This is a genomic window from Arthrobacter sp. NPDC055138 (assembly GCF_053607305.1).
This window is the reverse complement of sequence record NZ_JBSGTH010000007.1, coordinates 1-57,524: the sequence shown is the minus strand read 5'-3', so window position 1 is coordinate 57,524 and position 57,524 is coordinate 1. Positions and strand designations below refer to the sequence as shown.

At 66.8% G+C, this 57,524-nt stretch carries 48 protein-coding genes and 1 tRNA gene (1 of these 49 running past the window's edge); 19 read left to right on the top strand and 30 right to left on the bottom strand.

All coding sequences use genetic code 11. The annotated features are described in order from the left end of the window. The 10 genes from ACWF5H_RS16540 to rpoB form a co-directional block, all read right to left on the bottom strand. A protein-coding gene (locus tag ACWF5H_RS16540; RefSeq protein ID WP_452038192.1) for a thiolase family protein crosses the window boundary here: on the bottom strand, positions 1-1,084 show its 5' portion. It extends 128 nt beyond the left edge of the window; 1,084 of the gene's 1,212 nt are visible here — the first part of the coding sequence; it begins with the start codon at positions 1,082-1,084; the stop codon falls past the left edge of the window. Positions 1,085-1,300: 216 nt separating this feature from the next. Then, entirely contained in the window at positions 1,301-1,729 is a 429-nt protein-coding gene (pcaC, locus tag ACWF5H_RS16535) for a 4-carboxymuconolactone decarboxylase (RefSeq protein WP_277883599.1), read from the bottom strand. 44 nt (positions 1,730-1,773) lie between these two features. Continuing rightward, positions 1,774-2,568: an alpha/beta fold hydrolase gene (locus ACWF5H_RS16530; protein ID WP_452038190.1), complete on the bottom strand. Its 795-nt coding sequence runs from the start codon at positions 2,566-2,568 to the stop codon at positions 1,774-1,776. Continuing rightward, positions 2,565-4,046 (bottom strand): lyase family protein, encoded by a 1,482-nt coding sequence (locus ACWF5H_RS16525; protein WP_452038188.1) that lies wholly within the window; start codon positions 4,044-4,046, stop codon positions 2,565-2,567. The genes ACWF5H_RS16530 and ACWF5H_RS16525 overlap by 4 nt, the downstream gene beginning before the upstream one ends. 6 nt (positions 4,047-4,052) lie before the next feature. Then, positions 4,053-4,625, bottom strand: a complete 573-nt coding sequence (pcaG, locus tag ACWF5H_RS16520; RefSeq protein WP_452038187.1) for a protocatechuate 3,4-dioxygenase subunit alpha — start codon at positions 4,623-4,625, stop codon at positions 4,053-4,055. After that, the gene (gene pcaH / locus ACWF5H_RS16515; RefSeq protein WP_452038186.1) at positions 4,625-5,470 is read right to left on the bottom strand and encodes a protocatechuate 3,4-dioxygenase subunit beta; all 846 of its coding nucleotides are present in this window, start codon (positions 5,468-5,470) and stop codon (positions 4,625-4,627) included. The genes pcaG and pcaH overlap by 1 nt, the downstream gene beginning before the upstream one ends. Positions 5,471-5,548: 78 nt before the next feature. Beyond that, positions 5,549-6,736: a 4-hydroxybenzoate 3-monooxygenase gene (locus ACWF5H_RS16510; protein WP_452038184.1), complete on the bottom strand. Its 1,188-nt coding sequence runs from the start codon at positions 6,734-6,736 to the stop codon at positions 5,549-5,551. Between the two features lie 196 nt (positions 6,737-6,932). Next, on the bottom strand, positions 6,933-7,688 hold the full coding sequence (locus tag ACWF5H_RS16505; RefSeq protein ID WP_452038183.1) for an IclR family transcriptional regulator: 756 nt from the start codon (positions 7,686-7,688) through the stop codon (positions 6,933-6,935). A gap of 359 nt (positions 7,689-8,047) precedes the next feature. After that, positions 8,048-11,938 carry a DNA-directed RNA polymerase subunit beta' gene (locus tag ACWF5H_RS16500; protein WP_364644208.1) on the bottom strand — a complete coding sequence of 1,297 codons (3,891 nt, stop codon included), beginning with the start codon at positions 11,936-11,938 and terminating at the stop codon, positions 8,048-8,050. 116 nt (positions 11,939-12,054) lie between these two features. After that, the gene (gene rpoB / locus ACWF5H_RS16495) at positions 12,055-15,573 is read right to left on the bottom strand and encodes a DNA-directed RNA polymerase subunit beta (protein WP_452038181.1); all 3,519 of its coding nucleotides are present in this window, start codon (positions 15,571-15,573) and stop codon (positions 12,055-12,057) included. 539 nt (positions 15,574-16,112) lie between these two features. Here rpoB and ACWF5H_RS16490 point away from each other — a divergent pair. Then, on the top strand, positions 16,113-17,315 hold the full coding sequence (locus ACWF5H_RS16490) for an acetyl-CoA C-acetyltransferase (RefSeq protein WP_452038180.1): 1,203 nt from the start codon (positions 16,113-16,115) through the stop codon (positions 17,313-17,315). 87 nt (positions 17,316-17,402) lie between these two features. Then, a complete protein-coding gene (locus ACWF5H_RS16485; protein ID WP_452038178.1) occupies positions 17,403-17,900 on the top strand; it encodes an aminoacyl-tRNA deacylase in 498 nt (165 codons plus the stop codon). 174 nt (positions 17,901-18,074) lie between these two features. Here ACWF5H_RS16485 and rplL read toward each other — a convergent pair whose 3' ends face one another. The 9 genes from rplL to ACWF5H_RS16440 form a co-directional block, all read right to left on the bottom strand. After that, positions 18,075-18,455, bottom strand: coding sequence for a 50S ribosomal protein L7/L12 (gene rplL, locus ACWF5H_RS16480; protein ID WP_452038176.1), 381 nt, complete (start codon positions 18,453-18,455; stop codon positions 18,075-18,077). A gap of 70 nt (positions 18,456-18,525) precedes the next feature. Further along, positions 18,526-19,110: a 50S ribosomal protein L10 gene (rplJ, locus tag ACWF5H_RS16475; RefSeq protein ID WP_364644194.1), complete on the bottom strand. Its 585-nt coding sequence runs from the start codon at positions 19,108-19,110 to the stop codon at positions 18,526-18,528. A gap of 316 nt (positions 19,111-19,426) precedes the next feature. Continuing rightward, the gene (locus ACWF5H_RS16470) at positions 19,427-20,185 is read right to left on the bottom strand and encodes a FadR/GntR family transcriptional regulator (protein WP_452038174.1); all 759 of its coding nucleotides are present in this window, start codon (positions 20,183-20,185) and stop codon (positions 19,427-19,429) included. Positions 20,186-20,427: 242 nt separating this feature from the next. After that, positions 20,428-21,645 (bottom strand): MFS transporter, encoded by a 1,218-nt coding sequence (locus tag ACWF5H_RS16465; RefSeq protein ID WP_452038173.1) that lies wholly within the window; start codon positions 21,643-21,645, stop codon positions 20,428-20,430. A gap of 48 nt (positions 21,646-21,693) precedes the next feature. Further along, on the bottom strand, positions 21,694-22,446 hold the full coding sequence (gene narI / locus ACWF5H_RS16460) for a respiratory nitrate reductase subunit gamma (protein WP_452038172.1): 753 nt from the start codon (positions 22,444-22,446) through the stop codon (positions 21,694-21,696). Further along, positions 22,443-23,069 (bottom strand): nitrate reductase molybdenum cofactor assembly chaperone, encoded by a 627-nt coding sequence (gene narJ, locus ACWF5H_RS16455; RefSeq protein ID WP_452038170.1) that lies wholly within the window; start codon positions 23,067-23,069, stop codon positions 22,443-22,445. Before narJ ends, narI begins: the two co-directional genes overlap by 4 nt. Then, positions 23,066-24,841: a nitrate reductase subunit beta gene (gene narH, locus ACWF5H_RS16450; protein ID WP_452038168.1), complete on the bottom strand. Its 1,776-nt coding sequence runs from the start codon at positions 24,839-24,841 to the stop codon at positions 23,066-23,068. Before narH ends, narJ begins: the two co-directional genes overlap by 4 nt. Then, complete coding sequence (locus ACWF5H_RS16445; protein WP_452038166.1) at positions 24,838-28,560, bottom strand: nitrate reductase subunit alpha; 3,723 nt, start codon at positions 28,558-28,560, stop codon at positions 24,838-24,840. Before ACWF5H_RS16445 ends, narH begins: the two co-directional genes overlap by 4 nt. A gap of 83 nt (positions 28,561-28,643) precedes the next feature. Beyond that, complete coding sequence (locus ACWF5H_RS16440) at positions 28,644-29,750, bottom strand: N-acetyltransferase family protein (protein ID WP_452038165.1); 1,107 nt, start codon at positions 29,748-29,750, stop codon at positions 28,644-28,646. Between the two features lie 251 nt (positions 29,751-30,001). Here ACWF5H_RS16440 and ACWF5H_RS16435 point away from each other — a divergent pair, with 251 nt between their 5' ends. Further along, positions 30,002-30,448 (top strand): universal stress protein, encoded by a 447-nt coding sequence (locus tag ACWF5H_RS16435; protein ID WP_452038163.1) that lies wholly within the window; start codon positions 30,002-30,004, stop codon positions 30,446-30,448. Positions 30,449-30,573: 125 nt separating this feature from the next. On the opposite strand, the gene rplA is transcribed toward ACWF5H_RS16435, so the two are convergent. The 5 genes from rplA to ACWF5H_RS16410 form a co-directional block, all read right to left on the bottom strand. Then, positions 30,574-31,281 (bottom strand): 50S ribosomal protein L1, encoded by a 708-nt coding sequence (gene rplA, locus ACWF5H_RS16430; RefSeq protein ID WP_127511029.1) that lies wholly within the window; start codon positions 31,279-31,281, stop codon positions 30,574-30,576. A gap of 261 nt (positions 31,282-31,542) precedes the next feature. Next, entirely contained in the window at positions 31,543-31,971 is a 429-nt protein-coding gene (gene rplK, locus ACWF5H_RS16425) for a 50S ribosomal protein L11 (RefSeq protein WP_127511028.1), read from the bottom strand. Positions 31,972-32,098: 127 nt separating this feature from the next. Further along, positions 32,099-32,980, bottom strand: a complete 882-nt coding sequence (gene nusG / locus ACWF5H_RS16420; protein ID WP_364644167.1) for a transcription termination/antitermination protein NusG — start codon at positions 32,978-32,980, stop codon at positions 32,099-32,101. 93 nt (positions 32,981-33,073) lie between these two features. Beyond that, positions 33,074-33,358 carry a preprotein translocase subunit SecE gene (gene secE, locus ACWF5H_RS16415; protein WP_364644164.1) on the bottom strand — a complete coding sequence of 95 codons (285 nt, stop codon included), beginning with the start codon at positions 33,356-33,358 and terminating at the stop codon, positions 33,074-33,076. Positions 33,359-33,457: 99 nt separating this feature from the next. Further along, positions 33,458-33,530, bottom strand: a tRNA-Trp gene (locus tag ACWF5H_RS16410). Positions 33,531-33,830: 300 nt separating this feature from the next. Here ACWF5H_RS16410 and ACWF5H_RS16405 point away from each other — a divergent pair. After that, the gene (locus tag ACWF5H_RS16405; protein ID WP_452038160.1) at positions 33,831-35,051 is read left to right on the top strand and encodes a pyridoxal phosphate-dependent aminotransferase; all 1,221 of its coding nucleotides are present in this window, start codon (positions 33,831-33,833) and stop codon (positions 35,049-35,051) included. 53 nt (positions 35,052-35,104) lie between these two features. Here the strand turns inward: ACWF5H_RS16405 and ACWF5H_RS16400 are convergent, their stop codons facing one another. The 3 genes from ACWF5H_RS16400 to ACWF5H_RS16390 form a co-directional block, all read right to left on the bottom strand. After that, the gene (locus ACWF5H_RS16400) at positions 35,105-35,539 is read right to left on the bottom strand and encodes an endonuclease domain-containing protein (RefSeq protein ID WP_452038158.1); all 435 of its coding nucleotides are present in this window, start codon (positions 35,537-35,539) and stop codon (positions 35,105-35,107) included. Between the two features lie 750 nt (positions 35,540-36,289). After that, the gene (locus ACWF5H_RS16395; protein WP_364644152.1) at positions 36,290-36,940 is read right to left on the bottom strand and encodes a response regulator transcription factor; all 651 of its coding nucleotides are present in this window, start codon (positions 36,938-36,940) and stop codon (positions 36,290-36,292) included. Next, positions 36,937-38,286 carry a PspC domain-containing protein gene (locus ACWF5H_RS16390; protein ID WP_452038157.1) on the bottom strand — a complete coding sequence of 450 codons (1,350 nt, stop codon included), beginning with the start codon at positions 38,284-38,286 and terminating at the stop codon, positions 36,937-36,939. The genes ACWF5H_RS16395 and ACWF5H_RS16390 overlap by 4 nt, the downstream gene beginning before the upstream one ends. A 136-nt stretch (positions 38,287-38,422) precedes the next feature. On the opposite strand from ACWF5H_RS16390, the gene ACWF5H_RS16385 reads away from it, so the two are divergent. The 5 genes from ACWF5H_RS16385 to ACWF5H_RS16365 all read left to right on the top strand — a co-directional run bounded on the left by ACWF5H_RS16385 (position 38,423) and on the right by ACWF5H_RS16365 (position 42,951). After that, positions 38,423-40,327, top strand: coding sequence for a PspC domain-containing protein (locus tag ACWF5H_RS16385; protein WP_452038156.1), 1,905 nt, complete (start codon positions 38,423-38,425; stop codon positions 40,325-40,327). Continuing rightward, the gene (locus ACWF5H_RS16380; protein ID WP_452038154.1) at positions 40,324-40,542 is read left to right on the top strand and encodes a hypothetical protein; all 219 of its coding nucleotides are present in this window, start codon (positions 40,324-40,326) and stop codon (positions 40,540-40,542) included. Before ACWF5H_RS16385 ends, ACWF5H_RS16380 begins: the two co-directional genes overlap by 4 nt. A 114-nt stretch (positions 40,543-40,656) precedes the next feature. Beyond that, positions 40,657-40,899: a PspC domain-containing protein gene (locus tag ACWF5H_RS16375; RefSeq protein WP_452038153.1), complete on the top strand. Its 243-nt coding sequence runs from the start codon at positions 40,657-40,659 to the stop codon at positions 40,897-40,899. A gap of 300 nt (positions 40,900-41,199) precedes the next feature. Further along, a complete protein-coding gene (locus ACWF5H_RS16370) occupies positions 41,200-42,228 on the top strand; it encodes a 6-phosphofructokinase (protein ID WP_364644140.1) in 1,029 nt (342 codons plus the stop codon). A 21-nt stretch (positions 42,229-42,249) separates the two neighbouring features. Beyond that, positions 42,250-42,951 carry a GNAT family N-acetyltransferase gene (locus ACWF5H_RS16365; RefSeq protein WP_452038152.1) on the top strand — a complete coding sequence of 234 codons (702 nt, stop codon included), beginning with the start codon at positions 42,250-42,252 and terminating at the stop codon, positions 42,949-42,951. A gap of 81 nt (positions 42,952-43,032) precedes the next feature. On the opposite strand, the gene ygfZ is transcribed toward ACWF5H_RS16365, so the two are convergent. The 3 genes from ygfZ to ACWF5H_RS16350 form a co-directional block, all read right to left on the bottom strand. Then, entirely contained in the window at positions 43,033-44,115 is a 1,083-nt protein-coding gene (gene ygfZ / locus ACWF5H_RS16360) for a CAF17-like 4Fe-4S cluster assembly/insertion protein YgfZ (RefSeq protein ID WP_452038151.1), read from the bottom strand. Between the two features lie 101 nt (positions 44,116-44,216). Further along, complete coding sequence (locus tag ACWF5H_RS16355; RefSeq protein WP_364644131.1) at positions 44,217-44,819, bottom strand: nitrobindin family protein; 603 nt, start codon at positions 44,817-44,819, stop codon at positions 44,217-44,219. A 281-nt stretch (positions 44,820-45,100) separates the two neighbouring features. Further along, complete coding sequence (locus ACWF5H_RS16350; protein ID WP_452038150.1) at positions 45,101-45,844, bottom strand: hypothetical protein; 744 nt, start codon at positions 45,842-45,844, stop codon at positions 45,101-45,103. Between the two features lie 161 nt (positions 45,845-46,005). Here ACWF5H_RS16350 and ACWF5H_RS16345 point away from each other — a divergent pair, with 161 nt between their 5' ends. From ACWF5H_RS16345 to ACWF5H_RS16300, 10 genes are all read left to right on the top strand, one after another. After that, on the top strand, positions 46,006-46,710 hold the full coding sequence (locus tag ACWF5H_RS16345) for a winged helix-turn-helix transcriptional regulator (RefSeq protein ID WP_364644125.1): 705 nt from the start codon (positions 46,006-46,008) through the stop codon (positions 46,708-46,710). A gap of 111 nt (positions 46,711-46,821) precedes the next feature. After that, the gene (mshD, locus tag ACWF5H_RS16340) at positions 46,822-47,817 is read left to right on the top strand and encodes a mycothiol synthase (RefSeq protein WP_452038148.1); all 996 of its coding nucleotides are present in this window, start codon (positions 46,822-46,824) and stop codon (positions 47,815-47,817) included. A gap of 58 nt (positions 47,818-47,875) precedes the next feature. Beyond that, positions 47,876-50,098, top strand: a complete 2,223-nt coding sequence (locus tag ACWF5H_RS16335) for an RNA degradosome polyphosphate kinase (protein WP_452038147.1) — start codon at positions 47,876-47,878, stop codon at positions 50,096-50,098. Further along, complete coding sequence (locus tag ACWF5H_RS16330) at positions 50,098-51,057, top strand: NUDIX hydrolase (protein WP_364644116.1); 960 nt, start codon at positions 50,098-50,100, stop codon at positions 51,055-51,057. Before ACWF5H_RS16335 ends, ACWF5H_RS16330 begins: the two co-directional genes overlap by 1 nt. A 131-nt stretch (positions 51,058-51,188) precedes the next feature. Continuing rightward, positions 51,189-53,033 (top strand): hypothetical protein, encoded by a 1,845-nt coding sequence (locus ACWF5H_RS16325; RefSeq protein ID WP_452038145.1) that lies wholly within the window; start codon positions 51,189-51,191, stop codon positions 53,031-53,033. Further along, positions 53,030-53,437: a GntR family transcriptional regulator gene (locus tag ACWF5H_RS16320; RefSeq protein WP_452038143.1), complete on the top strand. Its 408-nt coding sequence runs from the start codon at positions 53,030-53,032 to the stop codon at positions 53,435-53,437. Before ACWF5H_RS16325 ends, ACWF5H_RS16320 begins: the two co-directional genes overlap by 4 nt. Positions 53,438-53,534: 97 nt before the next feature. Beyond that, entirely contained in the window at positions 53,535-54,296 is a 762-nt protein-coding gene (locus tag ACWF5H_RS16315) for a thymidylate synthase (protein ID WP_452038405.1), read from the top strand. A 161-nt stretch (positions 54,297-54,457) separates the two neighbouring features. Then, positions 54,458-54,982 (top strand): dihydrofolate reductase, encoded by a 525-nt coding sequence (locus ACWF5H_RS16310; protein WP_452038403.1) that lies wholly within the window; start codon positions 54,458-54,460, stop codon positions 54,980-54,982. 200 nt (positions 54,983-55,182) lie between these two features. Further along, positions 55,183-56,340 carry an aspartate-semialdehyde dehydrogenase gene (gene asd, locus ACWF5H_RS16305; protein WP_452038142.1) on the top strand — a complete coding sequence of 386 codons (1,158 nt, stop codon included), beginning with the start codon at positions 55,183-55,185 and terminating at the stop codon, positions 56,338-56,340. A 672-nt stretch (positions 56,341-57,012) separates the two neighbouring features. Then, positions 57,013-57,524: hypothetical protein (locus ACWF5H_RS16300; protein WP_452038140.1), on the top strand; the 512-nt coding region annotated here is incomplete at its 3' end.

Below are 57,524 nucleotides of genomic sequence, written 5' to 3'. Positions count from 1 at the left end.
GGATGCCCGAGGCCCCCAGCGGGTGGCCGATGGCCACGGCGCCGCCCCAGGCGTTCACGATGGCGGGATCGATGTCCCAGTTGTCGATGCAGGCCAGCGACTGCGCGGCAAAGGCTTCATTGAGCTCGACGGCGGAGACATCCGACCAGCTGATGCCCGCCCGGCGGACGGCCTGATTCGCAGCCTCGACCGGAGCGAAGCCGAAGAACTGCGGCTCCAGGGCGGAGGCGCCGCGGCCGGCAATCCGGGCCAGCGGCTCGGTTCCCAGCAGCCCGGCGGCAGCCTCGCTGCCCAACCAGGCCGCGGACGCGCCGTCGTTCAGCGGCGACGCGTTGCCCGCCGTCACCGTGCCGCCTTCGGGGCCGTCGGCAACGGGCCGGAAGACGGTCTTCAGCCCGGCCAGCACCTCGGCGGTGCTGGTGGGGCGAATGGACTCGTCGCGGGTCAGGTCGGTGCCCGGAACCTGCACCACCATCGAGTCGTATTTGCCTTCGTTCCAGGCCTCGGCGGCCAGGCGGTGCGACGCCGCGGCAAACTCGTCCTGCCGCTCGCGGCTAATCCCGTGGCGCTCGCGCAGCTGCTCGGTGGCCTCGCCCAAGGATACGGCCCATTCCTGCGGCATCTTCTTGTTCACCAGCCGCCAGCCCAGCGTGGTGGACGCCAAGGTCATGTTGCCCGCCGGGTAGGGCTTCTCGGTCTTCGGCAGCACCCACGGCGCGCGGCTCATCGACTCGACGCCGCCGATCAGCACCAGGTCGCCTTCGCCGGCGTTGATCTGGCGGGAGCCGATGATCGCGGCATCCAGGCTGGAACCGCACAGCCGGTTGACCGTGGTGCCAGGGATGGAGGTGGGCAGGCCGGCCAGCAGCGTGGCCATCCGCGCGACGTTGCGGTTCTCTTCGCCGGCACCGTTGGCGTTGCCGAAGATCACCTCGTCGATGCGCTCCGGGTCCAGTCCCGGCGCGCGGGCAACTTCCGCCTTGACCACTTCCGCGGCCAGGTCGTCCGGCCGGACACCGGCCAGCGCTCCGCCGAACTTACCGAACGGGGTGCGGACGGCGTCATACAAATATGCCTGGTTCATTCAAGGCTCCTTTGTGGCGCACTTCTGGCGTGCGCCGTGGGTTACAGCAAACGGCCCGGTCCAGCGCTGTGGCTGGACCGGACCGCTCCATAGACATGATGGGGATCCGCGCAGGAACCCTCCGCGGCGGCTCCAGCGGTCCCCGGAACAGGGAGCCGTGGACAGCCGCTAAACCTCGGAAGTGTTCGCTTCACGAACGCATGTACGTTATATGAACTATATCGAGGCGCTGTGATCCTCGTCAAGACTGGCGAAAACGCCCTTGGCCACCTTGAACGCCACGTTGGCATCCGGCACGCCGCAGTAGATCGCGGACTGCAGCACCACTTCCTTGATCTCGTCCCGGGTCATGCCGTTGGTCAGCGCCGCGCGCACGTGCATGGCGAATTCCTCCCAATGGCCCTTGGCGATCATGGCGGTGAGCGTGATGGCGCTGCGCGTGGTGCGCGGCAGCCCCTCCCGGGTCCAGATGGTCCCCCACGCGTAGCGCGTGATCAGTTCCTGGAAATCCTGCGTGAACTCATCGATCGAGCTGTTCGCGCGGTCCACGTGCGCGTTGCCCAGGACCTGCCGGCGCACGGCCATGCCGTCGTCGTAGACCTCCTGCTGGGTCTTGGCGGGATCGAAGGTGCGGTTGTCGCTCACGGCGGGTACTCCTTGGGTAGTGTCAGTCAAGAATCGGGCCGCGCTCAGGCAGCCAGGAAGAAATCGCGCAGCAGCGCCGCGGTTTCTTCGGGCGCCTCGGCGGGCGCCTGGTGGGCGGCGGAATCGACCACTGCGGAGCTGCCCTGGCGCACGCCGTCGGCCACTGCCTTGGCGAACTCGGGCGGGCAGACCTCGTCCACTCCGCCGGCAATAGCGATCACCGGGGTGGTGATTTCGCCGAGCCGTTCGCGGACGTCGAAGCCGGCCAAGGCCTCACAGCAATGCGCGTAGGCGAAGCGGTCCGCGTTCTGCAGGGTGTGCAGCAGCCGGGTGGTGCGTTCGGAATGCTTCTCGATGAAGCCCGGTGCGAACCAGCGCTGCGCCGAACCGACCACCATGGTGGGCGTGCCCGCATTGCGGACGGTCTCGGCACGCTCCAGCCAGCCGGTCGGCTCGCCGATTTTGGCGCCGGAGCACACCACGCCCAGCCCGGCGAAGCGTTCCGGGTAGTCCAGACCCAGCTGCAGTGCCAGCTGGCCGGCCATCGAGACGCCGGCGAAGTAGACCTTGGCCTCGGCGTCGATGTCACCGGCCGCGGCGAGCTTGTCCAGCATGGCCACCACGCCCTTCGCGAGTTCGGCCATGGTAAACGGCTCGGTCGAGGCCGGGCTGGCCCCGTGGCCGGGCAGATCCACGCCGACCACCTGGAAGTCCGCCAGATGCGGCACGGTGTCGATCCAGAGCGCCTTGGCTCCGGTGCCCAGGCCGGCGCCGGCCAGCAGCACAGGCTTGCCCTTGCCCTCGGACAGCAAGGTGGGGGTGATGTCGGGAACGCTCACGAATTGCTCCATTCTGCATAGTGGGAAGTGATCCGATCGATCAGTTCGTTGCTCTGGCCGATGTAGCCGGACGGATCCAGCAGCTCGGCCAGCGCCGCGTCGGTCAGCATGTCGGCCGGCACCGCGCCGCGCAGCAGCTGTGCCAGCGTGCCCTGGCTGGCCAGCGACCGGTTGACCAGGCTCTGGACCTTGGACTTGCCGGCGCCCGGGGAACCGCCGTCCAGCAGCGGCGCCACGGTGGCCATGATGCGTTCGCTGACCACCAGCTCACCGGTGATCGCCAGATTGCTGCGCATCCGTTCCGGATGGACCACCAGGCCTTCGGAGAGTTCGGCCAGCTTGGCGGCTGCCCCGCCGGCCAGCCGGAGCAGCTGGCGCAGCGCTTGCCACTCCACGTGCCAGGATCCGTCCGGCCGCTCGTCAATGGCGCCGGCGGCCGCGGCCTGGATCTGGGCCAGATGCCCGGGACCGGCCAGTGCGGCGCTGCGGATCAGCACGGACAGCACCGGGTTCTGCTTCTGCGGCATGGCCGAGGAACCGCCGCGGCCTTCGGCGGCCGGCTCGGAGACTTCGCCGAACTCGGGCCGGCTCAGCAGCAGCACGTCGTTGGCGACCTTCCCGGCGGCGGCCAGCACGTCGGCCAGCGCCGCGGCCAGCGCGGTGACCGGCAGCCGGTTGGTTTGCCACGGCGCTACCGGATCGGCCAGCCCCAGCCGTTCGGCGAGACGGGCCGCCAAAGCCAGCGCACCGCCGTCGTTGTTGTTCTGCGCAGCGCTGCCTGCCGCGGTGCCGGCGGCTCCATCACGTGCAGCGGCGGCCGTGGCCGCAGCGTTGGCGGGCCGGTTGGCCAACTCCGTCAGCGCGGCCATGGTGCCGGCCGCACCGCCCCATTGGAGCGGCAGTTCGCCGGCCACCTGCTCCAGCCGGACGCCGGCCTGGGCCACGCCGGAGAGCCAGTTGGCGGCCTTGAGCCCGAACGTGGACGGCAGCGAATGCTGGGTCAGCGTCCGGGCCACGGTGATGGTGCCGCGGTGCTCGTCCGCCTGCCGCGCCAGAGCGGCGGCGGCGGACTTCAGATCGGTGACGATGCCGGCCAGTGTGCGGCGCGCCATCAGCATCAGGGCGCTGTCCAGGATGTCCTGGCTGGTGGCACCCTGGTGGATCGCCGAAGCGGCGGCCGGGTTGTGCTTCTTGGTCTCCGCGCGCAGGTCGGCGAGCAGCGGGATGACCGGGTTGCCGCCGCCCTGGGCACGCTCGGCCAAGGCCGCGGCGTCGTAGAGATCTGCCCGTGAGGCCTGCTCGACGGCGGGAACGGCGTCCGCCGGCACCCGGCCGACCTCGGCCAGCACACGCGTCCATTCGAGTTCCACGTCGAGCATGGCTTGGATGAATTGGTAGTCGCTGGTTAAACGGGATGCTGCTGTCCCGGCCGAAGCCGGAGACAGCAGCCCGAAATCAGCGTGGTCCGCTGGATTCATGGATCCCTAGATTCCCGGGTAGGTCAGGAAGACAGTTTCGCCTTCGCCCTGCAGCCGGATGTCGAAGCGCAGGTCGCCGTTCGGCTCGCGTTCGGCGATCAGCGTCTTCCGCCGCTCTTCCGGCAGCGAGGACAGCAGCGGGTCGTTCGCCAGCGCCTCGGTGTCCTCCGGCAGGTAGATCCGGGTGAACAGCCGGTTCAGCAGGCCGCGGGCAAAGACCACCATGGAGATGAACGGGGCCTTGCCCTGCTCGGTGGCGCCCGGGTTCACCGTGGTGAAGGTGTAGTGGCCGACGTTGTCCACGGCGACCCGGCCGAAGCCGGTGAAGGTGTGGTCGTCGCGGACCAGCGAACCGGTCTCCCGGGAGATTTCGCCGTGCTCGTCGGCCTGCCAGATCTCCAGCATGGAGTCGGGGATCGGGCTGCCGTTGCCGTCCGTCACCACGCCGTGCAGCCGGATGGATCCGGTGTGTGCGCGGTGGACCAGCTGGCTGTCCTTTTCATAAGGCAGCGCGAAGCCGTAGAACGGGCCGATGGTCTGGCCCGGGGTAGCTACCAGTTTGGTGGTGGATTCGCTCATCAGTGCTCCTCGCCTTCTTCCATCCAGGTGCGGTTGCTGCCGGAGAGGACGATGTCCCAGCGGTAGCCGGTGTTCCATTCGTGGCTGGTCACCGAATGGTCGTAGGTGGCGACCAGGCGGTCGCGCGCGTCCTGGTCGGTGATCGCCTGGTAGATCGGATCCAGCGGGAACAGCGGGTCGCCCGGGAAGTACATCTGGGTGATCATCCGCTGGGTGAAGTCGGTGCCGAACAGCGAGAAGTGGATGTGCGCCGGACGCCAGGCGTTGTGGTGGTTCTTCCACGGGTACGGGGCCGGCTTGATGGTGGTGAACTTGTATTCGCCGTTGGGTCCGGTGATGCAGCGGCCCACGCCGGTGAAGTTGGGGTCGATCGGCGCCGGGTGCTGGTCGCGCTTGTGCACGTAGCGGCCGGCAGCGTTGGCCTGCCAGACTTCCACCAACTGGTTGCGCACCGGGCGCCCGTCGCCGTCCAGAACCCGGCCCTGCACAACAATCCGCTCGCCGAGTGGTTCGCCGTTGTGCTGGATGGTCAGGTCCGACTCGAGGATGTGCACGTCCCGCTCGCCGAACGCCGGGCTCCACAGCTCGATCGTCTCCGGATCCGTGTGGTGCAGGTCCTTGGTGGGATGGCGCAGCAGCGAGGAACGGTAGGGCGCAAAGTCGATGCGCGGCTGCGTTTCCTGGGCTTCTCCGGCTTCCACGCCCTTGCGGTAGGCCTCGTGGATGTCGGTGATTTCCTGGCTAATCGTCTCCTGCGAATCCGCGGTGGCGGCAGGATCCAGCAGGTGGCTGTCGCCAAATGTCTCGGCGTCGAAAGCCTCGTCCTGAGCAGTAGCGTCGCTCATCGAGAACTCCTTTCTGTTTTTCGGGTCTGGCGGTTCTGGGTGGGTGTGCCGCGTTGGTTCGCGCGGCAGGCGGGTGGGTTACTTGTGCGGCCAGCCGGTGTAGGACTCGGCCAGGTACTGCTGACCGAAGCGGGACCCGGTCACCGTGGCCAGTTCACCCAAAGCACGCTTGGTTTCGAACGGCGAGGCGTCCTTACGGGTGTGCAACATGCTGGTCATCCAGTAGGAGAAGTTCTGCGCCTTCCAGACCCGCTGCAAGGCCAGGTCCGAGTAGCCCTCCAGCAGCGCGTCGCTGCCGGTGGCGTAGAACGAATCGATGGCCTCGAACAGCACCTTGACGTCCGCGAAGGCCAGGTTCAGTCCCTTGGCGCCGGTCGGCGGCACGGTGTGTCCGGCGTCGCCGGCCAGGAACATGCGGCCGTGGGACAGCGGCTCGCGGACGAAGGATCGGAAGGCCAGCACGGTCTTGTCGAAAATCGGGCCCTGCTTGAGCTGGAAGCCGTCCGGTCCGTCCACCCGCTTCTGCAGTTCGGCCCAGATCCGGTCGTCGCTCCAGTCGTCCACGTTCTCGGCCGGATCACACTGGAAGTACATCCGCTGGACGGTCTCGCTGCGCTGGGAGATCAGCGCGAAGCCGTGCGGGGAGTTGGCATAGATCAGTTCCGGGGCACTCTTCGGGGCCTCGGTCAAAATGCCGAACCACGCGAACGGGTACTCGATCTTGTAGTCCTGCTCCCCCTTCACCGCACGGCGGCAGAAACTGCGGGAGCCGTCGGCACCGACCAGGATGTCGCAGTGCACCTCAAACGCGGTGCCGTCCTTGTCTGTGAAGCGGAATTTCGGCGTAGTGGTCTCCAGGTCCAGCACCTCGGTAACCTCGGCCTCGTAGCGCACGTCGCCGCCGTCGCGTTTGCGGGCAGCGGCCAGGTCCACGAAGACCTCGTTCTGCGCATACAGCGTCACCGTGGCGTCCACCAGGTCTTTGAAGTCCAGCGGGTGCGACTCACCGTTGAAGCGCAGGTCGATGCCCTCATGCTCGTCGCCGTCGGTGAGCACCCGGCCGTCCACGCCGGTGTCGGTAAGCATCTGGACCGAGCCCGCTTCCAGGATGCCGGCGCGGTGCGTGTTGCGGATGGTCTCGTGATCGCGGGATTCCACCACAAGGTTGTCAATGCCCTGCTTGGCCAGCAGATGGCTGAGCATGAGACCGGCAGGTCCTCCGCCGACAATGCCGACCTTGGTTTTGATGATTTGCGCCTGCGCCATAAGTAAGTCTCCTGAAGCAATGATGGTCACGTCTTGATCCAGTGTGACCCGGCCGACAAGCCGAATGCGCCCGCGTTCTCATTCATTGAGAATTGCGACGGCGGTGTCCTGTCTCGGTGCGGTTGTCCCGCCTCAGTGCCGCTGTCCCGTCTCGGTGCGGCACGACCACTCCAATCCGCGTCATTCATTTAGCCCGCTAGGGCAGCGCCACGCCCATCGCCCGGGAGATGCCACGCGCCGCCGTCATCAGCGCCGGGACCACGGCGTTGAAGTTTTCAAAGCCCAGCGGCACCACCACGCCGAGGGCTGCCACCGGCCAGCCGGCCGGGCCCGCTACCGGAACGGCCACGCCGGTGGTGTCCGCATCGATGCGCCCGTCGAACGCGGCATAGCCGCGCTTGCGGATATCGGCCAAGTGCCGGCGCAAGTCGAAGGAGACCGTGTCCGCCGAGGTGACGGCTTCCGGGTGGCGGGAGAGGTAGGACTCCTGGACATGGTTCGGCGAATTGGCCAGCAGCACCATTCCCATGGAGGTCCGGTGAACCGGCATGCGGCCGGCAATCTGAGCCTGGTTGACCACCGAGCCGCGGCTGGACAACCGCTCGATGACCAGGACCTCGTCATCGCGCAGCACCGCCAGCTGAGTGTGCTGGCGGACCACAGACTGGATGTCCTCCATGAACGGCATCGCGGCCTGCCGGAGGTCCACGGTGGGCGAACTCCGGTTGGCCAGTTCCCACAGCCGAAGCCCCAACCGGATCTCCCCGGGTCCATCCTTGGTCAGCAGCCCGTGCCGCGAGAGCTCGTCCACCAACCGGTAGGTGGTTGCCAACGGCACATCCGCGCGGCGGGATAACGTGGCAACGTTCATGGCCGGCTTGTCCGGCTCGAACGCAGACAGGATGCGTACCAGCCGGTCCAGCATCGAGTCTCCGGACGGGGAATTGGCCATGCTCCTAGGTTCTCACGCCGGAAGGGACGGCAAGCAGGCCGGGGGCCCTTCCGACCTGCTTGCACATCCAGGCAGGCCGAGCGCGGCGCATCCGGGGCTGCCGGGCTATCACTCCCCCGTTCCCATCCGGTGGAGAGAAATGGCCTAAAACCGGTCCATATTATGGCCACTTCTCTCCAGTGGAAGGTATACGTTCCGACTCCCACGACGCTTCGGCCGTTAAACGCCGAACCGCCTCCCGCTGCCCCGGTATCGGGGAGCGGGAGGCGTTTCAGATCAGGCGCGAAGCGCCCTACAAGAGTGGGGCGCGGGGGCCCCGCCGTGGCGACGAAGTCGACACCGCGGGAGCGCCCCACTCGTTAGCGGTAGTCGTTGCCCAGATCGTAGTCATCCAGCGGGATGGCATGGAACTCGGGCGTCATCGAACCGTCGCCGCCGGCGTAGTCGAAGTCGCCGAAGGCACTGGGGCCGGTGAAGAGGTTGGCCTTGGCTTCCTCCGTCGGCTCCACCGACACCTGGGTGTAGCGGTCCAGGCCGGTACCGGCCGGGATCAGCTTACCGATGATGACGTTCTCCTTCAGGCCGAGCAGCGGGTCGGACTTGCCTTCCATAGCCGCCTGCGTCAGAACGCGGGTGGTCTCCTGGAAGGACGCGGCCGACAGCCACGACTCGGTGGCGAGCGATGCCTTGGTAATGCCCATCATCTCGTCACGGCCGTTGGCAGGCTGCTTGCCCTCGGAAACCGCCTTGCGGTTCTCCGCCTGGAAGCGGCTCCGTTCGGCGAGCTCGCCCGGCAGCAAGTCGGTTTCGCCCGACTCGATGACGGTGATGCGGCGCAGCATCTGCCGAACGATGACTTCCACGTGCTTGTCGTGGATGCCAACGCCCTGGCTGCGGTACACGCTCTGGACCTCGTCCACCAGGAACTTCTGGGCCTGGCGCGGGCCGAGGATACGCAGCACCTGCTTCGGGTCCTTCGCACCGGTGACCAGCTGCTGGCCGACCTCCACGTGCTGGCCGTCTTCAACCAGCAGTCGGGCACGGCGCAGTACCGGGTAGGCGATCTCTTCCGAGCCGTCATCGGGGGTGACGATGACGCGCATCTGGCGCTCGCCGTCCTCGATGGACACGCGTCCGGCCACTTCGGCCATCGGCGCGACGCCCTTCGGGGTACGGGCCTCGAAGAGCTCCTGGATACGGGGCAGACCCTGGGTGATGTCTTCCGCGGAGGCAACACCACCGGTGTGGAAGGTACGCATGGTCAGCTGCGTGCCGGGCTCACCGATGGACTGTGCGGCGATGATGCCGACGGCCTCGCCGATGTCCACGGTCTTGCCGGTGGCCAGCGAACGGCCGTAGCAGAACGCACACGTACCGACGGCGGACTCACAGGTGAGCACGGAGCGCACCTTGATCTCGGTGATGCCGGCGTCGATCAGTTCCTGGATCAGCACATCGCCGACGTCGGAGCCTGCCGCGGCCACCACGGTGCCCTCGGAGTTCACCACATCGGTGGCCAGCGTCCGGGCGTAAGCGGAGTTCTCCACTTCTTCGTGCCGGCGCAGTTCACCGTTGTGGTCGGGCTCGGCGATGACCGTGTTCAGGCCGCGCTCGGTACCGCAATCCAGTTCGCGGACAATCACGTCCTGCGAGACGTCCACCAGACGACGGGTCAGGTAACCCGAGTTGGCGGTACGCAGCGCGGTATCGGCCAGACCCTTACGGGCACCGTGCGTAGCGATGAAGTACTCCAGCACCGACAGGCCCTCACGGTAGGAGGACTTGATCGGGCGGGGGATGATCTCGCCCTTCGGGTTGGCCACCAGACCACGGATACCGGCGATCTGGCGGACCTGCAGCCAGTTACCACGGGCACCGGAGGACACCATGCGGTTGATGGTGTTTTCCTTGGTCAGGTTCTTCCGCATCGCGTCGGCAACCTCGTTGGTTGCCTTGTTCCAGATGTCGATCAGTTCCTGGCGCCGTTCGTCGTCGGCAATCAGGCCCTTGCTGTACTGGGACTCGACGCGTGCTGCCTGGGTCTCGTAGCCCTCCATGATGGAGGCCTTCTCGGCCGGGGCGGCGATGTCGGAGATCGCGACGGTCACACCGGAGCGGGTCGCCCAGTAGAAACCGGCGTCCTTGAGGTTGTCCAGCGTTGCCGCGGTGACGACCTTCGGGTAGCGCTCGGCCAGATCGTTCACGATCGCCGAGAGCTGGCCCTTGTCCGCCACACGCTCAACCCAGGGGTAATCCTCGGGCAGGGTGTTGTTGAAGACGACCTGGCCGAGCGAGGTTTCGATCAGCGCTTCCTGGCCTTCTTCCCAACCTTCCGGTGCCGGCTGGTCCGCGCTCGGCACGAAGCCGGGCACGCGGATCTTGACGACGGAGTTCAGGTGCAGTTCGCCGGCGTCGTGGGCCATGATGGCTTCGGCCGGGCTGCCGAAGACACGGCCTTCGCCTGCTGCCCCTTCGCGCTTGGTGGTCAGGTGGTGCAGACCGATGATCATGTCCTGTGAAGGCAGGGTCACCGGACGGCCGTCCGACGGCTTCAGGATGTTGTTCGAGGAGAGCATCAGGATGCGCGCCTCGGCCTGGGCCTCGGGGCTCAGCGGCAGGTGCACAGCCATCTGGTCGCCGTCGAAGTCGGCGTTGAAAGCGGCACAAACCAGCGGGTGCAGCTGCAGCGCCTTGCCTTCAACCAGCTGCGGCTCGAACGCCTGGATGCCCAGGCGGTGCAGGGTTGGTGCACGGTTGAGCAGCACCGGGTGTTCGGTGATGATCTCTTCCAGCACGTCCCAGACCTGCGGGCGGAAACGCTCGACCATACGCTTGGCGCTCTTGATGTTCTGCGCGTGGTTGAGGTCAACCAGGCGCTTCATCACGAACGGCTTGAAGAGCTCCAGCGCCATCTGCTTGGGCAGGCCACACTGGTGCAGCTTCAGCTGCGGACCGACCACGATCACGGAACGGCCGGAGTAGTCAACGCGCTTTCCCAGCAGGTTCTGGCGGAAGCGGCCCTGCTTGCCCTTGAGCATGTCGGAGAGCGACTTCAGCGGACGGTTGCCCGGTCCGGTGACCGGACGGCCGCGGCGGCCGTTGTCGAACAGCGAGTCCACAGCTTCCTGCAGCATGCGCTTTTCGTTGTTGACGATGATCTCCGGCGCGCCCAGGTCCAGCAGGCGCTTCAGGCGGTTGTTGCGGTTGATCACGCGGCGGTACAGGTCGTTCAGGTCGGAGGTCGCGAAGCGGCCACCGTCCAGCTGCACCATCGGGCGAAGCTCCGGCGGGATCACCGGAACGGCGTCCAGCACCATGCCCAGCGGCGAGTTGGTGGTGGTCAGGAAAGCGTTGACCACCTTGAGCCGCTTCAGGGCGCGGGTCTTGCGCTGGCCCTTGCCGTTCTTGATGATGTCGCGCAGGGACTCGGCCTCGGCAGCCATGTCGAAGTTCTCGAGGCGGTTCTTGATCGCCTCGGCACCCATGGCGCCTTCGAAGTACAGGCCGTAGCGGTCGCGCAGTTCGCGGTAAAGGCCCTCGTCACCTTCAAGGTCGGCGACCTTGAGGTTCTTGAAGCGGTCCCACACCATGTCCAGGCGCTCGATCTCGGCGTCGGCGCGCTTGCGCACGTTGGCCATCTGGCGGTCGGCGGAGTCGCGGGCCTTCTTCTTCTCGGCGGCCTTGGCGCCTTCGCCTTCCAGGCGGGCCAGTTCGTCCTCGAGGTCCTTGGCGATGGCCGCGATGTCCGAATCGCGGGTATCGCCCAGCTGCTTCTTCTCCAGGTCGTGTTCGGCCTGCAGGTTCGGCAGTTCCTCGTGGCGGCGCTCGTCGTCCACGCTGGTGATCATGTAGGCGGCGAAGTAGATGACCTTTTCCAGGTCCTTCGGCGCCAGGTCGAGCAGGTAGCCCAGACGGGACGGGACACCCTTGAAGTACCAGATGTGCGTGACCGGGGCGGCCAGTTCGATGTGGCCCATCCGCTCGCGGCGGACCTTGGCCCGGGTGACCTCGACGCCACAGCGCTCACAGATGATGCCCTTGAAGCGCACGCGCTTGTACTTACCGCAGTAGCATTCCCAGTCGCGGGACGGGCCGAAGATCTTCTCGCAGAAGAGGCCGTCCTTTTCAGGCTTCAGGGTGCGGTAGTTGATAGTTTCCGGCTTCTTGACCTCGCCGTAGCTCCAGTCGCGGATGTCGTCCGCGGTGGCAAGGCCGATGCGCATGAGGCCGAAGGAGGATTCGCTGGACATATGGTCCCTGTTCTCTCTTGTTCTCTAAATCTGAAAGTCTGTCGGGTTACGGAAAGAGGATGAGCGGCTGGCCGGCCGAAGGGCGCTGGGCACCTTCTGCCGGCCGGCCGGCCCGGCTAGACCTCTTCGACGGAACTCGGCTCGGCCCGCGAAAGGTCGATGCCCAGCTCTTCCGCGGCCCGGAAGACTTCTTCATCCGAGTCACGCATTTCGATCGCGGTGCCGTCGGTGGAGAGAACCTCCACGTTCAGGCACAGCGACTGCATTTCCTTGATCAACACCTTGAAGGATTCGGGAACTCCCGGCTCCGGGATGTTCTCGCCCTTGACGATCGCCTCGTAGACCTTGACGCGGCCGTGGATGTCGTCGGACTTGATGGTGAGCAGTTCCTGCAGGGTGTACGCGGCGCCGTAGGCCTCCAGGGCCCACACTTCCATTTCACCGAAGCGCTGGCCACCGAACTGCGCCTTACCGCCCAGCGGCTGCTGGGTGATCATCGAGTACGGGCCGGTGGAGCGCGCGTGGATCTTGTCGTCCACCAGGTGGTGCAGCTTCAGGATGTACATGTAGCCCACGGACACCGGATCCGGGAACGGCTGGCCGGAGCGGCCGTCGAACAGACGCGCCTTGCCGGACGAACCGATCAGGCGGTCGCCGTCGCGGGTCGGGGTGGTCGAATCCAGCAGCCCGGTGATCTCGAACTCGCTGGCGCCGTCGAACACCGGGGTCGCCACCGTGGTGGGACCGGTCTGGCGCGGCAGGTTCGGCAGGTTCTTGGCCCAGTCCGGATTGCCTTCGATGTTCCAGCCCTGCTTGGCGGCCCAGCCGAGGTGGATCTCCAGAACCTGGCCCACGTTCATGCGGCCGGGAACACCCAGCGGGTTCAGCACAACGTCGACCGGGGTGCCGTCTTCCAGGAACGGCATATCCTCGATCGGCAGGATCTTGGAGATGACGCCCTTGTTGCCGTGGCGGCCGGCGAGCTTGTCGCCGTCGGTGATCTTACGCTTCTGCGCCACGTACACGCGCACCAGCTGGTTCACGCCCGGGGGCAGCTCGTCGTCGTTGTCGCGGTCGAAGATCCGGACGCCGATCACGGTGCCGGATTCGCCGTGCGGAACCTTCAGGGAGGTGTCGCGCACTTCGCGGGACTTCTCACCGAAGATTGCGCGCAGCAGGCGCTCTTCCGGAGTCAGCTCGGTCTCGCCCTTCGGGGTCACGCGACCCACCAGGATGTCGCCGGCGTCGACCTCGGCACCGATGTGGATGATGCCGCGCTCGTCCAGCTGCGAGAGCACTTCCTCGGACACGTTCGGGATGTCGCGGGTTATTTCCTCGGCACCGAGCTTGGTGTCGCGGGCATCAACCTCGTGCTCCTCGATGTGGATGGAGGTCAGCACGTCGTCGGAGACCACACGCTGCGAGAGGATGATCGCATCCTCGTAGTTGTGTCCTTCCCAGGACATGAACGCCACCAGCAGGTTCTTGCCCAGTGCCAGTTCACCCTGATCGGTGGACGGACCGTCGGCAATGATGCTGCGGGCTTCCAGCCGCTGGCCCTCGGAGACGAGGACGCGCTGGTTGTAGGCGTTGCCCTGGTTGGAGCGGGCGAACTTCATGATCGGGTACCGGGTCTCGGTGCCGTCGTCGTTCAGCGCGGTGACCAGGTCGGCGGAGACCTCGGTGACCACGCCCGGCTTGGCGGCAACCACGGAGTCGCCGGCGTCAACAGCCGCGTAGCGCTCCATGCCGGTGCCCACCAGCGGGGCTTCCGAACGCAGCAGCGGCACAGCCTGGCGCTGCATGTTGGCGCCCATCAGCGCGCGGTTCGCGTCGTCGTGCTCGAGGAACGGAATCAGGGCCGTTGCGACCGACACCATCTGACGCGGGGAAACGTCCATGTAGTCGACTTCGTCGCCCGGCACCAAAACCGGCTCGCCGCCGCCGCCGCGCTCACGGCAGAGGACCAGGTCCTCCTCGAAGTGCAGGTCCTCGCTGAGCGGCGCGTTCGCCTGGGCGATGACGCACTCGATCTCGTCATCCGCGGTCAGGTAGTCCACCTGGTCGGTGACCTGCCCGTTGACGACCTTGCGGTACGGAGTCTCGATGAAACCGAACGCGTTGATGCGGCCGTAGGAAGCCAGCGAGCCGATCAGGCCGATGTTCGGGCCTTCAGGCGTCTCGATCGGGCACATGCGGCCGTAGTGCGAGGGGTGCACGTCACGGACTTCCATGCCGGCACGGTCACGGGACAGACCACCCGGGCCCAGTGCGGACAGACGGCGCTTGTGCGTCAGGCCGGCCAGCGGGTTGTTCTGGTCCATGAACTGGGAGAGCTGCGAGGTACCGAAGAACTCCTTGATCGCAGCCACTACGGGGCGGATGTTGATCAGGGTCTGCGGGGTGATGGCCTCCACGTCCTGGGTGGTCATGCGTTCGCGGACCACGCGCTCCATGCGGGAGAGGCCGGTGCGGACCTGGTTCTCGATCAGCTCGCCGACCGCGCGGATGCGGCGGTTGCCGAAGTGGTCGATGTCGTCGACCTCGACGCGGAGGTCGTGGTCGGCGCCGTCGCGCTTGCCCGGGATGGTGGCTTCGCCGGCGTGCAGGGCCACCAGGAACTTGATCATGGCGACGATGTCGTCATTGTTCAGGACCGAGGCGTCCGGATCGGTCAGCGGCTTGTCGATGCCCAGCTTGCGGTTGATCTTGTAGCGGCCAACCTTGGCCAGATCGTAGCGCTTCGGGTTGAAGTACAGGTTGTCCAGCAGGGACTGGGCGGCCTCGACTGTGGGCGGCTCGCCTGGACGCAGCTTGCGGTAGATGTCCAGGAGGGCTTCCTCCTGGGTCTGGGTGGCGTCCTTCTCCAGCGTGGCGCGGATCGAGTCGTACTCGCCGAAGCTCTCCAGGATCTGGCCCTCGGTCCAGCCCAGTGCCTTCAGCAGCACGGTCACGGACTGCTTGCGCTTGCGGTCAAGGCGTACGCCGACCTGGTCGCGCTTGTCGATTTCCAGCTCGAACCAGGCGCCGCGGGACGGGATGATCTTCGCGGTGAAGATGTCCTTGTCGCTGGTCTTGTCGGCGGTCTTCTCGAAGTAGGCGCCCGGCGAGCGGACCAGCTGGGAGACGACGACGCGCTCGGTGCCGTTGATGACGAAGGTGCCCTTGTCGGTCATCAGCGGGAAGTCGCCCATGAACACGGTCTGCTGCTTGATTTCGCCCGTGTTGTTGTTCATGAACTCGGCCTTGACATACAGCGGAGCGGAGTACGTGGCGTCGCGGTCCTTGCACTCGGCCATGGTGTACTTCGGATCGGCGAACTCCGGCTCGGAGAAGCTCAGGGACATGGTGCCCTGGAAGTCCTCGATCGGGGAGATCTCTTCGAAGATGTCAGAGAGGCCGGAGGTGGTGGCCAGGCCCTGGCGGCCTTCTTCCTGGGCCTTGGCTACGCGCGCCTTCCAGCGTTCGTTGCCGACCAGCCAGTCGAAGCTGTCGGTCTGAAGGGCGAGCAGATTGGGAACGTCAAGAGGTTCGTGAATCTTGGCGAATGAGAGCCGCCGGGTTGCGCCGTCGTTCGACGAGGCGTCCAGCAGGCTGTTAGCGGTATCGGTATTAGAGGTGCTCGAGGCGACCAAGAGGGATCCTTCCACAGACCTTCAGGCTTGTCCTGCGCTTCCGCACTGCCGGCACCCCTGGTGAGGTCCGGACACAACCTGGATCCGCTATATGATCCTTGCCCGCCGCACGATCTGCAGTTAAACACAGATAGGGCGTGGCGAAGCCCACCGCTATATGAAGGCCAAAGGTTTTGAGGGAAGACGCAAATACTAAGTGTACGGGACTGCGCCGCGGATTGTCCAGCACGGAGGCAGGGCCAGTTACCCGCTCCCCCGTCGTCGGGATCGGAGCGGCAGGCGCTGTGCGAAACGCGGTGCGGAGCGTAGAGCTGACCGCAGCTTGCCGCGGTGCAAACGCAGTGCGATAGGCGTCTTCGCGGTTGTCTTCCCCGGGACAACGCCACCAGCATATACCCCGTTGCCAACATTTCCGGATCTCCGCTTATGGCGAGTTCCGCGGCACGGGTAATCTGTGAAACAGATCATACCCATCGCAGCAGCCGCCGGCCACAGTCTATAACTGCGTGCACGGCGGCGCAGAAAGAGTCAGGTACACCATGGCCCAGAACAACAGCAGTCGCGACGACGTCGTCATCCTGGCCGGCGCACGCACGCCCAACGGACGGCTGAACGGCCAGCTCGCGGCCTTCAGCGCCGTCGAGCTCGGGGGTAAGGCCATCGCTGCCGCACTGGAGCGCGGCGGCGTGGCCGCAGAACAGGTGGACGCGGTCATCATGGGGCACGTCATCCAGGCCGGCGCCGGCCAGAACCCTGCCCGCCAGGCTTCCATCGCCGCGGGACTGGGCTGGAACGTGCCCACCGTGACGATCAACAAGGTGTGCCTCTCCGGGCTGGCTGCTATTACCGACGCCGCCCGGCTGATTCGCTCCGGCGAGGCGCGCGTGGTGGTGGCCGGCGGGCAGGAGTCCATGACCAACGGCCCGCACCTGCTGCCGGGTTCCCGCCAGGGCTGGACGTACGGCAGCATGACCGCCCTCGACGCCACGGCTCACGACGGCCTCACCGATGCCTTCGATCACGAGTCCATGGGTGTCTCCACCGAGCGGCGGAACAGCGAACTGGGCATCGCCCGCGAAGCGCAGGACGAAGTAGCTGCTGCGTCCCACCAGCGGGCCGCGGCCGCTGCGGAGAGCGGCGTCTTCGACGACGAGATCGTTGCGGTCAAAGTGCCGCAGCGCAAGGGCGCCGATCTGGTGGTGGACCGCGACGAGGGCGTCCGTCCGCAGACCACTGTGGAGGGCCTGGCGCCATTGCGCCCCGCTTTTGCCAAGGACGGCACCATCACGGCCGGGAACTCGTCCCCGCTGTCCGACGGCGCCGCTGCGGTAGTGGTAACCACCCGAGGTTTCGCCGAAGACCATGGGCTGGACTGGCTGGCCGTCGTCGGCCGGGCCGGGCAGGTTGCCGGACCGGACACCTCGTTGCAGTCCCAGCCCTCCAACGCCATCTCGCAGGCCCTGCAACGGGCCGGCTGGACCACCGCGGAGCTGGACTTCATCGAAATCAACGAAGCCTTCGGCGCCGTGGCCGTGCAGTCGCTTCAGGACCTGGACTACCCGCTGGAAAAGTGCAATATCCACGGCGGCGCCATTGCCCTGGGCCATCCGATCGGCGCTTCCGGCGCCAGGCTGGCACTGACCGCCGCCCTTGAACTGCACCGGCGCGGGACCGGCAAGGCTGCGGTCTCCCTGTGCGGCGGCGGCGGCCAGGGCGAAGCGCTGCTGCTGTACCGCGACTAGGACCGCGGGTCAACGTTTCGGCCGGGTACGGGGGTGCCGGCTGTTCGGTGAGGGAATACCGGCCGGGCACCGGGACTTGAACCGGACATGAGCAATGAATCCGGTGCCCCTGCCCTGCCTGCCGGCCTGCAACGTTTCCTGGCCGGAGCCGAAGAGCACTCGCTTCAGGTGGAAGTGGCCGAGCGCTCCGGCGCCCGGAGCCTGGCCGAGGCGGCGGAGCTGCTGGGCATCGCCGAAGCGGACATCGTCAAGACCCTGGTGGTCAAGCACAAAGACGGCTCCTTCCTGTTCGCCTTGATCCCCGGGGACCGCCAGATCTCCTGGCCCAAGCTCCGCTCGCTGCTGGGCGTCAACAAACTCTCATTGCCGCACGCCGACGTTGCCTTCGAGGCGACCGGCTACCGGCGCGGCACCATCACCCCGCTGGGCAGCAGCACCGCCTGGCCCGTCTTCGCCGACCAGTCCATCCGCGGCCGGCGGATTTCGCTGGGTGCCGGCGAGCATGGCTACTCCGCCTTTGTCGACGCCGATGCGCTCACCTCAGCGCTTGGCGCCACGGTCGCGGATATCTCCGACCCGGCCTGACACAGCCCCCGGCATCCGCCGTGAGGTGGCGCTGCGGTCGGTGGGCACCGCCACCGGTGGTCACCGCCGTCGGTGCGGAACTACGCTGACCGCGGCACCGCCGTCGTCCTTTCCTTAAATACAAAGCCCCGCCGCCCAATAAGGGCAGCGGGGCTTTGAAGAAGCTGAAAAAGCTTACTTGAGGGTGACGGTAGCGCCGGCAGCCTCGAGAACTTCCTTGGCCTTCTCGGCAGCTTCCTTGGTGGCGCCTTCGAGGACGGCCTTCGGAGCGCTGTCAACCAGGTCCTTGGCTTCCTTGAGGCCCAGGGAGGTCAGGCCGCGGACTTCCTTGATCACTGCGATCTTCTTGTCGCCGGCAGCTTCGAGCACGACGTCGAATTCGGTCTGCTCTTCAGCAGCAGCTTCGCCAGCGCCGCCACCGGCGGGGCCTGCAACAGCAACAGCTGCAGCGGTGACCTCGAAGGTCTCCTCGAACAGCTTGACGAACTCGGAGAGCTCGATGATGGTCAGTTCCTTGAAAGCTTCAATGAGCTCTTCGTTGGTGAGCTTCGCCATGGTTTGGCGTCCTTCCTGATAAGTGATGCGGCTGGTGTGTCCGCACCAAGAGTTGGGTTAGTGAAGAGTCTTACTGCTCTTCGGCAGCAGCCTCGGCCGGGGCCTCGGTTGCTTCGGCAGCGGGAGCTTCAGCTTCGGCAGCTTCGGCCGGAGCTTCGGCAGCGGCGCCACCGTTCTCCTCCTGCTTGATGCGCAGCGCATCGAGAGTGCGGGCCAGTGCGGACATCGGAGCCTTGAGGACTCCGGCGACGCGGGCCAGCTGGAACTCGCGGGACTCGAGAGCTGCCAGTGCAGCAACGGCGGTTGCATCCAGGGCCTTGCCCTCGAAGAAACCGGTCTTGATGACGAGCTGCGGGTTGGACTTTGCGAAATCCGTCAGGGACTTGGCGGCTGCAACGGCGTCACCCTTGATGAAGGCGATAGCAGTGGGTCCGGCAAGCTGGCCTTCGAACGCGTCGATGCCGGCTTCCTTGGCTGCAATGCCAGTCAGGGTGTTCTTTACGACCGAGAACTTGGTGTCCTGGCCCAGAGAAACACGCAGCTCCTTGAGCTGTGCAACGGTAAGCCCGCGGTATTCGGTTAGGACTGCAGCGCTGGATTCCTTGAAATCAGTGGTGATTTCTTCAACGGCTGCCACCTTGTTTGGCGTTGCCATAACCCTCCTTCCGGGGAATAGTGCCGGTGGTTCGGGTCGCGTGCATAAAAAACGCCCCATGCAGATGCACGGGGCTTCAGTCCCTCACCGGCAGGCCGGTTGCGGGGCAATGCTTCGTTCACCTGCGCAGGCCGTCCCGGGCACGGGACTTTCGGTTGAAAACGTGGAGGATTTCAACGACCGACGGTCTTTGGTTCTTCAAGGTTACGGGATGCTGCTGCCGGACTCCAAATCGGCGCCGCGTGCAGGCGAGCGAGCGGCTCGGCGGAATTCTGCTGCATGGTCCTGATCCGTGTTCGGCTCCGCTGCCGGCTATTCACACGACGGCGGTCTGCTGCCCTTCGGCGGCCTGCTGTCCCCCGGCGGATTCCGCCGACTGAGTGTCCGCTCCCCCGTCCAGGTCATCCTGGATCTGGCCCACATGGTCCTCCATAGCCTGGCGGGCACCTTGCTGGTCTCCGCTTTCGACGGCGGCGAGCACCTTGCGGTGCATGGCCAGCGTGCGGCCTCGCACGCTGGCGGCGACAAAGGCCTCGCGCCGCGCGTCGGCCAGCACCCGCCCCATCGGCACGAAGACGGCTGCAAAGAGCGTGTTGCCGGACATTTTGAGGATCAGCGCGTGGAACGAGCGGTCGGCTTCGACGAAGGCATCCGCATCGCCCGCCGCATCCGCTGACGCCATCGAGGCCAGTTCGCCGCGCAGAAGCTCCAGGTCCGTGTCCGTGCGGCGAGCCGCGGCCAGCGCCGCGGCCCCCGACTCGACCAAGCGCCGCGCTTCCAGCAATTGCTTGGACGCGACGGAGTTACCGGTGCTGTGCGCGGCGGCCCGGACGATCGCCTCGACGGAGGTCCACTGATCCGGCGGGGTGATGAAGGTACCCCGGCCCCGCTGCACGCTGATCACCTTGATGGTCCGCAGCATCGTGAGGGCTTCCCGGACGGTCAACCGGCTGACCTGGTATTCGGCGGCGATGTCCGCTTCGGCCGGCAGCGCGTCTCCCGGTGCCAGACGGCCGGCGACAATGTCCTCCAGCAGCTTCTCCGCCACCGTGTCCACCAGTGTCTTGTGTTCCATGCACCTGCTCCCGTCGCTCCCGGCGCGGATGCCGGTGCGCAATGATCTTAACCGCGCGTTGAGGTTACTGAGAGGTAGCATTACGGCCGCGCGCCACACGCGCTTTGTGACGTCATAGAAGGCCGGATTCGGTGCCGGGCGGTGCGGCGGTTCCGGGCGCAGTGGCCGCTCCGGGCCAACGCCCAATCAGGGGGGAAGGGCCCTTCCGCGCGGGGAGTCAGCTCCCGCGGTTCGCCGAAGTTTCAGCCGGCCCCCGACCCGGCGGGTTCCTCCGCGGGCTTGCGGCGGCCCTTCATGAACGTGGTGGTGTAGGCGAATGCGACCAGCGCCGTGGCAGCCAGCAGCAGGAGTCCGATGGCGTAGCTTTTGTCTTCGGCATTGTAGGTAGCGCCCATGACCAGCGGGGGGAAGTATCCGCCTAGCCCGCCCGCCGCGCTGACGATTCCGGTCACCGACCCGACCCGCTCGGGCGGCGCGCTGATTCCCACCCAGGCGAACACGCCGCCGGTGCCTAAGCCGAGTGCCGCAGCCATGGCCAGGAAGGTCAGGCCAGCCGGGATTTCAGCCCCTGGCCGCATATTGACCACAAAGGCGAGGACCACCACGGCGCCCAGCGAGAAGAGCACCACCGGCTTGGGGCCGATCTTGTCCGCAAGGATGCCGCCGACCGGCCTGAGCAGCACTGCGGCCAAGGCGAAGCCCGCCGTCCGGGTGCCGGCCCCGGTGGGATCCATCTCGTACACATCCTTCAGGTAGGTCGGCAGGTAGTTGCTGAAGGAGACGAAACCGCCGAACACCACGGCGTAGAGGAAGCACATTTCCCAGGTGATCCGCAATTTGGCCGCGGCCTTCAACTTGGGAATTACCGGGTTTCGGTTGGCTTCCCAGCTGGGAGCTTCCTCCATGGTGAACCAGATGACTACGGCTACCGCAACCAGCAGTGCGGCCACCAACAGATGGGTGGGGAAATAGCCGATCCATGCCACCAGCCGGGGCGTGAGGAAAGCGGACAGGGCGGTGCCGCCCATGCCGGCGCCGAAGACGCCGGTGGCAAAACCGCGGCGCGACTTCGGATACCACGGGCTCACGAACGGGATGCCGACGGCAAACACCGTGCCGGCCACGCCGAGGAAGAAGGCGAAAACCACCAGCAGCAGATAGGACTGGAGGGAGCCGGCCAGCGCCACCAACAGCACGGACGGAACGGTGCTGAGCAGCACCACGGTGAACATGATCCGGCCGCCGAAACGGTCGGTGAGGGACCCGACGACGATCCTGGCCAGCGATCCGACGAAGACCGGCATGGCCACCACAATTGAGGTCTGCGACGTGGTCAGGTCCATCTGCTGGGTATAGGCCGCGCTCAGCGGTGCGATGATGGTCCACGCCCAGAACGCCGTCAGCGAAGCCGCCGTGGCCAGCACCAGGTTCTTGGTTGCGCCCTTGCTCACTGTCTCCACGATGTCCCTTCCGTAGTGCCTGCCGGTGCCGTCGCAAACTTGCCGGAATTACCGCCGGTCCCTGTCCCTGGTGCCGACCGGCTGCCATCCCGGCTGGCGGCCGCGGGCGCCGGGGGCGGTGCGGACGTCGCGGCTGCGGTAGACGATGTACGGCCGGAACAGGTAGTGGAACGGAGCCGTGAAGGCGTGCACCAGCCGGGTGAAAGGCCAGATGGCAAACAACAGCATGCCAACCAGCGTGTGCAGGTGGAAGGAGAACGGAGCGGCTGCCATGGACCCGATGTCCGGCTGGAAGATAAACAGCGAGCGGAACCACGGGGAAACCGTCTCCCGGTAGTTATGCCCGTGTCCGCCCAGGAAGACACTGGCCAGCGTGGTCCAAAGGCCGAACACGATCGCGGCCACCAGCACCACGTACATGGTTTTGTCGTTCTTGGTGGTGGCCATGAAGACCGGACCGGTGGTCCGGCGTCGGACAATCAGCAAGATGATGCCGCCCAGGGTGCAGATACCGGCGATGCCGCCGACGAACAGCGCGTTGAAGTGGTAGAAGTCTTGGCTCATGCCGACAGCTTCGGTCCAGCTCTTCGGGATGACCAAGCCGAAGAAGTGGCCTGCGATGACGGCCAGGATGCCGAAGTGGAACACCGGCGAAGCGATCCGCAGCAGCTTGGACTCATACAGCTGGGAGGACCTCGTGGTCCAGCCGAACTGGTCGTATTTGTAGCGCCAGATGCTGCCGCCCACCAGAATCGCGACCATAACATAGGGCACCACGCCCCAGAGCACGATGTCGGTCATTGTTCTCCTCCTGCGAGTGGCAGCAGCCGGGGGTCGTAGGGGTCCAGTCCCACAGTCTCGGTAGGCGGTCCGTAGCCAGCCATTTTCATGATCTGCTGGCGGTCGGCGGGTGATGTGCCCGGCAGCGAGTCGCAGACCGACTGCAACACGGCGGCCTGCGGAAGGTTGTCGTCCACCAAGGCCAGCCGCAGCATTTCCAGGCTGGGCCGGTAGTCGCTCAGCACCTTGCGGCCGACGTCCAGATCCACGGTGGCAGCGAACTCAAGCACCATCGGCAGGTAGTCGGGAAGTTCACCGTGCAGGTCCACCAGCATGCCGCTGTCCCGGTAGACCTGCTTGAAACGGGCCAGGACCTCGCCGCGGCGCCGCGTGTCGCCGTCGGTCCAGTAGGTCAGGTGCAGCGCATGCCGGCGGCTGAGATCGAACTCCTGGACGTAGCGGGCTTGGGACTCCCCCAGTGGAATGGTGGTGAGCGCCTGCAGCACGTCGCGGAAAGGTCGCTCCAGCCCGGGAAACTCGGCGAGCGCCCGGCGGATCAGCGGGATCCGGCCCATCAGTTCCTGGTCCGGGTAGGACAGGCACCAGGACGCCGCCAGATAGGTGACCCTGTTTCGCCGCGTCATGGCCGGCTCTCCAAAGGGTTGCCGCTCGGTCCGGCCTGATCACTCGGCCCACCGGCGTCCGGGCCGGGTCCGGCGGCGCCTCCTTCATGGGCGGGCGAATCGGGCGACATCTGCGGGGTGTCCTGCTCGGGGAACATCCCGCGCGGCACGCCGCGGCCGTCCCAGTTGAGCAGGTTGACCCGGCCGCGCAGTTCCCCGGGTTCGCTATGGCCGGCGGTGGTCTGGCGTTGCTTCAGCGCGTAGAAGTTCTCCACCGCTACCGGCGTCGGCCGTCCGCTGGCTTCACCGAAGGCTTCCGATGCGTACATACCGGGCCCGTCTTCGAAATCCAGCGAGCAGCCGATCTCCTCCAAGTTGTGCGCCTGTTCGACGTGCGCCTTGGGAATGACATAGCGCTCGTTGTACTTCGCAATCGCCATCAGCCGGTACATTTCGTACATCCGCTCGCCGTTCATGCCCACCGAGCCGGCGATCGACTCTTCCGCGTCGTTGCCCAGGCTGATGCCGCGCATGTAGGCGCGCATGGCCGCCAGCTTGCGCAGCACGCCGGTGACGATCTCCGTGTCGCCGGCGGTGAACAGTTCGGCCAGATACTCGACCGGGACGCGCAGCGCTTCGATGGCCCCGAACAAGTTGTCCGCGTCCTCGGCGTCGTGGCCCTGGTCGCTGAGCAGGTCAACCACCGGCGAGAGCGGCGGCACGTACCAGACCATCGGCATGGTCCGGTATTCCGGGTGCAACGGCAGCGCTACCTTGTAGACCTTCGCCAGGTGATAGACCGGCGAGCGCCGGGCGGCGTCCAGCCAGTCTTCGGGGATGCCTTCGGCACGGGCGGCGGCGATGACCTCCGGGTCGTTCGGGTCCAGCATCAGGTCCAGCTGGGCCTGGTAGAGATCCCTCTCGTCAGGAACCGACGCCGCCTCGGTGACCGCATCGGCGTCGTACAGGAAAATCCCGAGGTAGCGCAGCCGGCCCACGCAGGTCTCCGAACACACCGTGGGGATGCCTACTTCGATGCGCGGGTAGCAGAACGTGCACTTCTCGGCCTTGCCGGACTTGTGGTTGAAGTACATCTTCTTGTACGGGCAGCCCGTGATGCACTGGCGCCAGCCGCGGCACCGGTCCTGGTCCACCAGCACGATCCCGTCTTCTTCGCGCTTGTAGATGGCCCCGGACGGGCAGGAGGCCATGCAGGAGGGGTTCAGACAGTGCTCGCAGATCCGCGGCAGGTAGAACATGAAAGTCTGTTCGAACTCGAATTTGATCTTGTCCTCGGATTCCCTGCGGATCTTCTCCACGATCGGGTCCAGGTGGCCTAGCTGCGAAGTACCGCCCAGGTTGTCGTCCCAGTTCGCGGACCATTCGATCTTGGTGTCCTCGCCGGTGATCAGGGACTTGGGCCGGGCCACCGGGAAGTCGTCGCCGAGCGGCGCTTCGGTCAGCGTCTCGTAGTCGTAGGTCCATGGTTCGTAGTAGTCGTTGAGCTCGGGTTGGACGGGACTGGCGAAGATGCCCAGCAGTTTCTTGATCCGGCCGCCGGCCTTGAGCTTCAGGCGGCCGCGGCGGTTCAGCTCCCAGCCGCCGCGCCACCGGTCCTGGTCCTCATAGCGCCGCGGATAACCCTGCCCCGGCCGGGTCTCCACGTTGTTGAACCAGACGTATTCGGTGCCGGCGCGGTTGGTCCAGGCTTGTTTGCAGGTGACGGAGCAGGTGTGGCAGCCGATGCACTTGTCCAGGTTCATCACCATGCCGACTTGAGCCATGACTTTCATGAGTACCTGACCTCCTGCGAACGCTTGCGAATGGTGCTGACCATGTCCCGCTGGTTTCCGGTGGGGCCAAGGTAGTTGAAGGCGTAGGCCAGTTGGGCGTACCCGCCGATCAAATGCGTGGGCTTGACCAGCAGCCGGGTCACCGAGTTGTGGATGCCGCCGCGGCGGCCGGTGGCTTCGGATTTCGGCACGTCGATAATGCGCTCCTGGGCATGGTGGACGTAGACCACGCCTTCCGGCATCCGATGGCTGACGATCGCCCGGCAGACAAACACGCCGTTCGCATTCACGCACTCGACCCAGTCGTTGTCCAGCACCCCGATGGACGCGGCGTCCTCCTGGCTGATCCAGCAGACCGGGCCGCCGCGGGAGAGCGAGAGCATGAACAGGTTGTCCTGGTATTCGGAATGGATGGACCACTTGTTGTGCGGGGTCAGGTAGCGGACCGTGATCTCCTTGGAGCCGTCCCGGCCAAGCTTCGGCTCGCCGAAAAGCCGGTGCATATCCAGCGGCGGGCGGTAAATGGGCAGCGCCTCGCCGAGGTCGCGCATCCAGTCATGGTCCAGGAAGAAATGCATCCGGCCGGTCAAGGTGTGGAACGGTTTGAGCCGTTCGATGTTGGTGGTGAATGGTGCGTAGCGCCGACCGCCGGTCTCCGAGCCCGACCACTCGGGCGAGGTGATCACCGGCACCGGCGCCGCCTGGGTGTCGGCGAACGTGATGTGCTTTTCTTCCGACCCCAGGGCCAGGTCCACCAGGTCCCGGCCGGTCTGTTTCTCCAGCTCCCGGAAGCCGTGCACCGCCAGTTCGCCGTTGGTGGTGCCGGAGAAGGTCAGGATCGCTTCGGCCAGCTTGGCGTCCGTCTCGATGGCCGGCCGGCCGTCCGCGGCGCCGCCGAGCATCACGCCATTCTTCTGGGCCAGCCAGTCCAAGGCGTGATCGAGTTTGTAAGTGATGTTCTTGACCGTGAAGCCGAGCTGGTCCGCCAGCGGTCCGACGGCAGACAGCTTGTCTGCGATGGCCGTGTAGTCGCGTTCGACGACGGCGAAGTTCGGCATGGTCTTGCCCGGCACCGGTTCCGTGGTTCCGTCCCGCCAGTCCCGGACCACGCCGCCGGGCTGCGCGATCTGCCCCTTGGTGTCGTGCTGCAGCGGCACACTGACCAGGTCCTTGCGCACGCCCAGATGCGTTGCGGCCTGGCGGGAGAACTCCTGGGCCAGCAGGTGGAACATCTCGAAGTCCGATTTGGTCTCCCACGGCGGGTCAATGGCCGGCGTGAACGCATGCACAAAGGGATGCATGTCGGTGGAGGACAAGTCGTGCTTTTCGTACCAGGTGGCGGCCGGGAACACCACGTCGGAGAGCAGCGTGGTGGAGGTCATCCGGAAGTCCGCCGAACACAGCAGATCCAGCTTGCCCTCCGGTGTCTCCTCGTGCCATCTGACCTCCTTCGGGCGGGTCATGCCGGCCTCGGCCGCGTTGCCCAGCACGTTGTGGTGGGTGCCCAGCAGGTTCTTCAGGAAGTATTCGTTGCCCTTGGCCGAGGACCCCATCAGGTTGGAGCGCCAGAGCATCAGCGTCCGCGGCCAGTTCTCCGGCGCATCCACATCTTCGACGGCGGGTGTCAGCGCGCCGTCGGCCAGCCGGGCGGCGACGTACCCGGCGGCGTCGTCCGCCTGGCCCGCGGCGACGGCGGCTTCGGCTTCCTCCGCCACCGCCAGCGGGTTCCGGTCAAACTGCGGATAGAACGGCATCCAACCCAGCCGCGCGGACTGCGAGATGGTGTCCGCGGTGTGCATGCCGGCCAGGTTCCCCTCGGCCAGCGGCGAACTCAACGATCCGGCGGAGTAGCCGTCATTGCGCCACTGGCCGGTGTGCATGTACCAGTAGGAGGTTCCCGTCATCGTCCGCGGCGGGCGGGACCAGTCCAGCGCGTTGGCCAGCGACACCCAGCCGGTGATGGGCCGGGTCTTCTCCTGGCCCACGTAGTGTGCCCAGCCTCCGCCGTTGCGGCCCATCGATCCCGTCAGCAGCAGCAGCGAGAGAATCGACCGGTAGGTGGCGTCACCGTGGAACCACTGGCAGATGCCAGCCCCCATGATGATCATCGAACGGCCCTTGGATTGTTCCCCGTTGCGGGCAAACTCGCGGGCAATCTTGATGCACTTCTTCGCCGGCACCGAGGTGATCGCTTCCTGCCACGCGGGAGTGTAAGGCGTGGATCCGTCGTCGTAATCCCCCGCCCATTCGCCGGGCAGGCCGTCCCGGCCCACTCCGTACTGCGCCAGCATCAGGTCATAGACCGTGGTCACGAGCTTGTCCCCCACCTGCCGGACCGGCACGCCGCGGCGCAGCACGGATCCCGACCCGTCCGGGGCCTCAAAGCAGGGCAGCAGAACTTCCCGGGCCTTGCTGCCCGGAGTGTACAGGCTCAGCTGCGGACGGACGCCGGCCAGATCCAGGTTCCATTTGCCCGGATCGGTCTTGTTGTAGCGGAAGCCCATGGAGCCGTTCGGCACGACCGGTTCACCGCTGACCTCATCGAGCAGCACGGTCTTCCACTCGGCGTCCTCGGCCGAGGCTTCCTCCGGCAGGTCGGCCGCGGTGAGGAACTTTCCGGGCACCAGCGACGATCCGTCCGGCGAGGGAGTCAGCGTTATCAGGAACGGCAGATCGGTGTACTGCTTGACGTAGTCGGTGAAGAGCGGGACCTCGCGCTGCACGAAAAACTCCTTCAGCACCACATGTCCCATGGCCATGGCCAGCGCCGCATCGGTGCCGGCCTGCGCAGGCAGCCAGTCATCGGCGAACTTGGTGTTGTCCGCGTAGTCCGGGCTCACGGTGACCACCTTGGTGCCCCGGTAGCGGACCTCTGCCATCCAGTGAGCGTCCGGCGTGCGGGTCACGGGAACATTGGAGCCCCACATCATCAGGTAGGTGGAATCCCACCAGTCCCCGGATTCGGGCACATCCGTCTGGTCGCCGAAGACCTGCGGGCTGGCCACCGGGAGATCCGCGTACCAGTCGTAGAAACTGGTCATCACCCCGCCGATCAGCTGGATGAAACGGGTGCCGACGCAATGGCTGACCATGGACATGGCCGGGATCGGCGAGAACCCGGCCACCCGGTCCGGGCCGTAGGTCTTGATGGTGTGGATGTGTGCCGCGGCCGCGATTTCCACCGCCTCGGCCCAACTGGTGCGCACCAGCCCGCCCTTGCCGCGGGCCTGCTGGTAGCGGCGCCGGCGCTCGGGGTCGGACTGGATGTCTGCCCAGGCCAGCACGGGGTCCTTCAGCCGCTCCTTGGCTTCCCGGTACATTTGGACCAGCACACCGCGCACGTACGGGTAGCGCACGCGCGTGGGCGAATAGGTGTACCAAGAAAAAGCAGCCCCGCGGGGGCAACCGCGGGGCTCGTATTCGGGACGGTCTGGGCCGACCGATGGGTAGTCGGTCTGCTGCGCCTCCCAGGTGATGATGCCGTCCTTGACGTACACCTTCCAAGAGCAGGAGCCGGTGCAGTTCACGCCGTGCGTGGACCTGACCACCTTGTCATGGCTCCAGCGGTCGCGGTAGAAAACGTCGCCCGCGCGGCCGCCTTGGCGGAAGACGGCCCGGCCGTCGTCGGATTCTTCCCAGCGGGTGAAGAATTTGCCCACGGCCAGCATCGCGTCGGATGCGCTGCCGTCTGTACCTGGTTTGATCGGTCCGGCTGCCATGTGGCCCACCCTAGGGAAAGGATGTGACTAAGACCACCCTTTTCGGCACACTCCGGAGAATTCCGCTGGCTTTCGATGGGCCCTTATGGCCGGGAGGCGTGCAGCTTCTTTTGCCAGGCGGCCTCGTAGCCGGCCGGAGTGAAGCCAAGGGCAATGTTGATGTCCAGCATGTTGCTGTTCTCCGCCGCGTTCCAGGTGTACAGCCGGCGGCCTGGCGGCCAGGACTCCGCGAGGCGCTCCAGGTTGCGGGCCTTCATCCACAGGCCCAGCCGGTGGCCGCGGTGGGCCCGCAGCACCAGGGTGTCCTCCTGGTAAACGACCTCGGGCTGCTCCGGAAACCACTCGAGCACGGTATGCCCCACCAGCTCGCCGGTGGGGACGTGCCGGACTGCAACCACCAGGCTTCGACCGTTCATGCGCTGAAGGTTCGCTTCCTTGTGGCGCACCCGGGCCGCGTCCCAGGCCTCCTCCTCGAAGTCAAGCTCTCCGAGCGGAACGTCGGTGCTCATCCGCTGGCGGAGGGCAGCATAATCATCCAGGTAATCCGGCGGGCAGTTGTCGGCCCATTCCACCAGCCGGTAGCTGCCGCCGGCTGTCGCCGCGGCGGTCGCTAACTGATCGGCCAGGCCGAGGGGGTCGGCGGGTATCGGCATGCGACTGCACCGCTCCACCTGCTCCAACCGGAAGCCGCTGGCCTCGGCGAACCGCACGGCAGGTGATGCCGCGGGCAGCGAACCGATGCCCGTTTCGGCCTGGACCATGTCCGGGCCCTCCAGATCGAAACCGGCAGGGTGCTCGCTCCAGGCCTGCAGCGTGGTCCGCCCCCGGCTGCCGGCAAACGCCTTGGCTTCGGCCAGGAGCCGCCGGCCGATCCCCCGGCGGCGGTACTCCGGGTGGACCGCCACAAATACATAGCCGTTCTGTTCGTTGTCTTGCAGCGACAGTTCCAACACGGCACGGCCGACGTGCCGGTCGCCGTCCTTGGCAGCCCAGAGGTAGGTGACCGTGTAGTCGTTGGCGCGGGAACCCTCCAGCCTAGCCGCCGGGCTGACCCAGAAATCGTTGTTCCCCCAAATCAGGCAGGTGACCAGATTGGCCAGCTCCACGGATGCGGTGAAGTCCGCACCGGCTGAACCAACTAGTGTCTCCGGGATCGGCAGCGGCACGATGGTGATCGACGTGGTGGGCATGCCTGCTCCTTCTGCCTCACGCAAGTGATTGAGTCTTACCAATCATCTTACGGCATGGCCGCCGGCCGACACCAGAGCCGGTGCTCCCTCCGCCGGTCCGGCCTACCTGCACCACACGGAGGGCGGCTCACCCGGAACAGGATGGAAGGGACGGGCGGTCCGGCGTAGGCTGACCAGACACAGGACCGGCCCGGGGCCGGGTGCAGGCCTGCGCCAGAACACCACAGCGGACACAAGGATCGGAGACAGCCATGGCCAGCAACAGCGCCAGCGGCATAGTCGTCGTCGGAGTCGATGGCTCCGACGCTTCCCTCGAGGCCCTGCGTGAGGCCCAACGCCTGGCCGAACCGCTCGGCGCCGACGTTGAAGCCATCGCCGTCTGGGAGTTTCCGCAGATGTACGACGGCTACACGGTCATGGGGATTGACGGGTTCAAAGAGCGGGCCGGGCAGATCCTGCAGGACTCCGTCAACAAGGCTCTGGGGCCGGACAACAACGTCCGGACACGTCTCGTGCGGGGAGCCGCCCGGCAGGCCTTGATCGAGGCCAGCAAAGGTGCCCGGATGCTGGTGGTCGGGCGCCGCGGGCACGGCCGGTTCGGCGGCTTGCTGGTCGGCTCGGTCAGCTCAGCTTGTGTGGCACACGCACATTGCCCGGTCGTGGTCGTACACACTCCGGAAGCCGACAAGACCACCTAAAACTCCGCCGGTGCCAGTAGCTAAACGGCCAATCGCCTAAACAGCCAAATTAAAGAGCAATGGCCGCAGCAAGATGCTGCGGCCATTGCCGACGGACGCCGTTACCGGCGCACGTGAAGTCCTGACTAGGCCTCCACGGCCACCTTGGTCACGTTCGGGTCCACGGAGATGCCGGGGCCGAAGGTGGTGGCGACCGTTGCCTTGGAGATGTAGCGGCCCTTGGAAGCGGACGGCTTCAGGCGCAGCACCTCTTCCAGGGCGGCGGCGTAGTTCTCCACCAGCTTGTTGGCGTCGAAGGACACCTTGCCGATGATGAAGTGGAGGTTGGCGTGCTTGTCGACGCGGAAGTCGATCTTGCCACCCTTGATGTCGTTGACAGCCTTGGCCACGTCCGGGGTCACCGTACCGGTCTTCGGGTTCGGCATCAGGTTACGCGGACCCAGGACCTTGCCCAGGCGGCCGACCTTGCCCATCAGTTCCGGCGTCGCCACGGCGGCGTCGAAGTCGGTCCAGCCGCCCTGGATCTTCTCGATCAGGTCGTCCGAGCCAACGAAGTCGGCGCCGGCGGCGATTGCGGCCTCAGCCTTGTCGCCGGTGGCGAAGACCAGCACGCGGGCGGTCTTGCCGGTGCCGTGCGGCAGGTTGACCGTGCCGCGGACCATCTGGTCGGCCTTACGCGGGTCAACGCTGAGGCGGAAAGCCACCTCAACGGTCGCGTCGAACTTGGAGGGGTTGGTCTCCTTGGCCAGGGTGATTGCCTCGACCGGGGCGTAAAGCTTGTCCGCCTCGATCTTGGCTACAGCTGCCTCATATGCTTTGCTGCGCTTTGCCATCTGCTTTTTCTCCTTGTGCAGTTGTGGTCTGCGGACCGCGCTCGGCCCTGCCACAACGACGGCGGTGTTCCCACCTTTGGCGAGCTATCTCGCCGTCGTTTTTTTGAATTGTCTTGGTGGGGCCGAAACAGGACGTTTGCCTTGGACGACCACCGGTTTGAGGGTGCTTAGCCCTCGACAGTGCTCAATTGTCGAGCAGCTGCGGTGCTTGCTTCCGACGAGTGCCTCGTTCCTCGGCCCTCACCGTACGCGAGCTCCTCGCTACTCGACCTCGATGCCCATGGAGCGGGCGGTGCCGGCGATGATCTTGGCAGCAGCCTTGATGTCGTTGGCGTTGAGGTCGTCCATCTTGGTGGTGGCGATCTCGTCGACCTGCGCCTGGGTCAGCTTGGCAACCTTGTTGGTGTGCGGGGTAGCCGAACCCTTCTGCACGCCTGCGGCCTTCTTGATCAACTCGGCTGCCGGCGGGGTCTTGGTGATGAAGGTGAAGGAGCGGTCTTCGTAGACCGTGATTTCAACCGGGATCACGTTTCCGCGCTGGGATTCCGTGGCGGCGTTGTACGCCTTGCAGAATTCCATGATGTTGACACCGTGCTGACCAAGCGCCGGACCGATCGGCGGTGCCGGGTTGGCGGCGCCTGCCTGGATCTGCAGCTTGATGAGGCCGGTGACCTTTTTCTTGGGGGCCATATCGGGTCCTTCTCTCACATTACGTACCGCGGCACAGGAGCGTGCCTGCGGTGGTTGGCCGCCATGGCGTGGCGGCCGCCCGTGCGGATCCGGACAAAGCGGGTCCGTATCCGCACGAAGTCTTGGGTTACTGGATCTTGGTGACCTGGCTGAACGAGAGCGTCACCGGGGTTTCGCGCTCGAAGATGGTCACCAGCACCACCAACTGCTGGGATTCCGGCTTGATCTCGGAGATCGTCGCCGGCAGGGTCTCGAACGGCCCGTCGTTGACGGTCACCGACTCGCCGACCTCGAAGTTGACGGTGATCGGCGTGCTCGAGGCTGCGGCCTTGCCAGCTGCCTTGCCACCGGCCTCCGGCTTGGCGCCGGTAATGGTGTGCTCCAGCATGGAAGCAACTTCCTTGAGGCTCAGCGGCACCGGGTTGTGGGCGTTGCCCACGAAGCCGGTCACGCCCGGAGTGTGGCGGACCGCGCCCCAGGAGGCGTCGGTCAGGTCCATCCGGACCAGCACGTAGCCGGGGATGCGCACACGCTTGACCAGCTTGCGCGTGGTGTTCTTGATCTCCACGACCTCCTCCATGGGGACCTGGATTTCGTAGATGAAATCCTCCATGTTCAGGGTCTGGATACGCGTTTCCAGGTTGACCTTCACGCGGTTTTCGTAGCCGGCGTAGGAGTGGATGACGTACCAGTCGCCGGGCTGGCGGCGCAGCTTGGCGCGGAAGGCTTCCAGTGCTTCCTCTTCGGTCTGCTCGACCTCTTCCGCGGCCTCGTCGGCTGCGGCGGCTTCGGTCATGCCTGCCTCGGCGGCGGCTTCGGCCGCCTCGTCGAGAACCGGGGCGTCTTCGGCGGCCTGGTCAAGCTCGCTGGCCAGATCGGTACCGGCAGTCTCTTCGGCTTCAACGCCGGAAGCCGACACCTCGTCGGTGCCGGTCTCGGTAACCTGCTCGTCTGCTTCCAGCTCCACGTTCTCTTCGGAGTTCTGGGCTTCGAGTTCCTGGTCGGACACTTGGCTTCCTGCTTTCTTCTTCAGCTCACTTGGCTCGCGCCGGCTTTCCGCCGTCGTCGTCATCCATCCGTACGGCTGCCGCATACACGGGCGTTACTGTTCGGGTATGCCGTCTCCGAAGACGAAGAACGCGGCCTGGCCGAAAACCAGATCCAGCAGCGTAACGAGCAGCATCATGATGGCCACGAAAGCGATCACCACCAGCGTGTAGTTCACCAGTTCCCTGCGGGTCGGCGTGACGACCTTTTTGAGTTCTGCGATGGTCTGGCGGACAAACAAAATGATCCGGGCGAAGAAACCGCGCTTGTCGGTCTTTCGTCCGGTGGGGCGTCCCTTGGGACTATTGGCAGCCGTATCGGTCAACCTGGCCTCACTCATTCTGTCCGGTGTCCGGCCCCGGTCGGCCTCGGCCGGCCTGAACCACTGCTTCGTGCTGGGATGCTGAACTGCTGCAGTCTTATCTGCGACGGTTCTGCGCAGGGCAGACAGGACTCGAACCTGCAACCTGCGGTTTTGGAGACCGCTGCGCTACCAATTGCGCCACTACCCTATGGAGCCGAATAGCGCCTGACGCTCCCGCCCGGCGGGCATAGAACATCATGGCGTTTTCAACACCGGAGATCTAGTTTACGCCAGCGATGCGCCGACGTCGAACCGGACCCCGTTTGCCACCTCGATGAGGCGACTGATCCATTATGCAACATTTCCGCCTGCCCATTGACCACCGGCGGCTCACCGGCCCCCGCGCCGGGCGTGCAGCCGGCCGCGGCGCCTCCTCGGACAGGACATGGCCGACGGCCTGCACCTAGACTATGGAACAGTCCTACACGCTACTGAAGACGGGAATCCCATGCCTGCCAACGCCCGCGTCTCCCGGCGCATCGCGTCCATCGCCGAATCCGCCACCCTCGCCGTCGATGCCAAGGCCAAGGCGCTGAAGGCGGCCGGACGCCCGGTGATCGGTTTCGGCGCGGGCGAACCGGATTTCCCCACCCCGGAGTACATCGTCGAGGCCGCCATCGAAGCCGCGCGGCAGCCGCGTTTCCACCGCTACTCCCCCGCCGGCGGGCTGCCGGAACTGAAGCAGGCCATCGCGGAGAAGACACTGCGTGACTCCGGCTACCAGGTGGATCCGTCCCAGGTGCTGGTGACCAACGGCGGCAAGCAGGCCGTCTACGAATCGTTCGCCACCTTGCTGGATCCGGGCGACGAGGTCCTGGTCCCCACCCCGTTCTGGACCACGTACCCGGAGGCCATCCGGCTGGCCGGCGGCGTCCCAGTGGAGGTTTTCGCCGGACCGGAGCAGGGCTATCTGGTGACGATCGACCAGCTTGAGGCCGCCCTGACCGGCAACACCAAGGTGCTGCTGTTCGTCTCCCCGTCCAACCCGACCGGCGCGGTCTACTCGCCGGAGCAGGTGGCCGAGATCGGCCGCTGGGCCGCCGCCAAGGGCCTGTGGGTGATCACCGACGAGATCTACGAACACCTCACCTACGACGGGATGCCGTTCACGTCCATCGCTACCGCGGCGCCGGAGCTGGGCGACAAGGTGGTCATCCTCAACGGCGTCGCCAAGACCTACGCGATGACCGGCTGGCGCGTGGGCTGGATGATCGGCCCGAACGACGTGGTCAAGGCCGCCACCAACATGCAGTCGCACGCCACCTCCAACGTGGCCAACGTGTCCCAGATGGCCGCGCTGGCTGCAGTCTCCGGACCGCTGACCGCGGTGGACGAAATGAAGGTCGCCTTCGACCGGCGCCGCAAGGCCATGGTGGACGCCCTGAACGCCATCGACGGCGTGGAATGCCCGACGCCGAAGGGCGCCTTCTACGCCTACGCCGACGTCCGCGGCCTGCTGGGCAAGGAATTCCCGACGGCGGACGGCACCATCCGCCCGGCGACCTCCGCCGAGCTGGCCGCCCTGATCCTCGATCAGGTCGAGGTCGCCGTCGTTCCCGGTGAGGCTTTTGGGCCGTCCGGCTTCGTGCGGCTGTCCTACGCCCTCGGCGACGACGACCTGGCTACCGGTGTCGGCCGCCTGCAGGAGTTCCTAGGCAAAGCCAAGTAAGCACCCGGCTGCCCCGGGCTTTCGGGCCCGGGGCCTCGAGCTGCGATGCTTCGCTAGCCCGCCCGAGCGGCTGCCGCAGCATTGCCGGCGAAGTACCGGTCAACAGGCCGCAAGACGGACTCTGGATCATCGAGAATGTCCCTGGCAGGCAGTACTGGCAGGTCCCGACCGAGGAGTGTCAGCTCGTTCCAGCGGCGCCGGTCCTCGATGAAGGACGCCTCGTCGGAGTGATAGGCCTTGCCGTCGATTTCCAGCAGCAAGCGGTCCTCGACTTCCAGATCGATCCTGCCCACCCCTTCGATCCGTCGCTGACAGACCACCTTGTAACCCGACGAACGCAGTGCCTGGCGCGCGAGCGTTTCAGGCGCTGACATGGATGCGGGATCGATGGCAGCAATGACCTCGTCGGCCCGCTTGCTCCCCCGTCCACGGCTGAGCCGACTCACCTCCTCCACCGTCAAACGGCCTTGGACGACGGCGGACTCCACGACGACCAGCGCTTCTCTGAGTGGGAGGCAATTCAGGACCTGCCGGAGGCAGACGTCTATCGGAACGACTGTGCCATGTGATTCCCGCGTTCGATGCACCTTGCCATAGCGCGGTCTGGCAACGCTGCGCGGAGCACTCACATGGAGGCCGTGGTGAGGCCGATGCACCCACAAGCCGTGCAACGCCGCCGCGCTGAAACACCCGACGGAGGCACCAATCGCCTTGGCTTGTGCATATACAGCGACAACATCTGGAACAGCGTAAAGACCAAATCTGATCCGGTGAATGGTCCCCGCGTCAACGGCTTCCTTCATGCTTCGGGCCGTGACACCTGAGTCCCGCAGCCGACACCAACGTGCAATTCCGCCTTGCTGGCGCAGAGCCATCACCGGATCCATGACACTAGCCTGCTGGGCGGCGCGCCGTTGCGGGGGCGCTAGCCGGAAAGTGTGGATAACTGCCGGACCAGTGCAGCCGTGCAACGTGGCTGCAGCTATCCGATGCCAGCACTTGTCTCCGCCCTCGGCTAAGGGCTATGTACGTGATACGCCACATCGCTTGGGCGAACGTCCCGCCTCTGCCTCATCTGCCCGAACCGGCGCACGTCTGATCCGCAGATGCGGAAGCGTCCGGCCGGTTCGGCAATCGATGTGGCGCATCCAGTACACGGCGGCCCTCGGCGAGCGGCCAGGCGGTAGGGTGAGCGCCCCGGCAGCCCCGCTCCGACAGCCCCGCCCCGGTGGCCTGTCCTAAAGGATCCGGCGGTCGACGGCCCAGCGGGTCAACTCGTGTCGGGAGGAGAGCTGCAGCTTGCGCAGCACGGACGAGACGTGGGTTTCGACCGTCTTGATGGAGATAAACAGCTCCTTGGCCACTTCCTTGTACTGGTAGCCGCGGGCGATTAGCCGCATGACCTCCAGCTCACGGGCGGAGAGCTTGTCCAGTTCGTCGTCGACGTTGGCAACTGCTGCCGTGCCGAAGGCGTCCAGCACGAACCCGGCCAGTCGCGGCGAGAAGGCGGCGTCGCCGCCGGCCACGCGCTGAACGGCGTCGGAAATTTCCGCCCCGGATACGGTCTTGGTGACATAGCCGCGGGCGCCGGCCCGGATGACAGTGACCACGTCTTCGGCGGAGTCGGAAACGCTCAGGGCCAGGAACTTGGTCTCGCCCAGCAAGGCTGCGCAGCCCGCAACTACCTCAGCACCGCCGCCGCCCCGGCCGCCGGGCAGGTGCACGTCCAGCAGCACCACGGAGGGCCGCTGCTCATGGATGGCCGCGATCGCCTGCTCCACGGTCGCCGCCTCGGCGACCACCTCGATCCGCTCGTCCAGATCGGCCTTTAAGCCGGAGCGGAAGATGGCGTGGTCGTCCACAACGACCACGCGGATGGGTTCGGTCACGATGCGGTTCCTTCCTGAGGGTGTTCCAAGCTGAGGTGGACTTCGGTCCCGCTGCCGGTATTGCGGATCCGGGCCTGGCCGCCGTGGCGTTCCATCCGGCCGATCAGCGATTCGCGCACGCCCATCCGGTCCGGCGGTACGGACGCCAGTTCGAACCCGGGACCGCGGTCGCGGACGAAGACTTCGCTGCGCCCGGGTGTGCACTCAACATAGACCGAGATGCCACCCCCTGCATGTTTAGCCGCGTTCTGCACCGCTTCCCGGGTGGCATGTACCAGCACCTCGTGCCGGTCGGTCATCTCAGCATCACCAACGGCCACCACGTCCACCGGGTGCCCGTACGCGTCTTCGATTTCCGCGGCCACCGCCTTTACCCGGTCCACCAGGTTGCCTTCTTCCTGCCGCTTGTCCCGGTACAGCCATTCGCGCAGTTCGCGTTCCTGCGCGCGGGCCAGTCGGGTGACGTCCTGTTCCGACCCCGCGCGGTTCTGGATCAGCGCGAGCGTCTGCAGCACCGAATCATGCAGGTGCGCGGCGATTTCGGCGCGTTCGGTCTCGCGGATGCGGCCGGAGCGCTCGGTCTCCAGATCGCGCCAATACTTCAGCACCCACGGTGCCAGGACCAGCAGGACGCCGGCCAGGACGGCCAGGGAGGCAAACAAGGTGGGCCACATCGCCTCCCACGTGATCGACCCGGAGACCATGGTGACGATGCCGGCCACTACCAGCACAAGCCCGGCCAGCAACCGCACGGCGCCCTGCGCACCGGTGGCACCGGCGCGGTCCATCAGTCCGCTGCGCCGGGAATCGTCCAACTGCATCCAGGCGATCACTGCGCCGGCCGCAATGGCGAGGACGGGCAGCCAGGTGCCCCACGGAAGGTTGATGCCGGCGATCTGTGCGACGACGGCGCCGCCCGCCAGCACCAGGGCCGCGCCGATCAGGATTTCCTTGCCGCCGCGCTGCAGCAGCCGACGTGTGCCGGCGCCTGCGGCGATCGGTGCGGGGGTCCCGGGTTGAGGGAGCGGCTGGATGACGGGACGGTGGACTGGCGGGGCGGCCGGGCCGTTGCCGTCCCGGTTGGCCGGTGCCCCGAAGCCCCGGGCGAAGTTCTCCGCGATGTCGCGTGGGTTGAAGGCGCGCTCGGCGGCCAGGGCTTCATCGGCGGCGGTCGGCACCAGCAGCCAGAGCCAGATGTACAGCAGCACCCCGGCGCCGCCGGCGAGCGCCAGAGCCACCATGCCCACCCGGACGATTCCCACCGAGACGTTCAGATGCCGGGCCAGGCCCGCGCACACGCCCGCAATGATGCGGTCCTCGGTCGACCGGATGAGTGGTTCTCGCATGGGTTAATCCAAGCATGCGCCGCAGCCCCCGACCTACCATCAGGCGCGAATTCAGGGGAACCCCGGCCGGGCGGTCAGGGAAGGGTCAGGGTGGCACCCCATAGAGGAAGGTGCGGCCAGTTGGAATGATCTAACTATGACCTCACACGCACCGACCCCGTCCGAGAATGACGGCACTGACCGCACCGACGAACCGGACCAGCAGCCGGCCGTTCCCGAACCCGCTTCCGGGCCCGCCCCGGCATCCGCATCCGGCGAGCCGGAGATCGTCGAAGCAACTGCCGCAGAACCGGCGACCGTGGAAGCAGAGGCTGCCGAGCTTGACTCCGAGCCCGACTCTGCGCCGGCTGCGGCTACCCACGCCGACGACGCTGCACGCTACGACGAGGCTGAGCCCGCCGAGGCAGCACAGCCCGACGACGCTTCCCGCGCCGACCGTGGAACAAATCCCACCGAGCCCCTTGCCTCGGCAACCTACCCGACCACGCCGATCGGATCCGGCTTCTCCGGAGGACCGGCAGGATCGGGCCACACCGGCGGATCAGGGTTTGACGGCGGCAACGGCGGCTTTCCGCCGCCTCCGCCGTCGGGCGCCTTCCCTCCTCCGCCGTCCGGAACGCCGGTCCCGCCGCCGAGCAACCCGTTTTTCAGCTGGTTTCGCAACCTCGGCATCACCCGCGGGCAGGACCGCTGGATCGGCGGCGTTGCCTCCGGCATCGGGCACCGGATCGGGCTGGACCCGATCCTGGTCCGCGGGCTGTTCATCCTGCTGGCCGTCTTCGGCGGCCTCGGCGGGCTGCTATACGGCATTGCCTGGGCGCTGCTGCCCGAGCCGGACGGCCGCATCCATGCCGAAGAAGCAGGCCGCAGCAGCTGGACTGCCGGCATGACCGGCGCAGTGATCTTCACGGTGCTGGGGGTGTTCAGCCGGCCCTTCGGCTGGTTCACCAACGATTGGGGCTGGGGCTTCGGCGGTTTCGTCTGGGCGGCCATCTGGATCGGCGCCGTGGCGTTCTTCGTCTACTGGCTCGCCACGCGCAACAAGGACGGCGCTCCCGCCGGAACACCGCAGCACGGCACCGAGGGCTTCCCGACCGCACCCCCTGCCTCCGGGCCAGGCACCGCCGCGTTTACCAACTCCGCCGACCCGGCTTCCACCGATCCGGCGCCGGGCAGCCACTTCGGCCCGGGCCATTCCGGCCTGAGCCACTCCCCCGGCTCCGGCTACGGCACGACCTCCAGCTACGGTTCGACGTCGGCCGCCGGGACCGGATTCGGCCACGGCGCCCCCGGCAGTTTCCAAGGGACACCGCGTCCGATGTATCCGCAGCCGCGCCCGTACCCGCAGCCCGCACCGGTTCCGGCCAAGATTGGCCCCCGTGGCCCCTCCGGCGCAACCATCGCGCTGGCCCTGGGCGCCGCCATGCTGGCCGCCGGCGCAGTGCTGGGACTGAACGCACTGGAATTCGTTGAGCTGGGCCTGAACGTCGTACCTGTCGCGATTGCCTCCGCGCTGATCGTGATCGGCATCGGCGTCGTCGTTACGGGCGCTCTGGGCCGCACCTCCGGAATCCTCGGATTCCTGGCCGCCGTAGGACTCGTGCTGTCGCTGGTCTTCTCCGCCGGAATGCAATGGACCGCAAACAACTTTGCCATTGCCTCCAACCGCACCTGGACCTCCGCCTCCGCCCCGGCGGAGGGCGACGGCTACAGCGTGGTGGCCGGCAACGGGACCGTGGACCTGCGCAGCGTGTCCGGTTCCCGCGTCGGCGGCCCCGCCGTCGTCCCGGTCAACGCCGTCGCCGCGTCCGTCACCGTCATCATTCCCGACGACGTGCCGGTCAAGGTTGAAACACAGATGGCACTGGGCAACGTCGAATACGCCACCCCCGAGGACAGCGGACGGCAGTCCGGCGTCTGGCAGCCGGGAGCCTACATCATCAACGACGACGGCGGCGCGCCGGAGATCGTCCTCTCCGTCAGGGGCGTGGTCAGCAGCGTTGACATCCTGACCGTTAGCGAACTGGAGCAGACCCGATGAGCACTGAACTCAATCACGAGAACGATCGCCGGCCCCGCGTGGGCACCATCATCTGGGGACTGATCGCCGTGGTCGTCGGCCTGCTGGTGGTCGCCGGAACGTGGTGGAACATCAGCTTCAACTGGGCCTATGTCTTGATCGCCCTGCTGATCGGTTCCGGCATCGCCCTGGTGGTCGCCGGGGTGCTGAGCGCCACCCGCAACCGCGGCCGGTAGCCCAGGGCGACCCGCGATATCGCCGGGCTGCCGGTTCCGGCTCCCGGGCAGCATTTCGACCCAGACAGCCGAACCCCCAGTGACAACAGCTCCCGAACACGAAAGCATGGTTCCATGGAAACTTTTTACCGAGCACTCCGCTCCAGCCCTGTCCGCCGCGGTCCCGACCGCTGGGTAGCCGGCATCTGCGGTGGCATTGCGGCTAAGTTCGGCTGGGACGTGACGTGGGTGCGCGTCGCCACCCTGCTGATCTTCCTGTTCCCCGGCATCGGCATCGGCACCTACTTGGTGCTGTGGCTCCTGCTGCCGAAATATGATGGCAGCATCGCGCTGGAGAACCTGCTCCGCAAGTTCTGATCCGCGCTGCCAGCGACAGCCACGTACCGGAGCCTCCGCACAAGCGGGGGCTCCGGTACGTTATGCCGCCGGGAACAGACGGCTTGTACTGAGGACGCCGGCACCCGGCTGGCCGACCCGGCGACGCCCCGCCCATCGGCCCGCCGGCACCCTGCCGACCGACCCCGCCGGCAGCTAACCGACCCACCCCGGCGACGCCCCGCCGTCGTCCTTGTGACTGTGGCAGTGTTCCTACGTACAATCGAGGCGGGCTCAATGGGGTGCTCGCACTGACCGGCCAGGCACCGAGAAGGAGTACCCATGAGGATCGGCATCATGACCAGCGGCGGGGATTGCCCCGGCCTGAACGCGGTGATCCGCGGCATTGTGCTCAAAGGCATCACCGTGCACGGGCACGAGTTCGTGGGCTTCCGCGACGGGTGGCGGGGCGTGGTCGAGGGCGACATCATGGAACTGCCGCGGCACCAGGTGCGGGGTATTTCCAAGCAGGGCGGCACCATCCTGGGCACCTCCCGCACGAACCCGTACGAGGGCCCGAACGGCGGCCCGGATAACATCCAGCGGACTTTGGACAAGCTCGGCATCGACGCGGTCATCGTGATCGGTGGCGAGGGCACCCTGGCCGGAGCACACCGGCTCACCCTGGCCGGCCTGAAGATTGTGGGCGTGCCCAAGACCATCGACAACGATCTGGAAGCCACCGACTACACCTTCGGTTTCGACACCGCCGTGCAGATCGCCACCGAGGCCATCGACCGGTTGCGCACCACCGGCGAATCGCACCACCGCTGCATGATCGCCGAGGTGATGGGCCGGAACGTCGGCTGGATCGCGCTGCACGCGGGCATGGCCTCCGGCGCACATGCCATCTTGATTCCGGAGCAGCGCGTCACCATGGACCAGGTCTCCGAGTGGGTGCTGCACGCGCAGAAACGCGGCCGCGCGCCCTTGGTGGTGGTGGCAGAAGGCTGGGTTCCGGACGGCGAGCTGGGCCCGCACGCCGAGCGCGGGCTGGACCGGTTCGGCCGGCCTCGGTTGGGCGGCATCGGCGAACGGCTGGCGCCGGAACTGGAGGCGCGAACCGGCATCGAAACCCGGGCCACCACGCTGGGACACATCCAGCGCGGCGGAGTTCCCTCCGGCTACGACCGCGTGCTGGCCACCCGGCTGGGCATGGCGGTAGTGGATTCGGTGGTGGAGGAACGCTGGGGCACCATGGTGGCGCTGCAGGGAACGGACATCGCGCACGTTGGATTCGAGTCCGCTTTGAACAATTTAAAAACGGTCCCGCAGCACCGATACGACGAGGCAAGGGTTCTCTTCGGCTGAGCCTTCAGTAATCTGGCCGGTATGCGATTGGACGCAGGAACCTCCGACATTGTGCTGCTGGCGTGGGCGCGGTTGCTGGGATTTGCCGACAATGCCTTCGCCTCCGGTGGAGGCCGGCTGACCAAGATCAACAACGACGCCGGTGCGCTCACCTTCGTGCGCCTGTTCGATAGATCCGCGCTGGTCGGGCCGGAATGGGCGGTGGAGGCGGCAGCCCAGTACCCGGACGACGAACTGGCGGAGCATCAGACGCTGATGCAGCTGAGCCGGGAGCGCGGCGGCCACGGACTGGGCAGGGCGGTGCTGTCCTACGCCGACGATCTGCCCGTGGTACAGCCCGAACGGGAGGCTACCGTTTCCACCGCGGGCAGCGACGTCGCCCGGCTGGAGGGCATGTGCCCGCCGGATGACATCCACGAAGTGGGGCTCGCCGGCATGGACAAGTCCTTTGTGCTGCTTGACGGCAGCACGCCGATGGCCGGCGCCGGCTACAAGGAGTGGCAGCAGATCCTGGCCAACGTGGGGGTGCTGACCGCACCCAGCTACCGGCGCCGCGGTGCCGGTGCGCTGATCGCGGCCATCGCCGGCCACGAGGCACTCTCCTCCGGGCTCATCCCGCAGTGGCGCTCACACGAATCCAACGAGGCCTCGCGGGCGCTCGCCGCGAGCCTGGGTTTCTGGGACGCCGGGACCCAGACGTCGGTGATCCTGCCGAAGGACTAGGCGGCCCAGGGACCAGCCCTGCCCAAACTACCGGCCGAAACTACAGGGGGAGCTTCCTGCCCAAACTTCCGCGCGAACGTCTCAGCGCGGCGCGCGCAGGAACCCGGTCTGCCGGCCGACCACCTGGCCGGCGTCGGTGGTGACAATGACTTCCTGGGCGGCGTCATAGCTCTCGTCGCCGTCCACCACCGTCAGCTGGGCCTGCGGATCGGCCGAGCGCTTGACCACGGCCAGTGCGATCGGACCCATTTCGTAGTGCTGCGCCGCGGAGGTAATGGCTCCCACGCGCTTGTCGCCGAGCAGCACGTCGCTGCCCGGGGCAGGCAGCGTGTGCTGCGAGCCGTCCAACTGCAGGAACACCAGCCGGCGCGGCGGATGGCCCAGGTTGTGCACGCGGGCGATGGTTTCCTGACCCTTGTAGCAACCCTTGGTCAAGTGCACGGCGGTACGGAGCAGGTCCAGCTCGTGCGGAATGGTCTTCTCGTCCGTCTCCGCGCCGAACCGCGGGCGCCAGGCCGCGATCCGCAGCGCCTCGGCCGCCCAGACGCCTGCCAGCTGCAGACCGGAGACGGCGGATTCGAGTTCGGCGGCCGGCAGCAGATATTCGTACCAGGTCCGTTCCAGGCCGGGATGCTGCGGTTCCTCGATCCCGGTGTAGGCATAGCCGCCGGCGCCGATCTGCGGCCACGGGTCCTGCCAGACGGTCCTGCCATCGAACGCGGGCACCGGCTTGACCGAACCGATCACGGACCAATCCGCGGAAACATCCGCGATGTCCACCCGCAGCATGAACTTCATCGACTCCAGCCATGCGGCCAGCGGCGCTGCCTCGAAGGATTCGACGATCAGCCAGGTGCGTACGCCGTCGTCCACAATCCGGGCGTCGTACTCGATCCGGCCTTGCACCGTGAGCAGCAGCGCCTCGCTGGACTGGCCGGGCTGCAGGTTCAGCAGCAGCTGCGACGAAAGGGTATTGAGCCAGCTCAGCCGGTCTTCACCGGCCACCGTCACCACGCCGCGGTGGGACAGATCCACCACTGCTTCACCGCGGGCCAGCGCACGCTGTTCGCGCAGCGGATCGGAGTAGTGGGCGGCAACGCCGGCGTCGGACCCGGAGGCTTCGACGGCGCCGGGCTGCAGAAGCAGTGGGCTGCGGTAGGTCATATTGGGGTCAACTCCTGACGGCGGTGCCGAATTCCCGGGGAGGCCGCCCCGCGGGCGCGCCGGTCCTACAACCGCAGGCCCGGCGGGCCGTCCCGGCTGGTTTACGGGCGCTTGGTGAGGATTGCCGAGGCGTGCGGGGCCAGATCCTTGCCCTTGGCGGCGGCCACGTCCCAGCGCCAGTACAGGTCATTGTTGACCAGGCCGAAAATCCGGGTGGCCGCACTGTAATCCTTGGACTGTGAACCGCGCATCACCATATCGGTGCTCAGCTGCACGCGCGGGCCCTTGATCTGGCCGTAGTAGAGCTCCGAGATGCCGCCGGGGTGAACGATGGTGGCAGTGATGTCGAACCCGCCGTCGGCGTTGCGCAACTCTTCGACCTCGTCCGCCGACTTCAACGCCGGCACGATGTCCGCCGGGACCAGGCCCGGACCGACGTCGGCGTCGTTCAGTTTACGGTCCAGCGCCCAGAAGCCGGTTTCCACCGTCAACGGCCGCAGCCGATTGCCGTCCTCGTCGGTGAGCCAGCTTTCGGCGGTGTACTGCAGGTAGGGCAGGCCGTTCTGCGTGAACGTGACCTTCTGGACGAAGTGCTCGTCCTCATCCTCGCCCGCACCCAGCCGGCCAGCACCTTCCCAGCTGCCGAGCAGCCATGACAGCGGCACCAGCTCCGGGGTCAGTTCCGTGGGGAGTTCAATCGGCATGATGACGAGAGGGGCGGCTTACTTCTGGCCCTTGAACAGCCGGACAACCACCAGCGAGGCGACAGCCGCGATGGACAGGCCTGCGAGGACCAGCAGGGAAAGGAAGGCGATTTCAAGACCGAGATACGACATGGCTCCATAGTAACGGCCCGAACGGAAGGATGCCTGCTTGCTACGTAACCACCCGCTGTGACCTCGATCAACAACCGGACGCGCATCCCGGCGCCGGGCACGGCACCCTCCCGCGCCTCGCTTGGGTCAACCTCAGCACAGCAGCCGGATCAGCGCAGCAGCATCCGTTCCAGGAAGTAGACCATCGAGCCGGAGGCCATGACCGGTGCCGCGCCCGCAGCGAGCATGGCCGGCAGCCGGGTGGGGCCGCCGCCGGCCAGGATCAGCCGCCGGAAGCAGACCAGGATGATGCCGACGACGGCTCCCACGACCGCGGCGGGGAACATCGGCACGTTGGAGAACAGCGGGGCGGCCAGCGTCCCGGCCAGCGTGGCCAGCACCACGCCCAACGGCGCCACAATGCGGTCCGGCCAGGGCAGGAGGCAGGCGGCGATGGCCACCAGCATGCTGATGCCCGTCACCAGCATCATGCCCGTGTTGGCGGTATTGGCCGAGAGCCGTTCGGCCGCCACCCAGCCGGCGCCCAGCGAGGTCAGCACCAGGCCGGCGCTGGCGCCGAAGGTGGACTCGAGCCGGTGCGGCTGCCCGGTGCCGCGGAGCAACTGGATCAGGAACACGGCCATCACGCCGAGCGCGATCACCACCGCCATCCACAGCAGCGGCATGCCGGCGGGCGCCACGCTGGCGAGCACCGCCGTCGCAATTCCCGCCAGGGAGATGACCACGGCCAGGGTCTTTTTGGCCGGCACCTCCAGCAGCACCGGCCATCCGACGCCGACCACCACAGCGGCAACGCACACCACGGCAGTCAGCGCGGGAAGGGACAGGTAGGAGGCACCGACGACGGCGCACAGTACGGCGGCCGCGGCTACGGCGACGATCCACGTTTTCACGCTAGTCATACTGCCCTATGACGCAGGGCCGGTGCGAGAAGCCGCGGCAGCGCAGGCTGCGGGCGTTATACTTGTGCCACCGTCCGGCAGGATCCGCCTGCATAGTGAGGACCTTCCGGGCCCAGCCCGATGATGTGCGCCGCAAACCCCTTGGAGGAACCATGCCGCACATTCTGCTGTTGACCAACAGCCCCGGCTCGTCGATTGGCGTGCTGCCGGCCCTTGAACTGCTGAACCATAAGGTCCACATCCTGCCGGCCGAACCGACGGCGCTGCTGGAAACCGACCCGGCCGACGTGGTCATGGTCGATGCCCGCAAGGATCTGGTCGGCGCGCGCTCGCTCACCCAACTGCTGAAGGCCACCGGGCTGAGCGCACCGCTGGTGCTGGTCCTGACCGAGGGCGGCATGGCCGCCGTTAGCGCCAACTGGCTGGCCGACGACGTGGTCCTGGATACCGCCGGCCCGGCCGAGGTGGAGGCGCGGCTGCGGCTGGTGATCGCCCGGGCGCATGCCGGCGATGCGGAAACCAGCACGGAGATCCACGCCTCCGGGGTGGTGATCGACGAGGCCAGCTACACGGCGCGCGTGGGCGGGCAGCCGCTGAACCTGACCTACAAGGAATTTGAACTGCTCAAGTACCTGGCCCAGCATCCCGGCCGGGTCTTCACCCGAGACCAACTGCTGCACGAAGTCTGGGGCTACGACTACTACGGCGGCACCCGCACGGTGGACGTGCATGTGCGGCGGCTGCGGGCCAAGATGGGCTCCGACCACGAACAATTGATCGGCACCGTCCGCAACGTCGGCTACCGCTTCACCCTGGTCCGCGCCTCCGAAGAGGAACCCGCCGACGTCACCGGCTGACCGGGCCTCCGCGGACCCGCAATGCACGCGTCGGGCCTTATTGGCGGCGATTCCGTCGGGCGGCGGGCTGCCCCACCCCGCCGTCGTTGCCTGCTCGGATAGTCTGTGCTCATGACTGCATCGGATTCCGACCTGTGGCCCGTGCTGACCATCATGGGCGCCCCTGACACCGAGACCCTCGCGGACATCAAGGCGCTCGCCGCCGCCGCCGAAGAATCCGACGGAAACCCGCCGCTCTCCGAGCAGACCTGGGTAAACCTGCGCGCCGCGGACTCCGCCGACCTGCTGGTGCTGGCCACCTACGCCGGCGAAGAGCGCTCCGATCCCGCCACCGCGAGCGCGCTGGCCGGCGTCGCCGTCGTCAGCCTGGCCACCGCCGCCGGCGCCGACAGCGTTCTGGAGCTGGTGGTGCACCCGTCCTACCGCGGCGAAGGTGTGGGCCTGCGGCTGGCCGAGGCCGTGCAGCAGCACGCCGAACTGCCCGAGCTGAAGGCCTGGTCGCACGGCGGCCACGAGGCAGCGGGACGGCTGGCCGCCCGCTTCGGCTTCGCGCCCGTGCGCGAACTCTGGCGGATGCGGTTGACCCACCCCGCGGGGATGCCCGACGCCGAACTGCCGGCCGACGTCGTCATCCGCACCTTCGTGCCCGGCCAGGACGAAGAAGCATGGCTGGCCGCGAACGCCGCCGCCTTTGCCGACCATCCTGAACAAGGCGCCATGACCCTGTCCGATTTGCGGGCCCGCATGGCCGAGGACTGGTTCGACCCGGCAGGGTTCCTGCTCGCCGAGCGCCGGGTCGGCGGCGGGCTGCTCGGTTTCCACTGGACCAAAATCCATCCGCGGGCCGGCAGCCACCCGTCCATCGGCGAAGTCTACGTGGTCGGAGTGACGCCGCAGGCGCAGGGCACCGGGCTGGGCAAGGCCCTGACCATTGCCGGCATCAAGCACCTGCAGGACGCCGGCGAACACGCGATCATGCTCTACGTGGACGCGGACAACGAGCCCGCCGTGGGGCTCTACCGCAAGCTCGGCTTTACCCGCTGGGATGCGGACGTGATGTATGCAGCCCAGGCTCAGGCTGACCGGCAAGAGTCGGTAACCTTATAGCTAACCGGCGCCTCGTTGAGAGGTCAGTCCCGGCCCGCCGACGTCAGCAGGAGAGAGCATGGTCACCGAACCTGAAGCCGCAGCCATTCCGCGCTTAGGGTCCTCCGAGATGGTTCCTGCCCGCGCCACCCAGGACCGCATCGACATTCCAGAGTTCGCCCCCTCGCTGGCACCCGACGGGGACTTCACCCTGGAACGGTTCCTGGACCGGGAAATCAGCTGGCTGGACTTCAACGCGCGGGTCCTGGAGCTGGCCGAGGACGAGGACCTCTACCTGCTGGAACGGCTGAACTTCCTGTCCATCTTCGCCTCCAACCTGGACGAGTTCTTCATGGTCCGGGTGGCCGGCCTGAAGCGCCGGATCGCCACCGGACTGGCCGTGCCGTCCGCCGCAGGCCTCTCGCCCAGCGAGCAACTGGAACAGATCAAGGTCGCCGCGCACAAGCTGCAGCACCGCCATGCCCGGATCTTCGCCGAGCAGATCCGTCCGGCCTTGGCGTATGAGCACATCCACATTGTGCGCTGGGACGAGCTGGACGAGGCGGCCCGCACCGAGCTGTCCGTGATGTTCCGGGAGCGGGTCTTCCCGATCCTGACCCCGCTGGCGGTGGACCCGGCCCACCCGTTCCCCTACATCTCCGGGCTCTCGCTGAACCTGGCAGTGATTGTGCGCAACCCGGTGAGCGAGAAGGAACTCTTCGCCCGGCTCAAGGTCCCCGACCAGCTCTCCAGGCTGATCTCCGTGGACGGCCCCCGGGCCGGTTCGGTCCCCGGCCGCACCGCGCGGTTCATCCCGCTGGAAGACGTCATCGCCCAGCACCTGGACCTGCTCTTCCAGGGCATGGAGGTGCTGGAACACCACACCTTCCGGGTCACCCGCAACGAGGACCTGGAAGTCGAAGAGGACGACGCCGAGAACCTGCTGCAGGCGCTGGAAAAGGAACTGCTGCGCCGCCGCTTCGGCCCGCCCGTCCGGCTTGAAGTGGCCACGGACATCAACCCGAGCGTGCGCGAACTACTGGTGCGCGAACTCGGCGTCGAGGAGTCCGAAGTGTACGCGCTGCCGGCACCGCTGGACCTCCGCGGCCTGGAAGCCATCTACCGGATCGACCGGCCGGATATGAAGTACCCCAAGCAGTTGGCGCACACCAGCCGCTTCCTGAACGAGAGCGAAACGTCCAAGGCCGCGAACGTGTTCGCTGCCATGCGCCGGCGCGACATCCTGCTGCACCACCCCTACGACTCGTTCTCCACCTCAGTGCAGGCCTTCCTGGAGCAGGCCGCCGCAGACCCGAAGGTACAGGCGATCAAGCAGACGCTGTACCGGACCTCGGGCGATTCTCCGATCGTGGATGCGCTGATCGACGCCGCCGAAGCGGGCAAGCAGGTGCTGGCCCTGGTGGAGATCAAGGCCCGGTTCGACGAGCAGGCCAACATCGACTGGGCCCGGAAGCTGGAGCAAGCCGGCGTCCACGTGGTCTACGGCATCGTGGGCCTGAAGACGCACTGCAAGCTCTCACTGGTGGTGCGCCAGGAAGGCGACGGCCTGCGCCGCTACTGCCACATCGGCACCGGCAACTACCACCCGCGCACGGCCCGCTACTACGAGGATCTGGGTCTGCTGACGGCCAATTACCAGGTCGGCGAGGACCTCTCCAAGCTGTTCAACCAGCTCTCCGGCTACGCCCCGAAGTCCACATTCAAGCGTCTGCTGGTGGCACCGCGCTCGGTGCGTTCGGGCCTGATCGACCGGATCGAAAAGGAAATCGCCAACAGCAAAGCCGGGCTGGCCTCCCGCGTGGTGATTAAGGTGAACTCCATGGTGGATGAGGCCATCATCGACTCGCTCTACCGCGCCTCGCAGGCCGGCGTAAAGGTGGACGTCATCGTCCGCGGCATTTGCGCCGTCCGCCCGGGAGTGCCGGGGCTCAGCGAGAACATCCGCGTCCGCTCCATCCTGGGCCGGTTCCTGGAGCACTCCCGCGTCTTCGGCTTCGCCAACGGCGGCGACCCGGTGGTCTACATCGGCTCCGCCGACATGATGCACCGCAACCTGGACCGCCGCGTTGAGGCCCTGGTGCAGCTGAACTCGCGCGAGGACATCAACGACCTGCTGGCCGTCTTGGACCGGTACATGGACCCGGGCACCGCCAGCTGGCACCTGGACAGCGACGGCGCCTGGACCAGGCACCACAAGGACGACGACGGCAACCCGCTCTCGGATATCCAGTCCTGGCTGCTCGCCTCCCGGTCCCGCCAGCGCACCCTCAGCCGCCGCTGATGACGCAGAACAAAACCGACGACGCCGGCGCTCCCCCGGGCGTCAAAGTCACCGCTGCTGGGGCCCTGTGCTGGCGCGTCCGCCAGGGCCGCCTCGAGGTGCTGCTGATCCATCGGCCGCGTTACGACGACTGGTCCTGGCCAAAGGGCAAGCTGGACAGCGGCGAAACCACGCCCGAGTGTGCCGTCCGCGAGGTCGACGAGGAAATAGGCGTGCAGATCCGGCTGGGCATTCCGCTGCCCACCATCTACTACAAGGTGAATCCCGGGCTCAAGCAGGTGCTGTACTGGGCCGCCAAGCTGGACAAACAAGAACCGGTTCCGGACGGCAACGAGGTGGACCGCGTGCTCTGGTGCCCGCCGGCCAAGGCCCGCGAACTGCTGACCAACCCTTCCGACGTCGAACCGCTGGACGCATTGGAGGCCGCGCACCGGCGGGACGAACTCGATACCTATCCGTTCGTCGTCGTCCGCCATGCCAAGGCAAAACCGCGGTCCGCGTGGTCCCAGGCCGAGGGCGAGCGCCCACTGGTGGCCACCGGGCGGCGGCAGGCGCTGGCGGTCTGCCGGATGCTCTCCGCGTGGAAACCCAAGCGGATTGTCTCCAGCCCGTGGCTGCGCTGCGTGCAGACCGTCACCCCGTACGCCATGCACACGCAGACCAAACTGCGGACCGTGGACGCCATCACCGAACACAACAACGAGCGCAACCCGAAGAAGGCCCGGGCCGCGCTGTTCCAGATGCTGGAGAAGGGCAAGCCCACCGCCGTCTGCACCCACCGGCCCGTGCTGCCCAACCTGTTCAAGGTGCTGGCAGCCCGGATGGACCCCCTGCTCGCCGCGAAACTGCCCACCGAGGACCCCTACCTGCGGCCCGGGGCCGTGCTGGTCTGCCACATCTCCAAGAAGAAGCACGGCAAAATCGTTGCGATGGAGATCCTCGACGCTTACGACGACTGACGGCTGACGACTGACCGGCTGACCGGCGACGGCCCAACAAGCCCTCGCCGGTCCGTGGCCCGGGGCCACACTCTTGACCCCTGCCGTTATGTATCAAATACTTGATCCATTGATACAGGGCGAGGGGCATCGTGGATTTACTGACCAGCACCATCACCGGCCTGCTGTTCGGCGCCGTCATCATTTACGGCGTGCTGCGGATCATCGCAAGCAGGGTGGGAAATAGTGCAGTCACCCTCGCGGCGCCCGGTTCAGTCGTGGGCTCCGGCCCATCGGATGTGGCCGGGCGGGATGCAGCCCGGATGCATGCGTTCTGGACGGCACTCATCGCGTTCTTCGCCAGCGGGCTGTCCGCGGCCTCCAAGGTCGGCGACGTTCCGGCCGCCTACTACGCCGGACATACACCAGCGCCTTCCTGGCTGGCGGACCTGCTGACCGTTCTGGTGCCTCTGGTCAGCTTGGCCGGAATCTACATCATCGGCCAATACACCTGGCCCAAGCCCCGCGGCAGGGTCCGCCGCGCCGACATCACCATCCGCCGCCTCCGTGACTACCTCCCGACGGCACTGCTCTCGGTCATGACTGGGGCGGCGGTGCTGGCCGTGGCCGCGGCGACGTCCGTCTGGGAGCTTCCGGGCATCGAGGGTTTCAGCGGCACCCAGACCTTTGACGGTGTTGAAGTCACCGGCGAACACAACGGCCGCCAGCCCGGCAGCTACTTCGCCCCGATCCTGCTGATCGGCATCCTGACGCTCGCGGCCGGCGTTGCCACGGCGACGGCGATCATCGTGCGACGACGCTCCGTGGACTCGCTCAACCGCGAGGACAACGACATCCTGCGGCGCATCCTGATCAACCGCCTGTTCCGCACGGCCACCTTGCTCTTCGCCGCGCTCGGCACCATGGCAGTCAACTTCGCCAACCAGCAGGCGCCCACCTTCATCCTCGACGGATCGATACCGGACACCGGGTGGGAACCCGCCCAGCAACTGGCAGGCTGGCTCACCATCACCCTGATGATCGCCATGGCCCTGTGGCGCCCTCCGCTGCTGGCCCCCGACGGCAGTCCGGGCCGTCCGGTCATCTACCGCGGCAGCTATGCCGCGGGGCAGGAGATCACGGAGTCCATGCATACTGCCGCGATGGTCTTCACCGCACTCGCGCTGGTTGCTGTGGGCGGGTGGGCCAGTTTCGCTGTACAGCCGGCCACCGGCCCCGACAACGGGAACCCCGTGTTCCCTGCTTCGTCCCAACTCTTGCTGCCGCTGGCGTTTGCCGTCCCGGTGGCCATGTTTTTGGCCGTTGTTGCAGCCGGGGAAGTTCGGCTTTGGCGCGGCCACACCAGATCGTCCGACGCTTCCGGCTCGCCCGGCCATGCCCGGCCAATGCCCGCGGCCCAGCTGGTCCCGCGCCCGCTCCTGGCCGCCGTTGCCGGCGGCGCGGTGCTGCTGGCCGCCTCCATCGGTTTCAATGCTGCCGCCCCGGGCCGGCAGCCCGACCTGCTGGCAGCCTTCACCGTGGCCGGTGCTGCCCTGCTGTTGCTCGGCGCAGCCGCCATCCTGTTGGTGCACCGCCGCCCCCGGCTGTTCGAGGCAACCCCGGAGACCGACAACCTGCTCCGCTGCGCTTTCGGCTTCCGCGTTGCGCGGATGACCGCCGCCGGTCTTTTCGCCCTGACCGCCCAACTGCTCAACGCACATCCCGCTGGCTGGGGCTGGTTCCTGGACGACACCGTCGCCTGGAACGTGTACCAGCTTTCCCCTAGTGCGCATACGGCGCTCCGCATCACCACGGCCGTGCTCTATCTGGCCGCCATCGTGCTGGCGCTTCTCCCAGGAGCAGCGCGACCGCGCCGCTCGGTGGCCGGCTACATCGGCCACCCCGTGACGCGCCATTCCGACCACACCGTCAATGGCGCTCCCGGCCTCGGCCCGGGCCACCATCAGTCCACTGTCCGCAAAGACCGCACGCCATGAGCACCCAAATCAGGGTTGACCTAGCGGCGCCGACTCCCCCGTATGAACAAATCCGCAGCCAGGTCGCGTCGCTGATTGCGGTCGGAACCCTGGCGGCCGGACAACGTCTGCCCCCGGTGCGCAGCCTGGCGGCAGACTTGGGAGTTGCCGCGGGGACCGTGGCCCGGGCGTACAAAGAGCTTGAGGGCGCGGGCCTGCTCGTCAGCCGCCGGCGCCACGGCACCACAGTGGCCGATACGGCAGCCGCCACGCACCCAACCGCAGCCGGCTCCGCCGAGGTGAGCCTCGCCGTCGTACAGTTGGTGCGCGCGGCCCGGGACGCGGGACTGGACGATGAAACGGTCCTGAACCTGGTCCGAGGCCAACTGCGGCGCCCGCGCGGGAACGCGCCGAACGGGCTGTGAGCCTGCGCTCCGCCGGCAGTTGCCGCGGCACCCCTCAACTACACTGGACGCTGTGAACGCGATTCCCACCCCGTATGAAGACCTGCTGCGCGACGTCATGGCCAACGGCACGGCCAAATCGGACCGCACCGGCACCGGAACCCGCAGCGTCTTCGGCCGCCAGATCCGCTACGACCTGGCCCAGGGCTTCCCGCTGATCACCACCAAACGCGTGCATTTCAAGTCCGTGGCGCTGGAGCTGTTGTGGTTCCTGCGCGGCGACTCGAACGCGAAATGGCTGCAGGAACGCGGCGTCAAGATCTGGAATGAATGGGCCGACGCCGACGGCGAGCTCGGTCCGGTCTACGGGGTCCAGTGGCGCTCCTGGCCCACGCCCGACGGCGGGCACATCGACCAGATCGCCAACCTGGTGGAAGAGCTGAAGAACAATCCGGACTCGCGCCGGCACATCGTCTCGGCGTGGAACGTGGCGGAGATCAAGAACATGGCGCTGCCGCCGTGCCACGCGCTCTTCCAGTTCTATGTAGCGGACGGCAAGCTCTCCTGCCAGCTGTACCAGCGCAGCGCGGACATGTTCCTGGGCGTGCCGTTCAACATCGCCTCCTACGCACTGCTCACCCTGATGCTGGCGCAGCAGGTGGGTCTGGAGCCGGGCGAATTCGTCTGGACCGGCGGCGACGTTCACGTCTACGACGACCACGTACAGCAAGTCCGCGAGCAGCTGTCGCGCGACCCCTACCCGTACCCCACGCTCAACATCCTGCGGAAGCCGGAGAGCATTTTCGACTACTCGCTGGAGGACTTCGAAGTGGCCAACTACCAGCACCATCCGGCCATCAAGGCCCCGGTGGCCGTATGAGCACCGACTACAACGCAGGCCCCGCCGACGGCGCACCTAGCGCCAGCTCCGCAGGCCCCGCAGACGGCCCGGGCCCCTACCCGGACAGCGTCGCCGAGGCCGTGACTGCCGCCGCGGCCGCCACCGACGGCGGTCAGCCGCTGCCGGCACCGGTGGTCGGCATGATCTGGGCCCAGACCACCAACGGCGTGATCGGCCGCGACGGCGGCATGCCCTGGCATCTGCCCGAAGACCTGGCGCACTTCAAACGGACCACGCTCAACCATCCGGTGATCATGGGCCGCAAGACCTGGGAGTCTTTCCCGGACAAGTACCGGCCGCTGCCCGGGCGCACCAACATTGTGATCAGCCGCAGGCCAGAGATGCGCGACCAGTTGGTGGCCGCGGGCGCTGTGGTCGTCGAATCCGTGGAGGACGCGATGGCCGAGGCCGCAGCCAGTCCCGGCGGCGACGAAATCTGGATCCTTGGCGGCGGCGAAATCTTCAACCTGACCACCCAGCATTCCAATGCGGCCTCGGTCACCGTCATCGACATGGAGACCGACGGCGACACCTACGCCCCGCAACTGGGCCCGGATTGGAAGCTCGACGGCGTCTCCCCCACCGAGGGCTGGAGCACCGCCGCCAACGGCACCCGCTACCGCATCTCGCTCTGGGTCCGCGGGGAGGACAGCCGGGCGCAGTAGCCCGGGCCTGGACCTACTTCAGTCACCGTCACCGTAACGGGAGCTTTGGGCGCGGCTGCCGGGCGGCACCGACGCCGGGCGGCGGCAGCGGGCGGCGGCACCCTAGCCGAGCACCGTCGTCGTACGCCTACCCCTGGATGAGCCCGCAGAGGCACGTAACTCACGGCAGCCAAATTGACCCTGCCCGTAAACTAGATGGCATGACTTCACCCGCAGCCACTTCCTCTGTCCAGTCCGTCGGCCTGATCGGTTGGCGCGGCATGGTCGGTTCCGTCCTGATGCAGCGCATGCAGGATGAAGGCGACTTCGACATGATCAACCCGGTCTTTTTCTCCACGTCGAACGCCGGCGGCGACGCCCCGGCCCTCGCCGGTGCCGCCGCGGGCGACGCAGGCAAACTGCAGGACGCGTACGACGTCGAGACGCTCGCCAAGCTGCCGATCATCGTCACCGCGCAGGGCGGGGACTACACCTCCGAGGTCTACCCCAAGTTGCGCGATGCCGGCTGGGACGGCCTCTGGATCGACGCCGCGTCCACGCTGCGGATGCAGGACAGCTCCATCATCGTGCTGGACCCGGTGAACCGGGACGTAATCGACGCCGGTCTGGCACGCGGCGTCAAGGAATTCATCGGCGGCAACTGCACCGTGTCCTGCATGCTGATGGGCCTGGGCGGGCTGTTCAAGAACGGCCTGGTCGAGTGGGGAACCTCCATGACCTACCAGGCAGCCTCCGGCGGCGGAGCCCGGCACATGCGCGAACTGCTGAACCAGTTCGGTTCGCTCAACACCGCAGTTTCCGCCGAGCTGGCGGATCCCGCCTCTGCCATCTTGGAAATCGACCGCAAGGTCCTGGCCCAGCAGCGCAATCCCGAGCTGGATTCCTCCCAGTTCGGCGTGCCGCTGGCCGGTTCCGTGATCCCGTGGATCGACAAGGACCTGGGCAACGGACAGTCCAAGGAAGAGTGGAAAGCGCCGGCCGAGACGAACAAGATCCTGGGGCTCAGCGATGACCAGCGCATCCCGTTCGACGGTCTGTGCGTGCGCATCGGCGCCATGCGCTCCCACTCGCAGGCGCTGACCCTGAAACTCACCGAAGACCTTCCGGTGGCCGAAATCGAGCGGATCATCGACGCCGACAACGAATGGTCCCGCGTGGTTCCGAACACCAAGGAAGCCACCATGGAGCACCTCACCCCCGTGGCAGCCAGCGGCACGCTGGAGATCCCGGTAGGCCGGATCCGCAAGCTGGAAATGGGCCCCGAGTACATCAGCGCCTTCACCGTCGGCGACCAGCTCCTGTGGGGCGCTGCCGAGCCGCTGCGCCGCATGCTGCGCATCGCCACCGGCAACCTCTAGGACTGCCAGCCCCCTAAGGCAGCCGGCGTTGCTGGTGGCCTGACGCTCATGGAGCCCGTCCCTTCGCGGGGCGGGCTCCTGCTGTTGAATCCGCCGCCCACCGTGCACTCTTTCCCACGAGCGACGGCGCTCCACCGTTAGCACCGCCTGTTCCTCCCGTCGCCCCTTGCCTCAACCCTCGGCTGCGGCCGTGCCTGATCCCTCTCTGACCGCTTTGTCCTCCACCAGCTGCTCCCCGTCTCCGCAACCCGTCCCGTCCTCCACCGGCTGCTCTCCCGTCTCCGCAACCCGTCCCGTCCTCCACCGGCCTCCCCTTCCCAGATCGTCTTGCCCTCCGGCGGCCTCCCCGTCCCAGATCGTCTTGCCCTCCGGCGGCTGCGCCCTCCGCGGCGGGTCTCTCCGCCGCACGCGTCTCGTCCTCCGCCGCTTTGCGCCCTCCAACCGGGCCTCCCGCCTCTTGAAGCAGACCTGTCCTCCACAAGCCGCTCCCGGCCTCTACACCTGTCCTGTCCTCCACAAGCCGCTCCCGGCCTCTACACCTGTCCTGTCCTCCACAAGCCGCTCCCGGCCTCTACACCTGTCCTGTCCTACACAGGGCCGCGCCGGCTGTCGTTTGTGCACATACGTCGAACATCCGTTCTACCCGAAGCTTGCGCTGCGTAGCGTTGAAGCATGGCAGCGGACCCGTTGGACGAGGCACAGGAACCGGAGGAACACTCCGGCTCCAAAGCCATGCCCGACGGAGTGTCGAAAGCTGTGCACGGCGCCGAACAGGAATCGGAGAATGACTCCGAGCCGGAGACTGAGCTTGCCGCCGAGCCGGTCCCCAATCCCGACGGAACCGCCCCTGCTCAATCTGCAGCCGATCCTGCCACAGCGGAGGACGGACTCCCATCAGAACTTGCAGCCCGTGGAACTGGCCCGGGAGCCGTTGATTCTCCGGTCGCCTCCGGCCCGGAAGGTGATACCCCGGAAGGGATGCCGGCGGGGCGGGAGTTGTGGGAGGAGGACTGGCGGGAGCTGGAACCGGCGGAACTGGCCGGGCTGCTCGCCGGAACCGACCCCGAGGCCCTGGACGACTGGTCCGTCCTCGAATACCTCAAAGCCGTCCGCAAACACGAGGCCTGGACCCAGTCCCGCCGCACCCACGGCCTGCACCGGATGGCCGTGCTCCGGCCCGCCAC

What these genes read in the sequence shown, in the direction of transcription:
- ACWF5H_RS16355 (WP_364644131.1), bottom strand. Translation starts at nt 44,819, where the DNA reads ATGCCGATTGAACTCCCCACGGAACTGACCCCGGAGCTGGTGCCGCTG.
- secE (WP_364644164.1), bottom strand. Translation starts at nt 33,358, where the DNA reads ATGAGTGAGGCCAGGTTGACCGATACGGCTGCCAATAGTCCCAAGGGA.
- ACWF5H_RS16390 (WP_452038157.1), bottom strand. Translation starts at nt 38,286, where the DNA reads ATGCGAGAACCACTCATCCGGTCGACCGAGGACCGCATCATTGCGGGC.
- ACWF5H_RS16375 (WP_452038153.1), top strand. Translation starts at nt 40,657, where the DNA reads ATGGAAACTTTTTACCGAGCACTCCGCTCCAGCCCTGTCCGCCGCGGT.
- ACWF5H_RS16335 (WP_452038147.1), top strand. Translation starts at nt 47,876, where the DNA reads ATGGTCACCGAACCTGAAGCCGCAGCCATTCCGCGCTTAGGGTCCTCC.
- ACWF5H_RS16315 (WP_452038405.1), top strand. Translation starts at nt 53,535, where the DNA reads ATGGCCAACGGCACGGCCAAATCGGACCGCACCGGCACCGGAACCCGC.
- ACWF5H_RS16485 (WP_452038178.1), top strand. Translation starts at nt 17,403, where the DNA reads ATGAGCAATGAATCCGGTGCCCCTGCCCTGCCTGCCGGCCTGCAACGT.
- ACWF5H_RS16500 (WP_364644208.1), bottom strand. Translation starts at nt 11,938, where the DNA reads ATGTCCAGCGAATCCTCCTTCGGCCTCATGCGCATCGGCCTTGCCACC.
- ACWF5H_RS16445 (WP_452038166.1), bottom strand. Translation starts at nt 28,560, where the DNA reads ATGGCAGCCGGACCGATCAAACCAGGTACAGACGGCAGCGCATCCGAC.
- ACWF5H_RS16320 (WP_452038143.1), top strand. Translation starts at nt 53,030, where the DNA reads ATGAGCACCCAAATCAGGGTTGACCTAGCGGCGCCGACTCCCCCGTAT.
- ACWF5H_RS16470 (WP_452038174.1), bottom strand. Translation starts at nt 20,185, where the DNA reads ATGGAACACAAGACACTGGTGGACACGGTGGCGGAGAAGCTGCTGGAG.
- ACWF5H_RS16370 (WP_364644140.1), top strand. Translation starts at nt 41,200, where the DNA reads ATGAGGATCGGCATCATGACCAGCGGCGGGGATTGCCCCGGCCTGAAC.
- rplK (WP_127511028.1), bottom strand. Translation starts at nt 31,971, where the DNA reads ATGGCCCCCAAGAAAAAGGTCACCGGCCTCATCAAGCTGCAGATCCAG.
- ACWF5H_RS16385 (WP_452038156.1), top strand. Translation starts at nt 38,423, where the DNA reads ATGACCTCACACGCACCGACCCCGTCCGAGAATGACGGCACTGACCGC.
- ACWF5H_RS16525 (WP_452038188.1), bottom strand. Translation starts at nt 4,046, where the DNA reads ATGAATCCAGCGGACCACGCTGATTTCGGGCTGCTGTCTCCGGCTTCG.
- mshD (WP_452038148.1), top strand. Translation starts at nt 46,822, where the DNA reads ATGACTGCATCGGATTCCGACCTGTGGCCCGTGCTGACCATCATGGGC.
- narH (WP_452038168.1), bottom strand. Translation starts at nt 24,841, where the DNA reads ATGAAAGTCATGGCTCAAGTCGGCATGGTGATGAACCTGGACAAGTGC.
- ACWF5H_RS16440 (WP_452038165.1), bottom strand. Translation starts at nt 29,750, where the DNA reads ATGCCCACCACGTCGATCACCATCGTGCCGCTGCCGATCCCGGAGACA.
- narJ (WP_452038170.1), bottom strand. Translation starts at nt 23,069, where the DNA reads ATGACGCGGCGAAACAGGGTCACCTATCTGGCGGCGTCCTGGTGCCTG.
- ACWF5H_RS16405 (WP_452038160.1), top strand. Translation starts at nt 33,831, where the DNA reads ATGCCTGCCAACGCCCGCGTCTCCCGGCGCATCGCGTCCATCGCCGAA.
- ACWF5H_RS16345 (WP_364644125.1), top strand. Translation starts at nt 46,006, where the DNA reads ATGCCGCACATTCTGCTGTTGACCAACAGCCCCGGCTCGTCGATTGGC.
- ACWF5H_RS16510 (WP_452038184.1), bottom strand. Translation starts at nt 6,736, where the DNA reads ATGGCGCAGGCGCAAATCATCAAAACCAAGGTCGGCATTGTCGGCGGA.
- ACWF5H_RS16490 (WP_452038180.1), top strand. Translation starts at nt 16,113, where the DNA reads ATGGCCCAGAACAACAGCAGTCGCGACGACGTCGTCATCCTGGCCGGC.
- pcaG (WP_452038187.1), bottom strand. Translation starts at nt 4,625, where the DNA reads ATGAGCGAATCCACCACCAAACTGGTAGCTACCCCGGGCCAGACCATC.
- ygfZ (WP_452038151.1), bottom strand. Translation starts at nt 44,115, where the DNA reads ATGACCTACCGCAGCCCACTGCTTCTGCAGCCCGGCGCCGTCGAAGCC.
- ACWF5H_RS16380 (WP_452038154.1), top strand. Translation starts at nt 40,324, where the DNA reads ATGAGCACTGAACTCAATCACGAGAACGATCGCCGGCCCCGCGTGGGC.
- rplJ (WP_364644194.1), bottom strand. Translation starts at nt 19,110, where the DNA reads ATGGCAACGCCAAACAAGGTGGCAGCCGTTGAAGAAATCACCACTGAT.
- ACWF5H_RS16365 (WP_452038152.1), top strand. Translation starts at nt 42,250, where the DNA reads ATGCGATTGGACGCAGGAACCTCCGACATTGTGCTGCTGGCGTGGGCG.
- narI (WP_452038172.1), bottom strand. Translation starts at nt 22,446, where the DNA reads ATGACCGACATCGTGCTCTGGGGCGTGGTGCCCTATGTTATGGTCGCG.
- ACWF5H_RS16505 (WP_452038183.1), bottom strand. Translation starts at nt 7,688, where the DNA reads ATGGCCAATTCCCCGTCCGGAGACTCGATGCTGGACCGGCTGGTACGC.
- ACWF5H_RS16435 (WP_452038163.1), top strand. Translation starts at nt 30,002, where the DNA reads ATGGCCAGCAACAGCGCCAGCGGCATAGTCGTCGTCGGAGTCGATGGC.
- asd (WP_452038142.1), top strand. Translation starts at nt 55,183, where the DNA reads ATGACTTCACCCGCAGCCACTTCCTCTGTCCAGTCCGTCGGCCTGATC.
- rplL (WP_452038176.1), bottom strand. Translation starts at nt 18,455, where the DNA reads ATGGCGAAGCTCACCAACGAAGAGCTCATTGAAGCTTTCAAGGAACTG.
- ACWF5H_RS16310 (WP_452038403.1), top strand. Translation starts at nt 54,458, where the DNA reads ATGATCTGGGCCCAGACCACCAACGGCGTGATCGGCCGCGACGGCGGC.
- pcaH (WP_452038186.1), bottom strand. Translation starts at nt 5,470, where the DNA reads ATGAGCGACGCTACTGCTCAGGACGAGGCTTTCGACGCCGAGACATTT.
- ACWF5H_RS16330 (WP_364644116.1), top strand. Translation starts at nt 50,098, where the DNA reads ATGACGCAGAACAAAACCGACGACGCCGGCGCTCCCCCGGGCGTCAAA.
- rplA (WP_127511029.1), bottom strand. Translation starts at nt 31,281, where the DNA reads ATGGCAAAGCGCAGCAAAGCATATGAGGCAGCTGTAGCCAAGATCGAG.